This window comes from Azospirillum lipoferum, assembly GCF_024170005.1.
In the GTDB taxonomy this organism is placed as follows: domain Bacteria; phylum Pseudomonadota; class Alphaproteobacteria; order Azospirillales; family Azospirillaceae; genus Azospirillum; species Azospirillum lipoferum.
In genome coordinates this window covers 55,895-110,029 of the sequence record NZ_JALJXJ010000002.1, presented here as the reverse complement: position 1 = coordinate 110,029, position 54,135 = coordinate 55,895, and the positions used below count along the sequence as shown (strand labels likewise).

Annotated in this window: 57 protein-coding genes (2 of these 57 only partly in view); 31 read left to right on the top strand and 26 right to left on the bottom strand. The window is 66.4% G+C overall.

Annotated features, from left to right (window positions below; translation table 11 throughout):
- The 3 genes from J2848_RS04375 to J2848_RS04365 all read left to right on the top strand — a co-directional run.
- Positions 1-1,382, top strand: the 3' portion of a protein-coding gene (locus J2848_RS04375) for a glycosyltransferase (RefSeq protein WP_149230288.1). Its footprint begins 1,264 nt before the window's first position; 1,382 of the gene's 2,646 nt are visible here — the last part of the coding sequence; its start codon lies off the left edge, out of view; its stop codon occupies positions 1,380-1,382.
- Positions 1,383-1,582: 200 nt separating this feature from the next.
- Complete coding sequence (locus tag J2848_RS04370) at positions 1,583-2,680, top strand: phosphotransferase family protein (protein WP_149230289.1); 1,098 nt, start codon at positions 1,583-1,585, stop codon at positions 2,678-2,680.
- The gene (locus tag J2848_RS04365) at positions 2,680-3,066 is read left to right on the top strand and encodes a DUF6285 domain-containing protein (protein WP_149230290.1); all 387 of its coding nucleotides are present in this window, start codon (positions 2,680-2,682) and stop codon (positions 3,064-3,066) included. The genes J2848_RS04370 and J2848_RS04365 overlap by 1 nt, the downstream gene beginning before the upstream one ends.
- A gap of 52 nt (positions 3,067-3,118) precedes the next feature.
- On the opposite strand, the gene J2848_RS04360 is transcribed toward J2848_RS04365, so the two are convergent.
- Complete coding sequence (locus J2848_RS04360) at positions 3,119-4,135, bottom strand: sensor domain-containing diguanylate cyclase (protein ID WP_149230291.1); 1,017 nt, start codon at positions 4,133-4,135, stop codon at positions 3,119-3,121.
- Between the two features lie 379 nt (positions 4,136-4,514).
- Between J2848_RS04360 and uvrB the strand changes: the two genes are divergently transcribed.
- From uvrB to J2848_RS04345, 3 genes are all read left to right on the top strand, one after another.
- Positions 4,515-6,656 carry an excinuclease ABC subunit UvrB gene (gene uvrB / locus J2848_RS04355; protein WP_149230292.1) on the top strand — a complete coding sequence of 714 codons (2,142 nt, stop codon included), beginning with the start codon at positions 4,515-4,517 and terminating at the stop codon, positions 6,654-6,656.
- A gap of 108 nt (positions 6,657-6,764) precedes the next feature.
- Entirely contained in the window at positions 6,765-7,664 is a 900-nt protein-coding gene (locus tag J2848_RS04350; RefSeq protein ID WP_246193718.1) for a lytic transglycosylase domain-containing protein, read from the top strand.
- A 37-nt stretch (positions 7,665-7,701) separates the two neighbouring features.
- Positions 7,702-8,559, top strand: coding sequence for an alpha/beta fold hydrolase (locus J2848_RS04345; protein WP_246193737.1), 858 nt, complete (start codon positions 7,702-7,704; stop codon positions 8,557-8,559).
- A 35-nt stretch (positions 8,560-8,594) separates the two neighbouring features.
- On the opposite strand, the gene J2848_RS04340 is transcribed toward J2848_RS04345, so the two are convergent.
- The gene (locus J2848_RS04340) at positions 8,595-9,743 is read right to left on the bottom strand and encodes an alpha/beta hydrolase (RefSeq protein WP_246193719.1); all 1,149 of its coding nucleotides are present in this window, start codon (positions 9,741-9,743) and stop codon (positions 8,595-8,597) included.
- Positions 9,744-9,952: 209 nt separating this feature from the next.
- Here J2848_RS04340 and J2848_RS04335 point away from each other — a divergent pair, with 209 nt between their 5' ends.
- The gene (locus J2848_RS04335; RefSeq protein WP_149230295.1) at positions 9,953-10,456 is read left to right on the top strand and encodes a hypothetical protein; all 504 of its coding nucleotides are present in this window, start codon (positions 9,953-9,955) and stop codon (positions 10,454-10,456) included.
- Between the two features lie 3 nt (positions 10,457-10,459).
- Here the strand turns inward: J2848_RS04335 and J2848_RS04330 are convergent, their stop codons facing one another.
- Positions 10,460-11,110: a GNAT family N-acetyltransferase gene (locus J2848_RS04330; RefSeq protein ID WP_149230296.1), complete on the bottom strand. Its 651-nt coding sequence runs from the start codon at positions 11,108-11,110 to the stop codon at positions 10,460-10,462.
- Positions 11,111-11,501: 391 nt separating this feature from the next.
- Here J2848_RS04330 and J2848_RS04325 point away from each other — a divergent pair, with 391 nt between their 5' ends.
- The gene (locus tag J2848_RS04325) at positions 11,502-11,672 is read left to right on the top strand and encodes a hypothetical protein (protein ID WP_170306921.1); all 171 of its coding nucleotides are present in this window, start codon (positions 11,502-11,504) and stop codon (positions 11,670-11,672) included.
- An 87-nt stretch (positions 11,673-11,759) separates the two neighbouring features.
- On the opposite strand, the gene J2848_RS04320 is transcribed toward J2848_RS04325, so the two are convergent.
- The 4 genes from J2848_RS04320 to J2848_RS04305 form a co-directional block, all read right to left on the bottom strand.
- Complete coding sequence (locus J2848_RS04320; RefSeq protein ID WP_149230297.1) at positions 11,760-13,106, bottom strand: globin-coupled sensor protein; 1,347 nt, start codon at positions 13,104-13,106, stop codon at positions 11,760-11,762.
- A 352-nt stretch (positions 13,107-13,458) separates the two neighbouring features.
- Positions 13,459-14,349: an RNA polymerase sigma factor RpoH gene (rpoH, locus tag J2848_RS04315; RefSeq protein WP_149230298.1), complete on the bottom strand. Its 891-nt coding sequence runs from the start codon at positions 14,347-14,349 to the stop codon at positions 13,459-13,461.
- 715 nt (positions 14,350-15,064) lie between these two features.
- A complete protein-coding gene (locus tag J2848_RS04310; RefSeq protein ID WP_149230299.1) occupies positions 15,065-15,475 on the bottom strand; it encodes a Ros/MucR family transcriptional regulator in 411 nt (136 codons plus the stop codon).
- A 34-nt stretch (positions 15,476-15,509) separates the two neighbouring features.
- Entirely contained in the window at positions 15,510-15,785 is a 276-nt protein-coding gene (locus J2848_RS04305; protein WP_012974184.1) for an HU family DNA-binding protein, read from the bottom strand.
- A gap of 436 nt (positions 15,786-16,221) precedes the next feature.
- On the opposite strand from J2848_RS04305, the gene J2848_RS04300 reads away from it, so the two are divergent.
- Positions 16,222-17,214, top strand: coding sequence for a TerC family protein (locus tag J2848_RS04300; protein ID WP_149230300.1), 993 nt, complete (start codon positions 16,222-16,224; stop codon positions 17,212-17,214).
- Between the two features lie 51 nt (positions 17,215-17,265).
- On the opposite strand, the gene J2848_RS04295 is transcribed toward J2848_RS04300, so the two are convergent.
- From J2848_RS04295 to J2848_RS04270, 6 genes are all read right to left on the bottom strand, one after another.
- Positions 17,266-17,724: a hypothetical protein gene (locus J2848_RS04295; protein ID WP_149230301.1), complete on the bottom strand. Its 459-nt coding sequence runs from the start codon at positions 17,722-17,724 to the stop codon at positions 17,266-17,268.
- A 1-nt stretch (position 17,725) separates the two neighbouring features.
- Positions 17,726-19,678, bottom strand: coding sequence for an acetoacetate--CoA ligase (locus J2848_RS04290; RefSeq protein ID WP_149230302.1), 1,953 nt, complete (start codon positions 19,676-19,678; stop codon positions 17,726-17,728).
- 245 nt (positions 19,679-19,923) lie between these two features.
- Positions 19,924-20,559 (bottom strand): glycerol-3-phosphate 1-O-acyltransferase PlsY, encoded by a 636-nt coding sequence (gene plsY, locus J2848_RS04285; RefSeq protein ID WP_211103061.1) that lies wholly within the window; start codon positions 20,557-20,559, stop codon positions 19,924-19,926.
- Complete coding sequence (locus J2848_RS04280) at positions 20,528-21,823, bottom strand: dihydroorotase (protein WP_149230304.1); 1,296 nt, start codon at positions 21,821-21,823, stop codon at positions 20,528-20,530. Before J2848_RS04280 ends, plsY begins: the two co-directional genes overlap by 32 nt.
- Positions 21,823-22,797, bottom strand: a complete 975-nt coding sequence (locus J2848_RS04275; RefSeq protein ID WP_085089487.1) for an aspartate carbamoyltransferase catalytic subunit — start codon at positions 22,795-22,797, stop codon at positions 21,823-21,825. Before J2848_RS04275 ends, J2848_RS04280 begins: the two co-directional genes overlap by 1 nt.
- A 57-nt stretch (positions 22,798-22,854) precedes the next feature.
- On the bottom strand, positions 22,855-23,742 hold the full coding sequence (locus tag J2848_RS04270; protein ID WP_149230305.1) for a transcriptional regulator GcvA: 888 nt from the start codon (positions 23,740-23,742) through the stop codon (positions 22,855-22,857).
- A 176-nt stretch (positions 23,743-23,918) separates the two neighbouring features.
- Here J2848_RS04270 and J2848_RS04265 point away from each other — a divergent pair, with 176 nt between their 5' ends.
- The 6 genes from J2848_RS04265 (at position 23,919) to J2848_RS04240 (ending at position 28,388) form a co-directional block, all read left to right on the top strand.
- On the top strand, positions 23,919-24,158 hold the full coding sequence (locus J2848_RS04265; RefSeq protein ID WP_149230306.1) for a DUF1127 domain-containing protein: 240 nt from the start codon (positions 23,919-23,921) through the stop codon (positions 24,156-24,158).
- A gap of 3 nt (positions 24,159-24,161) precedes the next feature.
- The gene (locus tag J2848_RS04260) at positions 24,162-24,611 is read left to right on the top strand and encodes a GFA family protein (RefSeq protein ID WP_149230307.1); all 450 of its coding nucleotides are present in this window, start codon (positions 24,162-24,164) and stop codon (positions 24,609-24,611) included.
- Entirely contained in the window at positions 24,608-25,021 is a 414-nt protein-coding gene (locus J2848_RS04255) for a GFA family protein (protein WP_149230308.1), read from the top strand. The genes J2848_RS04260 and J2848_RS04255 overlap by 4 nt, the downstream gene beginning before the upstream one ends.
- A gap of 188 nt (positions 25,022-25,209) precedes the next feature.
- The gene (locus J2848_RS04250; RefSeq protein ID WP_149230309.1) at positions 25,210-25,557 is read left to right on the top strand and encodes a cupredoxin domain-containing protein; all 348 of its coding nucleotides are present in this window, start codon (positions 25,210-25,212) and stop codon (positions 25,555-25,557) included.
- 60 nt (positions 25,558-25,617) lie between these two features.
- A complete protein-coding gene (locus J2848_RS04245; RefSeq protein WP_149230310.1) occupies positions 25,618-26,460 on the top strand; it encodes an FTR1 family iron permease in 843 nt (280 codons plus the stop codon).
- 116 nt (positions 26,461-26,576) lie between these two features.
- Positions 26,577-28,388, top strand: a complete 1,812-nt coding sequence (locus tag J2848_RS04240) for a monovalent cation:proton antiporter-2 (CPA2) family protein (protein WP_149230311.1) — start codon at positions 26,577-26,579, stop codon at positions 28,386-28,388.
- Here the strand turns inward: J2848_RS04240 and J2848_RS04235 are convergent.
- The 3 genes from J2848_RS04235 to J2848_RS04225 are packed head-to-tail and all read right to left on the bottom strand — an operon-like array spanning position 28,385 to position 31,128.
- Entirely contained in the window at positions 28,385-29,182 is a 798-nt protein-coding gene (locus J2848_RS04235) for an ABC transporter ATP-binding protein (protein WP_149230312.1), read from the bottom strand. The genes J2848_RS04240 and J2848_RS04235 overlap by 4 nt on opposite strands.
- The gene (locus tag J2848_RS04230; RefSeq protein ID WP_149230313.1) at positions 29,179-30,087 is read right to left on the bottom strand and encodes an ABC transporter permease; all 909 of its coding nucleotides are present in this window, start codon (positions 30,085-30,087) and stop codon (positions 29,179-29,181) included. Before J2848_RS04230 ends, J2848_RS04235 begins: the two co-directional genes overlap by 4 nt.
- 60 nt (positions 30,088-30,147) lie before the next feature.
- Positions 30,148-31,128 (bottom strand): ABC transporter substrate-binding protein, encoded by a 981-nt coding sequence (locus tag J2848_RS04225; protein ID WP_149230314.1) that lies wholly within the window; start codon positions 31,126-31,128, stop codon positions 30,148-30,150.
- Positions 31,129-31,484: 356 nt separating this feature from the next.
- Between J2848_RS04225 and J2848_RS04220 the strand changes: the two genes are divergently transcribed.
- Positions 31,485-31,865, top strand: a complete 381-nt coding sequence (locus J2848_RS04220) for a DUF983 domain-containing protein (RefSeq protein WP_149230315.1) — start codon at positions 31,485-31,487, stop codon at positions 31,863-31,865.
- Positions 31,866-31,968: 103 nt separating this feature from the next.
- On the opposite strand, the gene J2848_RS04215 is transcribed toward J2848_RS04220, so the two are convergent.
- The 3 genes from J2848_RS04215 to J2848_RS04205 form a co-directional block, all read right to left on the bottom strand.
- Positions 31,969-32,130, bottom strand: coding sequence for an RSP_7527 family protein (locus J2848_RS04215; protein WP_170306959.1), 162 nt, complete (start codon positions 32,128-32,130; stop codon positions 31,969-31,971).
- 230 nt (positions 32,131-32,360) lie between these two features.
- Positions 32,361-32,768 carry a hypothetical protein gene (locus tag J2848_RS04210; RefSeq protein ID WP_149230316.1) on the bottom strand — a complete coding sequence of 136 codons (408 nt, stop codon included), beginning with the start codon at positions 32,766-32,768 and terminating at the stop codon, positions 32,361-32,363.
- 40 nt (positions 32,769-32,808) lie between these two features.
- Positions 32,809-33,624 carry a hypothetical protein gene (locus J2848_RS04205; RefSeq protein WP_149230317.1) on the bottom strand — a complete coding sequence of 272 codons (816 nt, stop codon included), beginning with the start codon at positions 33,622-33,624 and terminating at the stop codon, positions 32,809-32,811.
- Between the two features lie 93 nt (positions 33,625-33,717).
- Here J2848_RS04205 and J2848_RS04200 point away from each other — a divergent pair, with 93 nt between their 5' ends.
- From J2848_RS04200 to moaE, 8 genes are all read left to right on the top strand, one after another.
- Positions 33,718-34,488, top strand: coding sequence for an SDR family oxidoreductase (locus tag J2848_RS04200; protein WP_149230318.1), 771 nt, complete (start codon positions 33,718-33,720; stop codon positions 34,486-34,488).
- 405 nt (positions 34,489-34,893) lie between these two features.
- Positions 34,894-36,873 carry an excinuclease ABC subunit UvrC gene (gene uvrC / locus J2848_RS04195; RefSeq protein WP_149230319.1) on the top strand — a complete coding sequence of 660 codons (1,980 nt, stop codon included), beginning with the start codon at positions 34,894-34,896 and terminating at the stop codon, positions 36,871-36,873.
- Between the two features lie 78 nt (positions 36,874-36,951).
- On the top strand, positions 36,952-37,554 hold the full coding sequence (pgsA, locus tag J2848_RS04190; RefSeq protein ID WP_149230320.1) for a CDP-diacylglycerol--glycerol-3-phosphate 3-phosphatidyltransferase: 603 nt from the start codon (positions 36,952-36,954) through the stop codon (positions 37,552-37,554).
- Positions 37,555-37,565: 11 nt separating this feature from the next.
- Positions 37,566-38,066 carry a molybdopterin-guanine dinucleotide biosynthesis protein B gene (gene mobB / locus J2848_RS04185; RefSeq protein ID WP_149230321.1) on the top strand — a complete coding sequence of 167 codons (501 nt, stop codon included), beginning with the start codon at positions 37,566-37,568 and terminating at the stop codon, positions 38,064-38,066.
- A gap of 38 nt (positions 38,067-38,104) precedes the next feature.
- The gene (locus J2848_RS04180) at positions 38,105-38,776 is read left to right on the top strand and encodes an HAD hydrolase-like protein (RefSeq protein WP_149230322.1); all 672 of its coding nucleotides are present in this window, start codon (positions 38,105-38,107) and stop codon (positions 38,774-38,776) included.
- Positions 38,777-38,857: 81 nt separating this feature from the next.
- Positions 38,858-40,111 (top strand): molybdopterin molybdotransferase MoeA, encoded by a 1,254-nt coding sequence (locus J2848_RS04175; RefSeq protein ID WP_149230323.1) that lies wholly within the window; start codon positions 38,858-38,860, stop codon positions 40,109-40,111.
- Between the two features lie 10 nt (positions 40,112-40,121).
- Complete coding sequence (gene moaD, locus J2848_RS04170) at positions 40,122-40,373, top strand: molybdopterin converting factor subunit 1 (protein WP_149230324.1); 252 nt, start codon at positions 40,122-40,124, stop codon at positions 40,371-40,373.
- 4 nt (positions 40,374-40,377) lie between these two features.
- Complete coding sequence (gene moaE, locus J2848_RS04165; protein ID WP_149230325.1) at positions 40,378-40,830, top strand: molybdopterin synthase catalytic subunit MoaE; 453 nt, start codon at positions 40,378-40,380, stop codon at positions 40,828-40,830.
- Between the two features lie 39 nt (positions 40,831-40,869).
- Here the strand turns inward: moaE and J2848_RS04160 are convergent, their stop codons facing one another.
- On the bottom strand, positions 40,870-41,460 hold the full coding sequence (locus tag J2848_RS04160; protein ID WP_149230326.1) for a YqgE/AlgH family protein: 591 nt from the start codon (positions 41,458-41,460) through the stop codon (positions 40,870-40,872).
- A 194-nt stretch (positions 41,461-41,654) separates the two neighbouring features.
- On the opposite strand from J2848_RS04160, the gene J2848_RS04155 reads away from it, so the two are divergent.
- From J2848_RS04155 to J2848_RS04145, 3 genes are all read left to right on the top strand, one after another.
- Entirely contained in the window at positions 41,655-43,730 is a 2,076-nt protein-coding gene (locus J2848_RS04155) for a protein-disulfide reductase DsbD family protein (protein ID WP_149230327.1), read from the top strand.
- 103 nt (positions 43,731-43,833) lie between these two features.
- Positions 43,834-44,187 (top strand): zinc ribbon domain-containing protein YjdM, encoded by a 354-nt coding sequence (locus J2848_RS04150; protein WP_149230467.1) that lies wholly within the window; start codon positions 43,834-43,836, stop codon positions 44,185-44,187.
- A gap of 141 nt (positions 44,188-44,328) precedes the next feature.
- Positions 44,329-44,811, top strand: a complete 483-nt coding sequence (locus J2848_RS04145) for a peroxiredoxin (RefSeq protein WP_149230328.1) — start codon at positions 44,329-44,331, stop codon at positions 44,809-44,811.
- 43 nt (positions 44,812-44,854) lie between these two features.
- Here the strand turns inward: J2848_RS04145 and rnhA are convergent, their stop codons facing one another.
- From rnhA to cysQ, 4 genes are read right to left on the bottom strand one after another with little or no spacing between them, the layout of a single operon-like run.
- Positions 44,855-45,331, bottom strand: coding sequence for a ribonuclease HI (rnhA, locus tag J2848_RS04140; RefSeq protein ID WP_149230329.1), 477 nt, complete (start codon positions 45,329-45,331; stop codon positions 44,855-44,857).
- The gene (locus J2848_RS04135; RefSeq protein WP_149230330.1) at positions 45,328-46,326 is read right to left on the bottom strand and encodes a homoserine kinase; all 999 of its coding nucleotides are present in this window, start codon (positions 46,324-46,326) and stop codon (positions 45,328-45,330) included. The genes rnhA and J2848_RS04135 overlap by 4 nt, the downstream gene beginning before the upstream one ends.
- Positions 46,327-46,339: 13 nt before the next feature.
- Positions 46,340-47,173 carry a ferritin-like domain-containing protein gene (locus tag J2848_RS04130; protein WP_149230331.1) on the bottom strand — a complete coding sequence of 278 codons (834 nt, stop codon included), beginning with the start codon at positions 47,171-47,173 and terminating at the stop codon, positions 46,340-46,342.
- Positions 47,170-47,946: a 3'(2'),5'-bisphosphate nucleotidase CysQ gene (gene cysQ, locus J2848_RS04125; RefSeq protein ID WP_149230332.1), complete on the bottom strand. Its 777-nt coding sequence runs from the start codon at positions 47,944-47,946 to the stop codon at positions 47,170-47,172. Before cysQ ends, J2848_RS04130 begins: the two co-directional genes overlap by 4 nt.
- A 90-nt stretch (positions 47,947-48,036) precedes the next feature.
- Between cysQ and J2848_RS04120 the strand changes: the two genes are divergently transcribed.
- The gene (locus tag J2848_RS04120; protein ID WP_149230333.1) at positions 48,037-48,600 is read left to right on the top strand and encodes a GNAT family N-acetyltransferase; all 564 of its coding nucleotides are present in this window, start codon (positions 48,037-48,039) and stop codon (positions 48,598-48,600) included.
- A 2-nt stretch (positions 48,601-48,602) separates the two neighbouring features.
- On the opposite strand, the gene J2848_RS04115 is transcribed toward J2848_RS04120, so the two are convergent.
- A complete protein-coding gene (locus J2848_RS04115; protein ID WP_246193720.1) occupies positions 48,603-49,301 on the bottom strand; it encodes an EAL domain-containing protein in 699 nt (232 codons plus the stop codon).
- A 203-nt stretch (positions 49,302-49,504) separates the two neighbouring features.
- Entirely contained in the window at positions 49,505-51,841 is a 2,337-nt protein-coding gene (locus tag J2848_RS04110; protein WP_149230335.1) for a xanthine dehydrogenase family protein molybdopterin-binding subunit, read from the bottom strand.
- 200 nt (positions 51,842-52,041) lie between these two features.
- Here J2848_RS04110 and J2848_RS04105 point away from each other — a divergent pair, with 200 nt between their 5' ends.
- The 3 genes from J2848_RS04105 to J2848_RS04095 form a co-directional block, all read left to right on the top strand.
- Positions 52,042-52,776: an SOS response-associated peptidase gene (locus J2848_RS04105; protein WP_211103062.1), complete on the top strand. Its 735-nt coding sequence runs from the start codon at positions 52,042-52,044 to the stop codon at positions 52,774-52,776.
- A 28-nt stretch (positions 52,777-52,804) separates the two neighbouring features.
- Entirely contained in the window at positions 52,805-53,317 is a 513-nt protein-coding gene (locus J2848_RS04100; protein WP_246193721.1) for a thermonuclease family protein, read from the top strand.
- 252 nt (positions 53,318-53,569) lie between these two features.
- Positions 53,570-54,135, top strand: the 5' portion of a protein-coding gene (locus J2848_RS04095; RefSeq protein ID WP_149230338.1) for a PhyR family response regulator anti-anti-sigma factor. It continues 235 nt past the right edge of the window; 566 of the gene's 801 nt are visible here — the first part of the coding sequence; its start codon is at positions 53,570-53,572; the stop codon falls past the right edge of the window.

The following is a 54,135-nucleotide window of genomic DNA, read 5'->3' as shown; positions in this document are numbered from 1 at the left end:
CCGACCACCAGCCGATGGTCTCCATCCACGTCGCCGCCTGCCGCGAGCAGCCGGACGTGCTGAACGCCACGCTGGCCTCGCTGTCGCGGCTCGACTACCCGAACTACGAGGTCGTCGTCCTGATCAACAACACCGAGGAGGAGCATCTGGTCCGCCCGGTGGAGGAGATGTGCCGGGCGCTGGGGCCGAAGTTCAAGTTCCACTGGTACAAGAAGATCTCCGGCTTCAAGGCTGGCGCCCTGAACGCCGCGCTGCGCCATACCGACCGGGCCGCCGAGATCGTCGCTGTGCTGGACGCCGACTACACCGTGTCGCCCGATTGGCTGTCGAAGCTGGCCCCGACCTTCGCCGACCCGTCGGTCGGCATCGTCCAGGCGCCGCAGGAACACCGCGACGGCCACGAGACGGCGCTGAAGTCCGCGATGACCGCCGAGTATCGTCCCTTCTTTGACGTCGGCATGCAGGAAGGCGTGTCGTCCCAGGCCTTCATCTGCCATGGCACGATGATCATGCTGCGCCGCTCGGCGATGGATCAGGTCGGCGGCTGGTCGGAGGCCGGCATCTGCGAGGATACCGAGCTGGGCCTGCGCATCCTGTCGGCCGGCTACCGCGCCGCCTACACCGACGAGCGCCTCGGCGCCGGTCTGGCCCCGGACAACTTCATGCAGTTCCGCAAGCAGCGTGACCGCTGGGTGTTCGGCTCCACGCAGATCGTCCGTGCCCACTGGAAGAAGTTCCTGCCGGGTTCGGCCGAGCTGAGCACGCGGCAGAAGCTGGGCTACGTCACCAACTGGATCCGCTGGTGGTCCGACGCCGTCGGCCTGTTCGCCGCCGCCGCCGCAGTGATCTGGACCTTCGCCTCGCTGGTTCTGCCGCTGCACCTGCCGCCGGTGGCCGCCACCGCCGCCGTCCTGGGTGCCCTGGTCCTGCGTGCCGGTTCCAGCCTGCTGGCCTCGCGCTATGCCTCCGGTAACAGCTGGAAGGAAAGCCTGGGTGCCTGCGCCGTCGGCATGGCGCTGTCCACCACCGTCGCCCTGGCCGTCGTCCGCGGTCTGGTCCGCAAGCATGACGCCTTCCGGGTGACCGCCAAGGGTGGCAAGCGCACCGCCGGCCGCTTCTGCGCCAAGCCGGAAGCCTGGCTGTCGGCCGCCCTTGTCGCCGCCTCCACCACCGCCGCTCTGGTCAATCCGCTGGGCACCCTGTCGCTGGAACTGTGGTCGATCCTGCTCGCCGCCATGGCGGTGCCGAACCTGATGGCCGTCGCCTTCGGCATCGGTGATGTGCTGCCGGTCCGCGATACCAAGCCGGCCCCGGTTCCCGCCACCCCGCAGGCCAATCAGTCCGGCCAGGAGCAGGGGGCGAACCAGCCGGTCGCCGCGTAAGCTCTCAACGCCCCATGCAAAATACGGCCCCTTTCCCGTCCATCCGACGGGGGAGGGGCCGACTTTTTTGGGGGTGTAGTCGCTTTTCTCACCAAGGTGAAGCTTGTCGGCAACAGCGCTTCGTGCCTACCATCGGCGGCTGAGACCGTAAAAAGACGCGCGGCCCCAACGCGCCCGGCAACCTTCCGAGGGAGAATGTCATGCACGTCGTGAAAGCGTCCGACCAGTCCCCGCCATCGCTGCTGTCCGGTGACAACCGGGTTCGACTGGAACAGTGGCTGGCTGCACAGGCCGACGCGTCCCGGGTTACGGTGACGGAGGATGGCCGGCTCGGCGGCGGTGCAATCTCCCTGAACTTGGCGGTGACACTGGACGTCGACGGTGGGCCGCTGACCGGGCGCCATGCCTGCGTATTGCGGGCCGAGGGCGGCGGGCGCATCTCCGCCAGCATTGGCAAGCTGCGGGAATTCGTGGTGCTGCGTGCCGCCTTCGCAGCCGGGGTGATGGCGCCGGAGCCGCTGCTCGGCTGCGACGATCCGGCCGTGCTGGGCCATGACTTCTACATCATGCGGCGGGCCGAAGGGCTTGGTGCCGGCCATGCTGTGACGCGGTCGGAGGTGGCGCAGCCGGAGCTGGCGCGCGAACTCGGGCGGCAACTCGGCCTGCTGCACCGGATCACACCGGAGACCGAAGGGCTCGACCGGCTGGGCGAGGCGCCGGACTGCCCGGCGCAGGAAACGCTGGCTCAGTTCCGCCGCTGGTTCGGCGAGTTGGCGCGCCGCGATCCGGTGATCGCCTGGGGGCTGCGCTGGCTGGAGGTCAACGCGCCGTTGCCGGGGGCGGTGGTGCTGTGCCATCGCGATTTCCGCACTGGCAATTATCTGGTCAAGGACGGCGCGCTGACTGCGATTCTGGATTGGGAGTTCTCGGGATTCAGCGACCCGATGGAGGATCTGGGCTGGTTCTGTGCCCGCTCCTGGCGCTTCCGCCGGCCCGACCGCGAGGCGGGCGGCATTGCCGATCGCGCAGATTTCTACGCCGGCTACGAGGAGACCTCCGGCCGCCGTGTCGATCCGGCGCGCGTCGCCTATTGGGAGACGGCGGCCTATCTGCGTTGGGCGGCGATCGCGGTGGAACAGGGGCTGCGCCACAGCTCCGGTGCCGAGCGCTCGCTGGAACTGGCGCTGACCGGGCGGATGCTGCCGGAGATCGAGATGGACATGCTGCGCCATCTGCGCGCCATCGGCGGCATGGCGGTTGACAGTGTGGCATCTGGCGCCGTGGAAAAGGTGGCCTGATGCGCGCCAATCCCGACGCCCGCGGCCTGCTGGAGATCGCCGCCACCACCTTCCGCGCCGACGTGCTTCCCCATGTGGCGCCGGAAGCCCGTTTCGCCGCCCTGATGGTCGCCAACGCACTGGAGATCGCCGAACGGGAATTGAAGGGGCTGGATGCCGCCGGCCATTCGATGCTGGGTGCGCTCTCCCTGCTCTATGGCGAGGATGCCGACGACGCGCTGTCCGGTGAGGATCTGCGCAAGCGGGTGGAAGCCTTGCAGCACCGCCTGTGCATCGAGATCGCCGCCGGCGACTTCGACAATGAGGGCCAGGATGTGCTGATGGACTCACTGGAAGCCATCGTTGAAGCGCGGCTGGGAATCTCCAACCCGAAAGCGCTGGGGTAGGGTCTGCAATAGGGGCGCCGGGATATGGGAATCCGGCGCCCCGTTCCCCCGATCAGACTCCGAGCGCCTTCCGTTCGCGCTTCACCTCGTACATTGCGGCATCCGCCTTTCTCAACGCGGCATCCACGTCGAGGAGGCGCGGATCGGCGGCGGTGGGGCCGAAGCTTGCGCCGGAATAGTGCAACGTGACGCCGCGCAACAGGTAATTCCCGGTCAGCAGCGGTGCCAGGCGGTCGCACAGGGCCTTCGCTGCCGCTTGGCCTGCGGTTTCCCCGGCAGGTCCCAGTCCGGTGACGATGAATTCGTCGCCGCCGAAGCGAGCCAGGACGTCGCCTGCCCGGAGACCGTCGGATAGCCGCTTTCCGACCTCGATCAGAAACACGTCGCCGACTTCATGCCCGTGACTGTCGTTGATCGCCTTGAAGCCATCCAGATCGATGAAGGCGATCAGGACCGTCTGCCCCGTCGCTTCGGCTTCGGCGAACAGACGGCCCATCTCCTTCAGAAGGAAGCGACGGTTGGGCAATCCGGTCAGCACGTCGGTGAAGGAATGGGCTTCCAGCGCGCTGTTGACCGATTGCAGGTTCTTCAGAAGCTGCTCCCGCTCGACATGCAGGCCGATGAGCGAGGAGAAGAGTCGGAGAGTCTGCTCACCCTTCGGCGTCAGCGGCTTGCGTTCCGAGCCGGCCGCGCACAGCGTCCCGAACAGAGTGCCGTCATTCAGCCTGACCGGAGTGCTGACATAGGTCTGGATGCCGAGGGCCTTGGCGGCGTCACAGTCGCCCCACAGCGTCGGCACGTCGTCGGTATAGTACTTCCCCTCGTCGAGTGCCCGCTTGCATAGGGTTCCCTCCCAGGGAACGACGAGTCCCTCGGGAATCGTCATTGTCTTGGTGTTGTAGGAGAACAGAACCTTCTGTACGCCCAAGTCCTGATCAATGCAGGTCAGATAGGTCGCTTCGAGTTCCGTCACCGCTTCCAGCAGGCTCAGCAGAGGGCGGGTTAGGTCTTCCACCGAGCGGGCGGAAGAGAGTGTTTCGGAAATCTCGGAGAAGAACTTGTCTGACATGGTAAGGTCTGCCGAATATGCGTAGGGTCGTTAACCGAGGCATTGAAGCGGCGTCAGGTGGATTTGGCTTCCTATCGAATTGACCGGAGCCGCTCCGTAAAGCGTGTAAGCTTTACTCTCTAAACAGGATAGTGCCATACCCCATTGCGACGCTCAAGATCCAGACGCAGAGCGAAATTTCCTTCGTTCCCTGGGTGATTTTCTTTCTTCATTACTCGTGTAGCAGGTTGTGATCCGGCCGGATTGGGGAAGTGGAACCTCAACAGTGGTCATGCTTGCCATTCCCTATAACGCTCAGCCCGCGCTCGACAGATGGGGGCATTGCGGCCATATAATCGGTTCCCGTTCCGTACCCCTCCTCTGATCGGATCGTCGCCCCATGGCAAGTCCCGTCCTGTCCGCCATTCCCGCGAGGCCGCTCGCGAAGCTGGAAGCCGGAAAGCAGTTCGTCATCTCGTCGGACTTCACGCCCTCGGGCGACCAGCCGAACGCCATTGAGGAGCTGACCGCCGGACTGCGGCAGGGCGAGAAGGATCAGGTGCTGCTGGGTGTCACCGGGTCGGGCAAGACCTTCACCATGGCGCATGTCATCCAGACGGTGCAGCGCCCCACGCTGATCCTGGCGCCCAACAAGACGCTGGCGGCGCAGCTCTATGGCGAGATGAAGTCCTTCTTCCCGAACAATGCGGTGGAGTACTTCGTCTCCTACTACGACTATTACCAGCCGGAAGCCTACGTCCCGCGCACCGACACCTACATCGAGAAGGAATCCTCGATCAACGAGCAGATCGACCGTATGCGCCACTCGGCGACGCGGGCTCTGCTCGAGCGTGACGACGTCATCATCGTGGCGTCGGTGTCCTGCATCTACGGTATCGGCTCGGTCGAGACCTATTCGGAGATGACGGTCGACCTGCGCAAGGGCGAGATGATCGCCCAGCCCGAATTGCTGCGCAAGCTGACCGAGCTTCAGTACAAGCGCAACGACGCCGCCTTCGGCCGCGGCCTGTTCCGCGTGCGCGGCGATACGGTGGAGCTCTTCCCGGCCCATATGGAAGACCGGGCGTGGCGCATCTCGCTGTTCGGCGACGAGATCGAGGGCATCCACGAGATCGACCCGCTGACCGGCGAGAAGCTGGCGGCGCTGGAGGCGGTGCGCGTCTATCCGAACAGCCACTATGTGACGCCGAAGCCGACGCTGAATCAGGCAATATCCCAGATCAAGAAGGATCTGAAGGACCGGTTGGAGGAGTTCGCCGCCGAGGGCAAGCTGCTGGAGGCTCAGCGGCTTGAGCAGCGCACAACCTTCGACATCGAGATGATGGCGGCGACCGGCTCCTGCGCCGGCATCGAGAATTATTCGCGCTACCTGACCGGCCGCGCACCGGGCGAGCCGCCGCCGACCCTGTTCGAATATCTGCCGGGCGACGCGCTGCTGATCGTCGACGAAAGCCACGTCATGGTACCGCAGATCGGCGGCATGTACCGTGGCGACTTGATGCGGAAATCGACGCTGTCCGATTACGGTTTCCGCCTGCCCAGCGCCAAGGACAACCGTCCGCTGAAGTTCGAGGAATGGGAGGGTATGCGGCCGCAGACGGTCTTCGTCTCCGCCACGCCCGGCCCTTGGGAGATGGAGCGCACCGGCGGTGTCTTCACCGAACAGCTGGTCCGCCCGACCGGCCTGATCGACCCGCCGGTGATTATCCGTCCGACCGAGACCCAGGTCGACGACCTGATCGGCGAGTGTAAGGAGGTGGTCGCCAAGGGCTATCGCGTGCTGGTCACCACCCTGACCAAGAAGATGGCGGAGGCGCTGACCGAATACATGCACGAGGCCGGATTGCGCGTGCGCTACATCCACTCCGACGTGGAGACGCTGGAGCGTATCGAGATCATCCGGGACCTGCGGCTGGGCGCCTATGACGTGCTGGTCGGCATCAACCTGCTGCGCGAGGGTCTGGACATCCCGGAATGTGCGCTGGTGGCAATCCTGGACGCCGACAAGGAAGGCTATCTGCGCAGCAAGACCTCGCTGATCCAGACCATCGGCCGCGCCGCGCGCAACATCGACGGGCGGGCGATCCTCTATGCCGACAAGATCACCGACAGCATGAAGTACGCCATCGACGAGACGGCACGCCGCCGCGAGAAGCAGATGGCCTATAATCTGGAACACGGCATCACGCCGGAATCGGTGAAGAAGGCGATCGGCGACATTCTGGAAAGCGTGTTCGAGCGTGGCGACCATGTGACGGTGAAGACCGGCCTGAACTCCAACGAGCTGGTCGGGCACAACCTGAAGAGCGTCATCGCCGATCTGGAAAAGCGCATGCGCGCCGCCGCCGCCGACCTGGAATTCGAAGAGGCCGCCCGCCTGCGCGATGAGCTGCGCCGGCTGGAGGCAATGGACCTGGGGCTGGAAACCCCCGGCAGCATCGGCATCAGCAGCGCCCGCCAGGGCCGCGGCATTCCGGAAGGGGCGCCGAAGAAGCAGGGGCGTCGGCGTCGCGGGCCGTGAGCCACTCCTGCCGAACCGCCCTTGTCGACCCACCCTTGTCCTGAACAGGTTGCAACACCATACTTGCGCTTCCCGTAGGATGGTGCGGGGTCGCAGGAGGGCTGAGGGTTGCTTGTTCGTCGTGTCGTGATGGTGCCGCTGATTGCGCTGGCGCTGTGGGGCGCCGGCTTCGGTTCGGTCTCCATCGCGTCGGCGGCGGACGCGCAATCGATGGCGAAGCCGAAGGCGGTGGCTGAACTGCCGCCCCCGTCATTGAAGACCAAGTCCGGCGATTGCGAACTGGCGGAGCAGGGCGACGCCAATGCCGCATTCCGGCTGGCCCGCCGCTATCTGTTCGGCAAGGGGGTTCGCAAGGACCGGCGGCTCGGCACGGCCTGGCTGCGCGCCGCCGCCTCGCGCGGACATCCGGAGGCGCGGCGGCTGGTCAACTACGTCCCTGGCCGCATGGGGCGCATCCGTCCCTGGTGCCGGCCCGGCGCAGGTCCGGTGCGCGAGGTCGGTCCTCCTCCGGCAGAGGTGGTGGCGCTGGTCAACTCCATCGCGCCGAAATATGGTCTCGATCCGGCGCTGGTGCTGGCGGTGATCCAGGCGGAAAGCGCCTTCCGCACCGATGCGGTGTCGCCGAAGGATGCCGCCGGCCTGATGCAGCTGATCCCCGATACAGCCGATCGCTTCGGTGTCGGCGACGTCTTCGACCCGAAGCAGAACATCACCGGCGGGGTGAAGTACCTGCGCTGGCTGCTGGCCTATTTCCAGGGCGACGTGACGCTGGCGCTGGCCGGCTACAATGCCGGGGAGGGGGCGGTCGACCGCTACAAGGGCGTGCCGCCCTATGACGAGACCCGCAACTACGTCCGCATCATCCGCCGCCTCTACGACAACACCCGCCATCCCTTCGACGGGGCGGTGACGGAGCCGTCTTCGGCGATGCCGGCCATTCGCGCTGCGGCGGAACGCGCTGTCGAGGCGGAGTTGCCTCGCGGCGCCAAATCGCCGAAAAAGGGATAGCCCCGTCATTTCCGAACAGGAGTGCCCGCCCGTGCCGATGTCCGAACGCAACGTCCTCGGCCTCAGCGCCGCCGGGTTCCACAAGATCGCCTACACCCAGTGGGGGCGGGACGACGCGGCGCGGACAGCGGTGTGCGTCCATGGACTGACGCGGAACGGCCGTGATTTCGACCGGCTGGCGCTCGCCCTGGCCGATGGCTGGCGCGTCGCCTGTCCCGACGTGGTCGGGCGCGGGCGCAGCGACTGGTTGCCGGTGCCGGCGCTCTACGGCTATCCGCAATATTGTGCCGACATGGTGGCGCTGATCGCCCGCATGGGGGTGGAGACGGTCGACTGGATCGGCACCTCGATGGGCGGGCTGATCGGCATGACGCTGGCGGCGCAGGCCAACAGCCCGATCCGTCGCATGGTCATCAACGATGTCGGTCCCTTTATCGCCCAGGCCGGGTTGCAGCGGATCGCCGACTATGTCGGCAAGGACCCGGTGTTCGAGGATCTGCCGGCGCTGGAATCCTACCTGCGCTTCGTGCTGATGGGGTTCGGCACGATCAGCGACGACTGCTGGCGCCACATGGCGCAGCACAGCGCCCGGCCGCTGCCCGACGGGCGTTTCCGGCTCGCCTATGATCCCGCCATCGGCGACGCGTTCAAGACGGCGCCGATCGGCGATGTCGATCTGTGGGCGCTGTGGGATCGGGTGCGCTGCCCGGTACTGGTCCTGCGCGGCGCGGACTCCGATCTGCTGAGCGCCGAGACGGCGGAGAGAATGGCGGAGCGTGGACCGGGGGCCGCGGGTCTGGTGCGGGTGGTGGAAATCCCCAATACCGGCCATGCCCCGTCGCTGATGACGGACGGGCAGATCGCCATCGTCCGCAACTTCCTGGCGGAAGGGTGAGGGCGGAGGGCTGAGCAGCCCTCCGGAGCCGGTGATCAGTTCACCCGGCGCAGCACCGTGTCGAGCCGGCCATGGCCGTCCTTGTCCAGCCAGCTGGCGGCGACCCGGCCATCGGGGCGCAGACGGTAGCGCAGGATGTTGCGGCCCTTCTCGTCGAAGACCAGCTCGCCATTCTCGATCCGGCCCTTGCGGCGCACCCGCTCGGCGGGCTGGTCTGCTTCCATGCCGGCGCCGAGCACATAGTCGGCATAGACGGCGTCGCCCTCCGCCTTCTCCACCGACAGCGCGACCTCGCGGCCATTGATGTAGCTGCCGTACCACATGCCCATATAGGGACGCAGGGCGGTGGTGGCGTCGTTGCCCTTGGCGGAGCCAGAGGCGTTGGCGGGCAGGGCGGCCTGCAGCATCTCGGCACTGGGGCTGCGGCCCCAGGTCTCGTCGCAGGGCGGGTCATTCGAGGACGGGGGCTCTTCGGCGAAGCGGACGATGCAGGCGCCGAAGCGGCGGACGAACAGGCCTGTGTTGGCAGCGCCATGACCGGTCAGCAGCGACGGCTGGTCGACGATCAGGCTGCTCAGCCCGCGCTGGGTCAGGATATTGCGGGTCGGCTCGGCGCGCCCACCCGGATCGAAGTCGTCGCCGTGGAAGAGGAACATCATCACCCGTGCCCGGCGCACCTCACGCAGGATCGGCCAGAGCTGGGCGGCATTTTCGCGGTAGCTGTCGAAGGCCTCGGTGAAGTTGCCGAAGGCGGCCGGGGCCGTGGCAATGACCGCGTCGATGGCATTGGTCTGGCCGGCGGCGATCAGCGAGATGAAGGCGCCGAAGGACTGGCCGGTCAGGGCGACCCGGCGATAGCCCTTGGCCTTCAGCGCTTCCGAATAGCCGGCGAGTGCGCGGGAGCTGTTGGGCAGGGTGTCGCTGACCCGCATGCGATCGAGCCGGTAGACGTCCCAGCCGGCGTCGCGCAGAGCCTTCATGTAGAGTGGGGTGGGGGCCTCCGAATCCTCGGAGTCGACCGAGCGGCCGTGGCTCCACACCACGGCGCCCCGCGCCTTGGCCGGGCCGGTCAGCGATGCCTCGCCATAGGCGGACTTCAGAACGATCTGTGCCGTTGCCGGACGGGCGACCGTCAGGCCTCCGGCGACAGCCAGTCCGATCGTTGCGACCAGTCCGAGAACCATCCCCCGAATTGTCCGCCTCATGCCCAGCGATCCCCCTGTACTGCTTAGTCGCTTCAGGATTGCCGCCGTTCGTTAACGCGACCTTTCCATGATTTTCACTGTCACGGACGACCATTTTTTGTCACAGGCGTAGACGCAAATAAGAATGACTCGCAATTAAAAGCGAGAGGCGCTAGGATGCTCCTGCAACCGGATGAAGGAGCATCGGCATGTGCGGGACGGTGGAAGAGGGGCGGCCCTCGCCCTGGACGGTATCGGATCTGACGACCGCCGAACGGGCGCTGCTGACCGGCGTGCGTCAGTGGTTCCGTGCGGGCACTGCCGGGGCAATGGCGTCGATGCGCATTGGGCTGAATGTGGCTGGGGTGCCGAACACCGCGCTCCTGCCGTTGTTCGCCCTGCTCGGCACTTTTGCGGTGGCTGGCGCCCGCCAGCCGGAGATCCGCTGCCCGGCTTGCAGCCGGATCAGCGCCGATGAGGCCGCCCTGCTGGACTCCTTGGCCGCGGTGCAGAGCGGCGATGCCGAGGTGGCGGCGCAGCTGTTCGACCGCTGGCTTCCGCCAGTCGCCCTGTGCATGGCAACCGACGCGATGGGGGAGTTGGGGGGAATCCTGGACGGCGCCCGCATCTTCCTGCCGCGCCGCCGGGCAGCAAGGCTGATCGCACCGGCAAGCAGTGCGACCGTGGTCGATCTGGCGATGGCGGCGGAATAGGGCTCAGTCGCCGGCCAGCTTCAGGTTTCGACTGGTGTCCGTGCCGGCCGCGGAGCTGCCTTCGGGCAGCCGCTTGTGCAGGAGCCATTGGTCGATTGCGACGCGGACCAGGCGGCCTTCCGGCGTGTGGTAAAGGAACTGCCCGCGCTCTCGCCCGCAATGTTCGTAGCCCAGCCGCTCGTAGAAGGGTAGGACGCCGGCATTGTCGCGGTCCACGCCCAGTTCGGCGAAAGGGACGCCGCGATGGATCACCACCCGTTCGGCCGCGCGTACCAGCCGGACGCCGATGCCGAGCCCGCGAAAGGGCTGGAACACCCGCAATGCCCACAGGGTGGCGCGGCCGCTCGGCCGCTTGCGCAGAAAGTCGATGCAGATCTGGCCGACGGGGAAGCTATTGACGTCGGCCAGCAGCATGGCGCCGTCACCGCGTTCCTGAAGCCGGAAGGCTCCGGCAATGATCTCGCGATGGGGAGTGTGGAGGCCGTACCATTCCAGCGTCGGCAAATCCTCCTGCCGTGCGGGACGAATGGTCAGCGGCAGCGCAAGTGCCGCGCAGTTGCGGCTTTCACCAGTGTCTTTCTCTGCCGCTTCCGGCACGAAGCAGTCGTTGGTGGCCGTGCCGCAGGAGCCGGTACGGCGCTGTGCTGTTGCCATGATGCCGATGCCTCGCAGGTTCTTTCCCGCAACCTGCCGCCGATAGGTGAATTGGCGGCTTTCGCTGACAACCCTACACGGCAGGCGGACGTTCCCGCGCTGCGCTGTCGGGATATGGCTTTTGGTCAGGCATCTACTTTCCCCAATGGATATAAAGCAGATAAAAATTGGCGCTAAATAACGATGTCGTGAGGATATCTCTGTTCCGATGGGAGATCTTACCCCTGGATGAAATATGTCCTATGAAATCCGTTCAGAGTTGAATGCTGGAAGTCTTATTGACGTTTATGGATGTCCTTTGATAGCTCTGCGACCAGAGAGCAACGCTCTTACGTGGGAAGAACAAAGAAATTTTGCCTAAAATACTCAATATTGGGCGGAGGATAAAATCATGATGAGAATCGTCAATCTGGGGCGTATCGGGCTTTTTGTGGCGATGCGCGGCGGTGTTCTGACCAGCCTGGGCGGCCGCAGCCATTGGCGAAGCGCAGACGATGTTCGTCGAGCAGCACAGGCGGAGAATATCCCGATCAGCGATCTGGTGGTCCGCACGCTGCCGTAATCGACTGCGTTACGGGGGACTCTCAGTAAGGACAGGGCGCGTTCGACGGAAGACGCCCTTTCCAATTCCAGCACAATGCAGAGCCGATCAGCCGGCGCGGACGCGGGCCAGGAAACGCTCGACCTCGGTCCGCAGGGTACCGGACTGCCGCGACAACTCGTTGGTCGCTTCCAATACCTGTCGGGCCTCTTCGCCGGCGCTGTTGGCCGATGCATTCACCGCGACGATGGTCTCGCTGACCTCGCGGGTGCCGATGGAGGCCTGCTGGACATTGCGGGCGATCTCCGTCGTGGCGGCACCCTGCTCCTCCATGGCGGTGGCGATGGAGGTGGAGATCTCGTTGATGCGGGCAATGGTGCCGGAGATGGAGCGGATGGCCCCGACCGCCTCCTGGGTCGCGCCCTGGACGGCACCGATCTGCGAATTGATCTCTTCCGTCGCCTTGGCGGTCTGGTTGGCGAGGCTCTTCACCTCGCTGGCCACCACGGCGAAGCCCTTGCCCGCTTCGCCGGCGCGGGCGGCCTCGATGGTGGCGTTCAAGGCCAGCAGGTTGGTCTGGCTGGCGATGTCGTGGATCAGCTTCACCACCTGCCCGATGCGGCTGGCGGCATCGGCGAGGCCCTGAACGGTGGCGTTGGTCCGCTCCGCTTCCGTCATCGCGGCGTTGGCGATTGCGGCCGACTGGGTCACCTGATGGCTGATCTCGCCAATGGAGGCGGTCAGTTCCTCCGCCGCCGCAGCGACCGTCTGGATGTTGACCGACGCCTCTTCGGCGGCGGCGGCGACCTGGGTCGACTGCTCGCTGGTGATCTCCGCCGTGCGGCTCATCGCCCTGGCGGTCCCCTGAAGCTGTTCGGCGGCGCTCGCCACCGCCTGCACCACGCCCTTGACCTCGCGCTCGAAGCTGTCGGCGGTGCTGCCCAGTTCACGCGCGATGATCGCCGCGGTGTTGAGATCGATATAGACGGAGGTGGCGAGGTCCATATCCAGGAACACCGCCTTGTTGATGGCCTGGAGGAGCTGTGACAGCTTTTCCGGCTTCTTGCGGTAGACCTGGGTCGCCAAGTCGATCAGCTTGTTCAGGGTGAAGCAATAGGCACCGGTGTACCAGCGCGGCTCAAGCCCGATGCGCTGGTGGGTCTGGCCGATCTTCAGGACCTGATTGACGTAAGCCTCGTCGAAGGTGCCGGTGAAGACGTTGCGCAGCCAATGCTGCTTCTGCAGGTCGCGGGCGCGGCCGGTCACCGCCGGGTTGGCCAGCATCGGCGCCACCTGCGGCACGGTGCGCAGGTAGCTGTAGAATTCCTCCAGAATCTGATCGATCCGCTGCGCCAGATAGGGTTGGAACTCCCGCAACGTCGCCTTCGTCGCCTCGTCGATGCGCAGGAAGGTGATGCGGTCGATAATCGATTGAGTCTGGGCAGCGTGCGACATGGAGCCCCTCTCCCATTTGATCTATGATGAGCGTACTAAGTATTGCCGAAAATGCAATATTTCCCACGGGCCGCACATCATGCGCAGGCATTCGCATCTTTGCATCGGTCACTTTGTCGCAGTGCACAAAAATCGGTAATAAAAAGAATAGTTTACAAGTCACATGAAGGGAATGCTGAGCACTTCGCGAAAGAAAAAGCCGGCGGAGCCATGGGCGCCGCCGGCGTAAGGTGACAGGTCTGGAGGCAACAGACGGGCCAATAGCCCGCGGGAACGATGCGGAGCCGCGGCCAAGCCGCCTCCGCATGGGTCCCGTCCGGTGCCGTGGCAGCCGGACGGGGAACGGGGTGGCTCAGGCCACCATCGGCGTGGCCGGCCGACGTAGGGCCTGCGCAGCGCTCAGCACTGCTTTCTGGAGCTTTTCGAAGGCCCGAACCTCGATCTGGCGCACCCGCTCGCGCGACACCGAGAATTGCTGGCTCAATGCTTCCAGCGTCGAAGGGTCGTCCTTCAGGCGGCGTTCGAACAGGATGCGGCGTTCACGGGCGTCCAGCCGGTCCAGCGCCTGCCCGACCAGCCGGCGGCGCAGCGCCAGTTCGTCGGCCTCGGCCAGCATGGCGTCCTGGGTGGGACGGTCGTCGGCCAGCAGTTCCAGCCAATTGGTTTCACCGTCCGTCGACAGGGTGGCGTCGAGCGAGCTGTCGTTGGCGGCGAGGCGACGGTTCATCTCCACCACCTCGGTCTCGGGAACGTCCAGTTCGGCGGCGATGGTGGCGACCGTCTCCGGCGACAGGTCACCCTGTTCCAACTCGGCCATCTGGCTCTTCAGGCGGCGCAGGTTGAAGAACAGCTTCTTCTGCGCGGCGGTGGTGCCCATCTTCACCAGCGACCAGCTGTGCAGGATGTATTCCTGGATCGCGGCGCGGATCCACCAGGTGGCGTAGGTGGCGAAGCGGAAGCCGCGCTGCGGATCGAATTTTTGGGCCGCCTGCATCAAGCCGACATTGCCTTCGGCAACCAGATCGACCAGCGGCAGGCCGTAGCCGCCGAAACCGCGGGCGATCTTGATGACGAGGCGGAGATGGCTGCCCACGAGCTGCTCCAGGGCCTGCGGATTCCCGCGCTCCCGCCAAGCGATGGCGAGGTCGCGCTCGACATCCGGGGCGAGGATGGGGAAGCGCTTGGACTCCTCAATGTAGCGGGTCAGGCTGGCGTTTTCACCGGTCAGCAGTTTCTTCAGCACGCGATTGCCTCCTCTCCAACGCTTCCCGGGGCAGCCTCCATTGTTCGAAGGCCGGCCCGGTCGGGGCCCATGGCGGGGATCGCCGTAGAGGCGATGATCCATTGGCGGACGCAGGAATATCGTCCGTCTCTTCGGCTCTGGCTGGCTTTGGTTTGTATTGGGGTTTGCATTTTGCTTGGCGTCTTAAGGAACTGCGTCCTTATGACACTGTTAATGTGGCCGCAGAAATGCAGCGGATCAACCCTTTAAAGGGCGTGTTCCGGGTGTTTTTCGGCGTATACCCAGGCTCTTCTTCCACCTGCACCGGCAGTCCGGGGGAGGAGGCGATCCTATGACCCCTGACCTTCGGCCGGGTGACTTCCGGGCGGGTGGCTTTTCCCCAAACGGTCGAGGCGGATCGGAACCGGCCACTCCGTCTATACCGCACCCGCGAAATGGACTGGAAGCGGGGAGGCTCCCGGTCGACTGAGATAGCGGGAGGCAACTATGCCTCTGCGGTGGGGAAGGTGATAAGACCGCCCGTGGTCCCTCAACCATACCGGAACCCTAGATGGGAAGGCAGAGCTGCTTCGCTACCCGAACAATGGTCATAGGACTTCGACTGGATGCGAGGTAGCCCAGGCGGAACCGCCACGTTGGCATGGGCAGCCGTGACGTAAAGAAAAAGGCGCGCCCTGATGGACGCGCCTGATCTCACAGCGGCGTGCAGTGGCCGTTATTCGGCCGCTGCCCGCTTGCGGCCAAGCCCGAGCTTGGTCGCCATTTCCGAACGCGCCTTGGCATAGTTCGGGGCGACCATCGGGTATTCCGGCGGCAGGCCCCACTTGGCGCGGTACTCGTCCGGCGTCATGTCGTAGACGGTCTTCAGATGCCGCTTCAGCATCTTCAGCTTCTTCCCGTCTTCCAGGCAGACAATGTATTCCGGCGTGACCGACTTCTTGATCGCGACGGCCGGGACCAGTTCGGCCTTGGCCGGGACCGGCTTGTCATCGCCCAGGTTGCGGAAGGCGACCTGGACGCTGTTGATCAGCGTGGGCAGATCCTGAACCGGTACCGAGTTGTTGCCGACATAGGCGGCAACGACCTTGGCGGTCAGCGATTGCAGTTCAGTTTGGTCGATGGTCATGGCTGCGCTCCCCCTGGTGCGTGGATGCGGCGGATCAGCCGTTCACCAGATCGCGCAGCTGCTTGGCCGGCTTGAACTTCGGAGCCTTGGAGGCGGCGATCGCCACGACTTCGCCGGTGCGCGGGTTGCGGCCTTCACGGGCGGCGCGCTCGGCCACCTCGAAGATGCCGAAACCGGCCAGACGCACATCTTCGCCGCGGCCCAGCGCGCCGGAAATGCCCTCGAACACGGCCTGAACGACCTTGGCCGCGTCGGCCTTCTTGATGCCGGCGTTGGTGGCGACGGTTTCGATCAGCTCGGCCTGGTTCATGCAAAACTCCATTTGTTCGGTTTGGTTTCGGTTTTTCGGAGTTATTGGCAGAACGGCACCATCCGCACAAGAGCGAACACAGATTGGGCAACCGTCGGTGTTTTTCTTGCGCGTCATTCGTTCGCCATCTGTGGCGTCGCTGCATCAAACGCCGAGTCCCGATGGCATTTCGTTCGCAACCGCCGCAGTTTTCCAGGGCTTCGGCATATCGGGACCGCTGTCGGGGCTGCGACTCGCAAAGGTCAGGGAAAGATGCAAACCGGCGCCTTTGCTTTCGCAGATGCATGAACTGTTTGGTCCGATCTTGACCCGGGTCACAGCGACACCATCTGCCAGGAAGTTCGGGTCCGGGCCCCTCTGACGATCGAGGCGTCGGTCGTGATGTCGGAACCGCTTGATCTCACCGCTCACGCAGCGTCATCAAGTGGGTTTTGCAATGGACAGTATTTTTGCAATGGTTTTCCTCGAATTTTTGGGAAAACCTGTTTGGATTTGGTTGGTTTTCGTCGGCATCGTCCTGACCCTTCTGGTGCTGGACTTGGGGGTTCTGAACCGCAAGGACCATGTCATCGGCGTCGGGGAAAGTCTGAAGCTCTCCGCCTTCTACATCGCGGTCGCCATGCTGTTCGGCGGCTGGGTCTGGTGGTCGATGGGCGGCGAGGCCGGCTTGCAGTACTACACCGGCTTCTTCGTCGAAAAGAGCCTGTCACTCGACAATGTCTTCGTCATATCGCTGATCTTCAGCTATTTCGCGGTGCCGCGCGAATTGCAGCACCGGGTGCTGTTCTGGGGCATCCTGGGCGTCATCGTCCTGCGCGGCCTGATGATCGGTGCCGGTGCGGCGCTGGTATCTGAATTCCACTGGATCCTTTACGTCTTCGGCGCTTTCCTGCTGCTGACCGGCATCAAGATGCTGTTCGCAAAGGATGAGGAGACCGACATCGGCGAGAATGCCGCGTTGCGGTTCCTGAAGAGCAAAATCCGCGTCACTGACCGCTTTCACGGCCATCACTTCATCGTCAAGCAGCCGGTCGGCGACAGCGGCGTAATGCGCTGGACGGCCACGCCGCTGCTGCTGGCGCTGATCATGGTGGAACTGGCCGATCTGGTCTTCGCGGTCGACAGCGTGCCGGCGATCTTCGCCATCACCACCGATCCGTATCTGGTCTACACCAGCAACATCTTCGCCATTCTCGGCCTGCGTGCGCTGTATTTCGCCCTGGCGGCGATGGTCCATCGCTTCCGCTATCTGAAATACGCCCTGGCCCTGGTTCTGGTGTTCATCGGCGGTAAGATTTTCTACACGCAGGTCTTCGGCAAGCCCGACCCGCTGATCGCGCTGGGCGTCACTTTTGCCCTGATCGGTGGCGGCGTGCTGGTCTCGCTGTGGAAGACCAGCCGCGAAACCAAGACCGCGGCAGCCGAGTAAACAGGGGCGTTGGAAAGGGGGCGGTGCGTGGGTGCCACCCCCTCGTCATGTTCAGAACCCCAGCCTGGCCAGTTCGGCGATGCTCTCCGCGGCGGTGCGGTGGAGGATAAAGCGGCCGGCCGCGGCCTCCCACGGGTCGCGGGCCTTTTCGCGGTCGTCGACCAGGATGGCGCCTGGGCTGGCATAGCGCGCCTTGTCGCGGGCCATGCAGGTGATGACCGGCACGTCGGCCCCCAGCATGCGGGCAACCCATCGTTTCTTCTGCTCCGGCGCCCAACTGCCCAGTGGCAGGCCGGTCAGGATGGTCGGCCGGTGCGGCGCGCAGAAGGCCCAAAGCTCCTGCGCGTCATGCATGAACTCCAGCGTGCCGAAGAAGTCGCTGTGGCGGGACAGAGCCCGCCACATCTCCTTCATCGGCAGCTGTTCCGGCCGCTTGCCGGTGACCGCGACGACGCCCCGGTCGAAATCGGCAAGCACGCCGTCGAGGTCGAGGAACAGCGGCGCTGCCACCTCAGGCCCCGCTCAGTTCCGTCCGCTCGCGGAACTCGTCGAGCGCCTGCGGGTTGGATAGCGCCTCCGTATTCTTGATCGGACGGCCATGCACGGCGTCGCGCACCGCCAGTTCGGTGATCTTGCCGGAGCGGGTGCGCGGAATGTCGGTGACCTGCACGATCTTCGCCGGCACATGGCGGGGGGAGCAGTTGTCCTTGATCCGCTTGCGGATGGTGGCGGCGAGAGCCTCGTCCAGCGTCATGCCCTCGCGCAGAACGACGAACAGCACGACGCGGACGTCGCCGTCCCATTCCTGGCCGATGCAGACCGCCTCCATGATCTCCGGCAACTGTTCGACCTGACGGTAGATCTCCGCCGTGCCGATGCGCACGCCACCGGGGTTCAGCACGGCGTCCGACCGGCCGTAGATCACCCAGCCGCCATGCTCGGTCTGCTCGATGAAGTCGCCATGGACCCAGACGTTGGGAAAGCGGTCGAAATAGGCTGAGCGGTATTTCGAACCATCCGGATCGGCCCAGAAGCCGATCGGCATGCTGGGGAAGGGGCGGGTGCAGACCAGTTCGCCCTTCTCGCCGCGGACGGCATGGCCGTTGTCGTCGAAGGCCTCCACCGCCATGCCGAGGCCGCGCGTCTGGATTTCGCCCTTCCACACCGGAGAGATCGGGTTGCCCAGCACGAAGCAGGACATGATGTCGGTGCCGCCGCTGATCGAAGCGAGATGGACGTCCTGCTTGATGGCGCGATAGACGAACTCGAAATTCTCCGGCATCAGCGGCGAGCCGGTGGAGGTCAGGGTGCGGACGCTGGCGAGAGAGTGGGTCCTGATCGGCTCCAGCCCGGACTTCTCCAGCGACTGGATGAACTTGGCCGAGGTGCCGAACAGGGTCACCTGCTCCGAATCGGCATAGTCGAACAAAATGTTGCCGGTCGGTGCGAAAGGCGAGCCGTCATAGAGCACCAGCGTCGTACCGCTGGCTAGACCGGTCACCAGCCAGTTCCACATCATCCAGCCGCAGGTGGTAAAGTAGAACAGCCGGTCGCCGCGCTTCAGGTCGCAGTGCAGCCGATGTTCCTTGATATGCTGGAGCAGCGTGCCGCCGGTGCCATGGACGATGCATTTCGGCTTTCCGGTGGTGCCGGAGGAATAGAGGATGAACAGCGGGTGGTCGAAGGTGACCCGCTCGAAGGTCGGTTCGGTTGCTGGGTGGGGCGCCATGAAATCCTGGAAGCCGACGGCGCCGGGGATCGCCGAGAGGTCGGGGGCCTTGTCGACATAGGGCACGATAACGGTGACGACGACGGTCGGCAGGTCCTTCAGGACCTCGGCCACCTTGGCACGGACATCGTGGCTCTTGCCGTTGTACCAGTAGGCGTCGGGGGCGAAGACCACCTTCGGCTCGATCTGGCCGAAGCGGTCGGTGATCCCCTGAGTGCCGAAATCGGGCGAGCAGGAGGACCAGACTGCGCCCAGGCTGGTGGTGGCGATCATCGCCGCTAGCGTTTCCGGCATGTTCGGCATGATGGCAGCGACACGGTCGCCCTTGCCGACGCCCTTGGCCTTCAGCGCCTGCTGCAGGCGGGAGACGGTGGCCTTCAACTCCGCCCCGCTCCAGCGGTACTTCACCTTGTCCTCGCCCCAGAACACAACGGCATTGTCGTCGAGGGCGCCGGCCAGCAGGTTTTCGGCATAGCTGAGGCGGGCCTCTGGGAACCAGCGGGCGCCAGGCATCTTCTCGCCGTCCAGCAGGTCGACGCCACCCAGATCGCCGGTCAGCCCCGCCCATTCCCACAGGAAGCGCCAGAACCGCTCCTTCTCCGCGATCGACCAGTTGTAGAGTGCGTCGTAATCGTCCAGCCGCAGTCCGAAGCGCGCATTCGCCGCCTCGCGGAAGGCGGTCAGGTTGGCCTGCGCGATGCGCTCCTCACTCGGGCTCCACAGCGGAGTGTCCATTCTCGGTTCCCTCAGCGTCTCGTTTTCCGCCGGCGCCAGCCGCCGGCTCGCCTGCCGGGTTGCTTGTTCGTGCCCCGGATTGCCATGGAGCATAGCGCATGGCCGCACCGGTTGTCTGCGTCCGGGTGGGCGAAATTGGATAGGGCGGGCAGGGGCAAGGGCAACGGAATCAAGGCGATGCACAAGAAAAAGGCGGGGAGTTTCCTCCCCGCCCCATCTCCGATCTGCCCTGTCGGTCCGCTCGCTCAGGCCGCCTTCTTCTTGCCGGCGCCGATCTTCGGTTCCTCGCCCTTCAGCAGGCGGCGGATGTTCGTCTCGTGCCGGATGAAGACCAGCACGGCGATAAACAGGCAGAGGCCGCCGACCAGCGGCCCGCCGAAATACCAGCCGGTCAGCGGGCTGAGGCCCAGCGCCGTCAGCGCCGACAGCGAGGAAATGCGGAAGAGCGCCGCCATGACGATCCAGGTCAGGCAGGCCAGCAGCCCGACCGGCCAGGACACCGCCAGCAGAACACCCAGCGCCGTCGCGACACCCTTGCCACCCTTGAAGCCCAGCCAGACTGGGAAGCTGTGACCGAGCATGGCGCCGCCAGCCGCCAGCACCGCCGCCTCCGGCCCGGCCCACCACAGGGCCAGCAATGCCGCGATGGCGCCCTTGCCGCTGTCGAGCAGCAGGGTGGCGAGCGCCAGCGGCTTGTTGCCGGTGCGCAGGACGTTGGTGGCGCCGATGTTGCCGGAGCCGATCTGGCGGATGTCGCCCAGACCGGCCATCCGAGTCAAAACCAGACCGAAGGGAATCGAGCCCAGCAGGTAGCCCAGCAGGGCGGCAAGCACGAGAGTCAGCACCGGATCAGTCCTCCGCCTGCCAGACGGTACGGCCATCGACGATGGTGCGCAGCGGCCGGCCCTGGACCGGGCGGTTCTCGAAGGGCGAGTTCTTCGACTTCGACTTGAAGCGGCTGACGTCGATCTGCCACGGCACGTCGGCATCGAAGACGACCAGATCGGCCGGCCCGCCCTTGACGATCCGGCCGACCGGCAGGTCGAGAATGGCCGCCGGGTTGGCGGTGACGCAGGCCAGCGCCTTCAGAAGCGGCATTATGCCCTTGTGCACCAGTTCCAGCATCAGCGGGAACAAAGTCTCCAGCCCGATCACGCCGGGGGCGGCCTGGGCGAAGGGCAGGCGCTTCTGGTCCTGATCCTGCGGCACATGGTCGGAGGCGATGGCATCGATGGTGCCGTCGGCCAACCCCTCGACGACGGCGCGGCGGTCCATCTCGCCGCGCAGCGGCGGCGACACCTTCGCATAGGTGCGATAGTCGCCGACGTCGGTTTCGGTCAGGGCGAAGTAATGCGGGGCGGTGTCGCAGGTCACCGTCAGCCCGCGCGCCTTGGCGCGGCGGATCAGGTCGACCGACTCGCCGGTAGTGACGTGGGCGAAGTGCAGGCGCCCGCCGGTCAGTTCGGCCAGCCGCAGGTCGCGCTCGATCATGATGATCTCGGCCTCGCGCGGGATGCCGACAAGGCCGAGGCGGGTGGCGATCTCGCCAGAATTCATCATGCCGCCCGAGGCCAGCGACGGCTCTTCCGGATGCTGGACGATCAGCTTGCCGAAGGTCTTGGCATAGCTGAGTGCCCGGCGCATGGTCTTGGCGCTGGCGATGGCTTTGGTGCCGTCGGTGAAGGCGACAGCACCGGCCTGACCCAGCAGACCCATCTCGGTGATCTCGTTGCCTTCGGTACCGCGGGTGGCCGAGCCGTAGGCAAAGACCTTGACCAGCTTCACCTCGCGGGCGCGCCGCGCGATGAATTCCAACCCGGCAACCTCGTCCAGCACCGGGTCGGTGTTGGGCAGCAGCGCCATGGCGGTGATGCCGCCGGCCGCTGCGGCGCGCGAGGCGCTCTTGATCGTGTCCTTCTCTTCCTCGCCGGGCTCGCCGATCAGCACACGCATGTCGACGAGGCCGGGGGCGAGGCACTGGCCGGCGAGGTCAATCACCTCCGCCCCTTCGGGCGTGGAGTCGCTGAACAGGCCGGGACCGAAATCAGCGATTTTTTCACCGTCGATCAGCAGATCGCCGCGCTGGTCGAGGCCCGTCGCCGGATCCAGCAGGCGAGCGTTGCGGTAGACGATATGCGAACTCATCAGACGGCTCCCGCAAGGTCGGACTGGCGGCGTTCACGGGTCAGCAGGTCGAGCACGGCCATGCGGACCGCCACGCCCAGTTCCACCTGATCGAGGATCATCGAGCGCTTGAGGTCGTCGGCGACCTCCGAGTCGATCTCGACGCCGCGGTTCATCGGACCGGGATGCATGATGACCGCGTCGGGCTTCGCCACCTCCAGCTTCTCGTAATCGAGGCCGTAGAAGTAGAAATACTCGCGGGTCGAGGGGACATACTGGCCGCTCATCCGCTCGGTCTGCAGGCGCAGCATCATCACCACGTCGGCGTCGCGCAGTCCGGTCTTCATCGAATGATGGACTTCGACGCCCAGCCGTTCGATCTGCGACGGCAGCAGGGTCGGCGGCGCCACGCAACGCACCCGGGCGCCCATGGCGTTCAGCAGGTGGATGTTGGAGCGGGCGACGCGGCTGTGCAGGATGTCGCCGCAGATCGCCACGATCAGCCCGTCCAGCCGGCCCAGGCGGCGGCGGATCGCCAGCGCGTCGAGCAGGGCCTGGGTCGGGTGCTCGTGGTGGCCGTCGCCGGCATTGATGACCGAGCAGTTGACCTTGTCGGCCAGCAGCTTGACGGCACCCGAATCGGCGTGGCGTACCACCAGCGCGTCGAGGTGCATGGCGTTCAGCGTCATCGCCGTGTCGATCAGGGTCTCGCCCTTCTTCACCGAGCTGCTGTCGGTTGACATGTTGATGACGTCGGCCCCCAGCCGCTTGCCGGCCAGTTCGAAGCTGGTGCGGGTGCGGGTGGAGTTCTCGAAGAACAGGTTAACCTGCGTGCGGCCGTCCAACAGGTTGGACTTCTTCACGGGGCGGCGGTTCTGCTCGACATAGCCATCGGCGAGGTCGAGAATCTGGGTGATCTCGCCGGCCCGCAGCCCCTCGATTCCGAGGAGATGGCGGTGCGGGAAGACCGTGTCGGGGGACGGGTTCGCGCTCATGGCCGCGGACTATAGGAGCGGTCCGTTACGCCCGCAAGCCGCTCTATACGGCGCATTTCAGACCGCTCCCGCCTCTTCGAACAACCAGTCGTGGAAGGCCTTCACCTTGGGCCGGGAAAAGTAATGCTGCGGCGCCACGACATAGTAGGCGAGGCTTCCCGGCAGCCGCACCTCGAACAGCCGGACCAGCCTTCCGGCGGCGATGTCGTCGGCCACCAGCACGCCGCGGGCCAGCGCAATGCCGTGGCCGTTGATCGCCGCCTGGAGGGTGAAGGACGAATCGTCGAACCGCAGACCGCGTTCGGTGTCCACCCCCTCGATCCCCGCCGCCCGGCACCATACCGCCCAGGAGATGTTGTAGTCGTCGTGCAGCAGCGTGTGGTGCCGCAGATCCTCCGGGTTCACCAGCGGCCGGTTGCCGGACAGCAGTGACGGATGGCCGACCGGGAAGATGTCCTCGGTCAGCAGCCGCTCAACCCTTAGATCCGGCCACAGCCCGTTGCCGAAGCGGATGGCCAGATCGACGTCGTGGCGGGCGAAATCGACCACCTGCGCCGTGCTGTGCACCCGCACATCCATCTCCGGATGGCGTTTCTGGAATCGGACCAGCCGCGGCACCAGCCATTTCGAGGCGAAGCTGGGCATGGTGGAGATGGTCAGTGTGCCGCTGCTGTCGGCGCGGATCAGCCGGTCGGTCGCCTGGGACAGCGTGTCCATCGCCTCGCGCACCGGCGGCAGGTAGCTCTGCCCGGCCTCGGTCAGCGCCAGCGCCCGGTTCATTCGGCGAAACAGCGGTAATCCGAGCCATTCCTCCAGTGCCTTGATCTGATGGCTGACGGCGGCCTGCGTCACATGCAGCTCGTCGGCGGCCTTCGTGAAGGAAAGATGGCGGGCGGCGGCTTCGAAGGCGCGTAGCGCGTTCAGCGGGGGCAGGCGGCGGGACATGGCGGGGGACGGATCCGTGGCTGGATTCGGATTAGCAAAGCTAATCGATTCTATGAGAAAGCGTCGTTTGTCGGCAAGCGCGCTCTGCCCCATTCTCAGTTTCACAAGCGATCAAACACTGAACGGAGCGGCGAGGCCGAAGGCCCCGCTCCCCATCCAGCGAAGGAAACCGGATCATGGCAAAGGGAACACAGTCACAGTTTTCCACCGCAGAGCTGTTCGTCCGCAAGCCGGTGCAGGCCGGCCCCGGTCTGGGCGAGCGCGTGGTGTCGCTGTTCGACCGCCTCGCCACCTGGAATGAGCGCCGCCGGCAGCGCCGCGCGCTGGAAGCTCTGCCCGATCATCTGTTGTCGGACATCGGCATTTCCCGTGCCGACGCCGACTATGAAGCCGAGAAGCCGTTCTGGCGGGGTTGAGCGATGAGCGAGGCAAAGGCAGGGGGAGAGCGGGTCTGGACCGGCGGTTGCCTGTGCGGCGGCGTGCGCTATGCCATCGACACGCATCCGGAGCCGATCTCCTTCTGCCACTGTTCCCAGTGCAGGCGCCAGCACAGCCATGTTGGCGCCTACACCGGCCTGCCGCGTGCGGCGTTGCGTCTGCTGAACGACGCCACGCTGACATGGTATGCCTCTTCCGACCGGGCGCGGCGCGGCTTCTGCGCATGTTGCGGTGCCGGGTTGTTCTGGGAGGCGCTGGACCAGCCTGACACCGGGGGTGAACCGCGCATCACCGTGACCGCCGGCAGTCTGGACGATGCGTCGGAGTTGTGGGTCGAGCGTCACATCTTTGTCGATCACAAGGGTGCCTATTACGACATCGGCGACGACGGCGTCGAACGCCGGACCAGCACGGGAGAGGTGGTGGAATGACCGAACAGGGCAGGGCGCTTTCCGGGGGCTGCCTGTGCGGCGGCGTGCGCTTCCTGCTGGCCGAACGGCCGGACGGGGTGGTGACCTGCCATTGCGGCCAGTGCCGCCGTTTCCATGGTCATATCGGCGCGTACATCACGGTGCCGCGCGACACCGTCACCTTCGATGCCGACACGACGCTGTCCTGGTATCGCTCCTCCGACTTCGCGGAACGCGGATTCTGTGGGCGGTGCGGGTCGTCGCTGTTCTGGAAGGGCGATGGCAAGAGCGAGATCGAGATCGCTGCGGGCAGTCTCGATCAGCCGACCGGACTGACGACGCTGCGCCATGGCTATGTCGCCGACAAGGCCGATTACTATGAGATCGCCGATGGGCTGGAGCAGTTTCCCGGCTCGTCGGAGGGGGAGTAGGCTGGCGCGGCCGGGCCGGGATCAGGTCACGAGACAAGGTTCAAAGACGGCCGCATCCCGGCAGGGTGCGCGATTCCGTCGCAGGTGCGTTGCGGTGGTCGGGGGGGCCTTTTCATTTGACCCCAGGTGTCTGGGGTGAGAATGATTTTCAGAAGCAAAGGCCCACCAGCCCCTGAGGTTTTCCACGAATGCGCCGTGTCTCCCTGCTTTCCGCCGCCTGCGCCATCGCCCTGTCCGGCGCCGCGTTTCTCCAGGCAGCGCCGGCCCGCGCCGAGGATACGATCACCATCGTCATCAAGGACCACAAGTTCGAACCGGCCGAGGTCAAGGTGCCTGCGAACAAGCGGGTGACCCTTCTGGTCGACAACCAGGACGCCACGTCGGAAGAGTTCGAAAGCGGCGAGATGAAGGTTGAGAAGATCGTCGGCGGCCGCAAGCAGATCAAGGTCATGGTCGGTCCGCTGAAGCCGGGGCGCTATCCCTTCTTCGGCGAATTCCACGAGGCGACGGCGCAGGGCGCCGTAATCGCCGAGTGACACAGTCTTAAGGCCGTTTGACGCAGTCTTGAGCCAGACCGCCCCGCACCGGAGACGACCATGCTCGCCAGTCTGATCATCGTCTTTCGCGAGGTCCTCGAAGCGGGCCTCATCGTCGGCATCGTGCTGGCCGCCACCCAGGGGGTGGTCGGGCGTGGCCGCTGGATCGCGCTCGGCATCGTTGGCGGCATCATCGGCTCCTGCATCGTCGCGGCCTTCGCCGATGGCATCAGCGCGCTGTTTGCAGACACCGGACAGGAGCTGTTCAACGCCACCGTCCTGCTGATCGCCGTCGTCATGCTGGCTTGGCACAATGCCTGGATGGCGCAGCATGGCCGCGAACTGGCGCGCGACATGAAGGCGGTCGGCCGTGCGGTGCAGAGCGGCGAGAAGTCGCTGGCGGCGCTAGCCGTCGTGATTGGCGTCGCCGTTCTGCGTGAAGGGTCGGAGGTTGTGCTGTTCCTGACCGGCATTCTGGCGTCGGAGGAGGGGGGCATCGCCACCGTGGCTGCCGGCGGGCTGGGCGGAATGGCGCTCGGGGCGCTGGTCTCCATCCTGCTCTATGTCGGCCTGCTGCAAATCCCGACGCGGCACCTGTTCGCCACCACCACGTGGCTGCTGACCCTGCTGGCTGCCGGCATGGCCGCCACGGCGGTCAATTTCCTGGCGCAGGGCGGCGTGCTGAACGTGGGCGGCACCGTGCTGTGGGACAGCTCGGGCGTGCTGCGCGACAACAGCCTGGTCGGGCAGGCGCTGCATGTCCTGGTCGGCTATACCGACCGGCCGACGGAGGCGCAACTGATCGCCTATGTCGGCGTGGTCGTCGGCATCCTGCTGCTGACCCGCTGGGCGGCCGGTAATCCACCGTCGGACCGCCCGCGTGTTGCGTCCCCGGCCGAGTAATCAATAGGGAATAATCAATAACATGAAGGTGTATGGCCGGGCTGACGGTTAAGCGTCTGGCCTTACTCCTTGAAATCGCGCCATAGTGCCGCTGCGACAGTCGAGCGGCGGGGAATATGGCGGAACTTGTGACGTTGGTTGTGCTGCTGGCGGCGATGGTGGTCGCCGTGCCGGTGGCAAAAAGGTTCGGGTTCGGTGCGCCGCTCGGCTATCTGGCCGCCGGTCTGGCGGTGGGGCCGGCCGGCCTTGGGCTGGTGACCAATGTGGGGGCGATCGCCCACGCCTCGGAACTCGGCGTCGTCATGCTGCTGTTCCTGATCGGGCTGGAGTTGAGGCCGGCCCGCCTGTGGGTCATGCGGAAATCGGTGCTGGGGCTGGGCGGTGCGCAGGTCGCCCTCACCGGTGCGGTGATCGCCGGGCTGTGCGGCCTGGGGCTGGGGCTGCCCTGGCCGACCGCCGTGGTGCTGGGCTTTGGTTTCGCGCTGTCCTCTACCGCCATGGCGCTGCCGATGATGGCGGAGCGCGGGCTGCTCGCCAACCAGTCGGGGCGCAACGCCTTCTCCATCCTGCTGTTCCAGGACCTTGCGATCATTCCGGCGGTGGCTCTGCTGCCGCTGCTGGGGGATGGCAATGTTCCGCAGGCCGACGGTGCCTGGCTGGCGGTCGCCAAGGCGGTGGTCGCGGTGGCCCTGGTGCTGATCGGCGGGCGTTATCTGCTACGGCCGATCTTCAACGCGGTCGACCGCGCCGGCGCGCCCGAGATCTTCACCGCCACCACCCTGCTGGTCGTCATCGGCACCGCCGTGCTGATCCAGGAGGCCGGGCTGTCGATGTCGCTGGGCGCCTTCATGGCCGGCGTCCTGCTGTCGGATTCGGAGTACCGGCACGAGGTCCAGGCCGACATCGAGCCGTTCGAGGGTTTGCTGCTCGGCCTGTTCTTCGTTTCGGTCGGGATGGGGGCGGATGTGCCGACCCTGCTGGCGCATCCGATCCGCTTCCTCGGCCTCGCCGCGGCACTGCTGGCGGCGAAGGGGCTGGTGATGCTGGTCCTGGCCCGCGTTGCCGGAGTGCCGTGGGTGGGGTCCATGCGGATGGCGACGGTGTTGAGCCAGGGCGGCGAGTTCGGCTTCGTGCTGTTCGGGCTGGCGGTCGGTGGCGGCGCGATGGCTGGCGAGCAGGCTTCGGCGGCGATGCTGGTCGTCACCCTGTCGATGCTGGCGACTCCCTTCCTGTTCGCGGCGGAGGAGCGCTGGTTCGCGCCGCGCCTGCTGGACGGCAAGCCCAAGCGCCCCTTCGACACTCCGCCCGACGAGAACCCGCCGGTCATCATCTGCGGCTTCGGCCGGGTAGGGCAGGTGGTCGGCCGTGTCCTGCGGATGCGCGGCATCGCCTTCACCGCGCTGGAGAGCAGTGCGGCCCAGGTCGATTTCGTCCGCAAGTTCGGCAGCAAGGCCTATTATGGCGACCCGACCCGTGTCGAGCTTCTGCGCGCCGCCGGAGCGGAGAAGGCGAAGGTCTTGGTGGTGGCGCTCGACGACATGGAGCAATCGTTGCGGGTGGTGGAGATGGCGACCCGCCATTTCCCCAACCTGACCATCTTCGCCCGTGCCCGCAACCGCCGCCATGTCCACCATCTGATGGACCGCGGCGTCACCCATATCGTGCGCGAAACCTTCGACAGCAGCATCCGCCTGACCGGCGACGTGCTGCGCCAGATGGGCATGGCTGAGGGTGAGGTCACGCGGACGCTCGACACCTTCCGCGCCCATGACGAACGCACCCTGATCCGCCAGCACGCCGTCCACAATGACGAGACCAAGCTGATCCAGACCTCCCGCGATGCCGCCGCGGAGCTTCAGTCGCTGTTCGAAGCGGACCGGGAGGATGGGGGCGAAGTGCAGGGCGAGGCGAGGACAGCCAGCGCCTAGCCGATCAGCAAACTATCGTCGCTGATCTCCGCTCCACCGCGCTGCCTGGCGAACAGTGCCAGCAGGTGCGGTACGTCCAGCCCGGCGCGCTCCTCTCCCGCCACGTCGAGGACGACGCGGCCCTCGTGCAGCATCAGCGTGCGGTCGCCGTAATCCAGCGCCTGCCGCATCGAATGGGTCACCATCAGCGTGGTCAGCCGGTTGTCGCGGACGATGCGGCGGGTCAGGTCGAGGACGAAATCGGCAGTGGCGGGGTCGAGGGCGGCGGTGTGCTCGTCCAGCAGCAGGATCTTGGAGCCGGCGAGCGTCGCCATCAGCAGGCTGACCGCTTGACGCTGGCCACCGGACAGCAGGCCCATGCGGTCGTGCAGCCGGTTCTCCAGCCCAAGCCCCAGCGCCGCGATGCGGTCGCGGAAGCCCTTGCGGCGGTCGCTGCCCAGCGCCAGCGACAGGCCGCGGCGGCGTCCCCGCGCGGCGGCGAGCGCCATGTTCTCCTCGATGGTCAGGGCGGCGCAGCTGCCGGCCATCGGGTCCTGGAAGACGCGGGCGACCAGACCGGCGCGGCGCGGCGTGTCCCAGCGGGTGACGTCGGTACCGTCGATGGCAATGCGCCCCTGTTCCGCCAGAACGTCGCCGGCCAGCGAACCGAGGAAGGTTGATTTGCCGGCGCCGTTGGAGCCGATGACGGTGACGAACTCCCCTTCCGGGATGGTCAGGTCGACGCCGCGCAGCGCATGCTTTTCCAGCGGCGTGCCGCGCCCGAAGGTGACGTGGATGTCCTCGACGACGATCATTTGGCGGCTCTCGTGCTGCGGGGGGCGCTGCGGGAAGCCTTGGCCTTCAGGCGCGGCAGGATCAGGGCGACGGCGACCAGAACCGCGGTCACCAGATTGAGGTCGGACGCCTGAAGGCCGATGGCGTCGGCCGACAGCGCCAGTTGCACGGCGAGCCGATAGAGGATCGATCCGGCGACGCAGCCGACCAATGCCAGAGCCAGCGCGCGGGCGGGCAGCACCGTCTCGCCGACGATCACGGCGGCAAGTCCGACGACGATGGTGCCGATGCCGGTGGTGACGTCTGCGAAGCCGTTGGTCTGGGCGAACAGGGCGCCGGCCAGTCCGGTCAGGCCATTCGACAGGGCGATGCCGGCATAGACATGGGCGTCAGTATCAACGCCCTGTGCCCGCGCCATCCGGGCGTTCACGCCTGTCGCCCGCATCGCCAGCCCGAACTCGCTGGCGAGGAAGCGGGCGAGCAGCAGCACGACCACCGCGACGATCACGCCGACCACCAGCGGACGGACGATGTGGTCGGGAATCCCGAGCCCATAAAAGGGTGTCAGCACCGTGTCCTGCATCAGCAGCGCGACGTTCGGCCGGCCCATGACCCGCAGATTGACGGAGAACAGGGCGATCATCGTCAGGATGCTGGCGAGCAGATGCAGGATCTTGAAGCGTACGTTCAGCGTCGCCGTCACCAGCCCGGCCGCCGCACCTGCGAGGGCCGCGGCGAGGCTGGCGAGCCACGGGTTCACGCCGGCGATCAGCAGCACCGCGCAGACGGCCGCCCCCAGTGGGAAGCTTCCGTCCACCGTCAGGTCGGGGAAGTCCAGGATGCGGAAGGACAGATAGACGCCGATGGCGACCAGCGCATAGACGAGGCCGATCTCGATGGCGCCGAAGAGGGCGATTTCGGTCATTGCGGTGCTTTTGAAAGGGCTTGGCAGGGGAAACGCTTTGCCCCCTCCCGTAACGATCACTTACTGCCCGACCACCTTCGTCGCGCGCTTCACCACCGCGTCGGGCAGGGTGACGCCCATGGCGGCGGCGGACTTCGGGTTGACGAACAGGTCGGTACCCTTGGCGAGCGTCACCGGGATGTCGCCCGGCTTCTCGCCCTTCAGGACGCGGGCGACGATGGCGCCGGTCTGCTTGCCGACCTGGAAATAGTCGAAGCCGATGGAGGCGACCGTGCCGCGGGCGACACTGTCGGTGTCGGCGGAGAAGATCGGCAGCTTGGCCTGCTGGCCGACGGCGACCACGCTTTCCAGCGCCGAGACGACGGTGTTGTCGAGCGGGATGTAGACGGCGTCGGCCTTGCCGACCAGGCTGCGCACCGCCGGCTGGGCGTCCGACGATTTCGGAACGGAGGCCTCGACGACGCTCAGGCCGGCCTTGGCGGCCTCGTCCTTCAGCGCCTTGACCAGCACGATGGAGTTCGGCTCGCCCGGGTTGTAGAGCACGCCGATGCGCTTGGCCTGCGGCAGGATCTCGCGGATCAGCGCGACATGCTCGGCCACAGGGGCCATGTCGGACAGGCCGGTGATGTTGGCGCCGGGCTTTTCCATCGACTTGACCATCTGGGCCGAAACCGGATCGGTCACCGCGGTGAAGACCACCGGGATATCGCGGGTCGCCGCCGCCACCGCCTGGGCCGAGGGGGTGGAGATCGGCACGATCACGTCGGGACGGGAGCCCACGAACTGGCGGGCGATCTGGGCGGCGGTGGCCGGATTGCCCTGTGCGCTCTGATACTCGACCTTCAGGGATTGGCCCTGGACGAAGCCGGCGTCCTTCAGTGCCTCCACGATGCCGTCGCGGGTGGCGTCGAGCGCTGGATGCTGGACGATGGCGGTGATGGCGACGGTCTTGCTCTGCGCCATGGCCGAGACCGGCGCGGCGATCGGACCGACGAAGGCAGCGAGAGCCGCCGCGGCGCACAACAGGCGGGTGAAGGACATGGCTTGAGAATCTCCCCAATGCAGAGGTCTTCCCCTAGACCGGGCGGGCGCCGCCGTCAACTCGGCAGCAGGGCCGGGGAGGCTGGAGTTGAACATTTGAAACGCCATGAAACAGATTCCGGGAGATGTTCCATTGTTTCATCGGGCGTCCGATCCGTCATGTCCCCTCCCATGTCCCTTCCGCGGCGACAAACAGGCCGCCCTCTTCATAGCACGGGGCGGCAGACGGGATAAGGACAGCCCGAAAATCCGGCCGGTCGCCGCGATCTCGACTCCGCATGTCCGACCTGCCCGCAATCGGGGGTGTGGTTTGGCGGGTGGGAGGCTATATTGTCCGCAACACGGAAGGAGCGACCATGATCGCAGGAACCGAAGCGGCTCCGTCGAAGTTTCTCGCCTCCTTCCGCGGCCTGATCGGCAACTGCCCCAATTGCGGGCGCGGCCGGCTGCTGCGGAACTTCCTGAAACCGGTCGATCACTGTTCGGCCTGCGGCGAGGCCTACGGCCACCTGCGTGCCGACGACGCGCCGCCCTGGATGACGATCCTGATCGTCGGCCACATCGTCATTCCAGCCCTGCTGGCGGTCGAACAGACCTATGAGCCGCCGACCTGGGTGCATCTGACGGTCTGGCCCTCGCTGACCCTGCTGCTGACGCTGCTTCTGCTGCCGCGCTGCAAAGGGCTGGTGCTTGGCCTGCTGTGGAGCACCGGGGCGCCGGGGTCGGAACGCGGGTAAGGTGGTCCGCGGTACCTTATTACGAAAACGGCACCGTGCGTCGAGCACGATGCCGTTTTTTATGTGGCTGCGGTTCCGCCGTCCAGCGGAAGCCCAACTGCCGTCAGCGGGTGCTGGGCAGAGCGTTGCCGTGCCCGGCGCGGGACAGGCTGGCGCGCAGCCTGCCGAACAGCTCGCGCAGGTAGTCGGCGCGCATCTGGCGGGCGGCCAGCATGATCTCGTCGTGGCTGCGGGGATCACGGACTTCGTTGAAAAGGCTGTTCATGGCTCTGGGAATCTCCACGTGAGGTGAGAGACGTCCACTCCCTTGATTTCAGTCGCTGAGCTTTGTCAGCTTTGTGAAGCTCAAGATAGGGCAGAGCCACTGTCCCATGAAGCGCAGTCCGCGCAACGCCGCCCGACGATTTCCGTATCAGCTTTGTCAATCAACGGAGGTGCGAACTATTGCCGCAGGACACGGTTTATGCCTTGCCGGGCAATAGTTCGTCGGCCCGGTCACTTGCGGTCGCGGGCGCCGTCCACCGCGACGTCGCGGTCGGAGATGATGCGATCGCTGCCGTGCTCTCCGGCCTGTCCCTGCGGATGGTCGGGCTGACGCGGCGGCAGCGGGCCTGTGCCGAGGCCGCCGGCTTCCTCGCTGCCGGGAATACCGAAATCCTCGTCGGGCTGGTCGATCGGTCCGCCGGCGCCGGGACCGATGACGCGTTGGAAGCCCTCGATCTGCTCGTCCACATCCAGGTGATCGCGCGTCTCGCGGATATCGAGGGGGATTTCGCGCTCGTCGATGCCGCCGCTGTCGCCGGGGCCGGTGGCATTCCCGATATTGCGGTCGTCCCGCGGCCGGTCGTCGGCCTTGCGGCTGTCAATGGTCCGGCTGTCGATGTTGCGGTCCTTGGCGGCCATGGGCGCTCTCCCGTCTGTCCTGTCGAGGTTTCAACCTTCCTCAACAGGGCGGAAGGGCACTCGTCACCGACCGCACATCGAACCAGCCGCCGACGCTGTGGCGCAGGTCCTGCCGGCGGTCCTGCTCCGGCGCCGGGGCGATGTCCCACAGCCAGGACATGTCGGGGGCGGGCAGGGCAAGGCCCCAGGTCGAATCCTCTATTTCGGTCACCGTGCCGCCGTGGATCCAGGAAGCGTCGATGTCGGTGAACAGGGCCGCATGTTCGGCAATGGCGGACAGCCAGCACAGATGGCCGTGGATCATGCGCAGAGCGAATGCCATCCGATCCGCGGCCGGGGTCGCCGGGGCGCGACGCTCCACCGCTTCCAGCGGCAGCAGGGGCAGTTGGGACAGCAGGTTGCAGGAGAGGGCGAAGCGGAAGGGGCCATCGTCCGGGATCGGCGCATTGAAGCCGGTGGGGAGCGGACCGCCGGTATCGAGTGCCGCGGCAAGCGGGGCCAGCGCGCCGCTGACGTCCAACTCCACGAGGCGGACATTCGCCATGCCCGCCACCCGGCGGCGGACGGCGCGGCTGTGCAGGATGTCGACCAGAACCACCTCGTCGAAGCGGGTGGCCAGCCTTTGCAGCGGGATTTCGATCAGCAACCCCGATCCGGCGATCAGGGCCCGTCCGCCCGGGGCCGCCCATTCCATCGCCTGATCGACGAAGCGGTGGCATGCGGCGACATGCGGCGCCCAGGCACGCCTCTGCCGCCGGTGGCGGGCGCCCAGCGCCACCATTTCCGACAGGTAGCCGAACCGGCGGGCCAGCGGCGGGCAGGGGGTGGTCAGATATTCGAAGGCTTCGCGCAACATCGCCGGCTCATTCCCCTGTCGTTTTCCCCTGGCGCCTCGCCTTTGGCCTTCTCAGCCCTTGACCCGCGATGGTGGCAAGGTACCTATGGCGCCATGGTCGAGATCAAGAGGAAAACGGCCCTTGTCACCGGGGCCGGCAAGCGCATCGGGCGGGCCATCGCGCTCGATCTGGCGGGGCAGGGGTGGGACGTGGCCGTCCATTACCGAAGTTCCCGCGCGGAAGCCGATGCCGTCGTTGCGGAGATCGAGAAGGCGGGCGGCCGTGCTATGGCCTTTGCCGCCGACCTGGACCGCGAGGCGGAGGTGAAGACTCTGGTGCCGGCGGTGACGGAGCAACTCGGTCCGCTGACCCTGCTGGTCAACAACGCCTCCCGCTTCGAACGCGACGAGGTCGCCGACGTGACCCGCGAATCGTGGGATGCGCATATGGAGGCGAACCTGCGGGCGCCCTTCGTGCTGTCACAGGATTTCGCGTCTCGGTTGCCGACCGGCGAGAGCGGGTTGATCGTCAACATCATCGACCAGCGGGTCTGGAACCCGACTCCGCACTTCGTCTCCTATACCCTGTCGAAGATGGGGCTTTGGGCGCTGACACGGACGATGGCGCTGGCGCTGGCCCCCTGTATCCGCGTCAACGGTATCGGTCCCGGCCCCACTCTGCGCAACGACCGCCAGACGGTGGCGGAATTCGCCGACCAGTGGGACTCGACCCCGCTGCACCGCGGTACAACGCCGGAGGAGATCTGCGCCGCCATCCGCTTTCTGATCGCCGCTCCGGCGATGACCGGCCAGATGATCGCGCTGGACGGCGGGGAACATCTGGGATGGGCGCAGCCGACGCATGGCTTCGTGCCCACCGAATGACGGCAGGTTACAGCGCGCGAACAAAGGAAAGATGCGCCCGGCCGGCACCGGATGGCGGGGGGAAGCAGGCCGGGGCGCTGAAAATGACCGCGCGTTTTACACAGGTGCCCCACCCCGCGCAAGAGGCGCCTGCACTGCCGCGACAATTTTGTGTCAGCGCGTCAATTCCCTCCCTTGACTCGGGCGTGACCTAACAAAATCAATGAGTTAGGAAAAATGCTCAAAAAATAGGCATAAGCATGCGACCCCTTGCGGCGCCTAGCTCCGGACGGGCTACCCCCTCCGTTATCGACAAACTTATCCACAGGTTTCGTGGATATTCTTCCGGAGAGGTGAGTCGCTCCGCATGCGTCCTTCCTGTGCCCAACGGTTGACCCGCGGCGGCCGCTCGACGACATTCTGGTCATGTCCGAAACGCATTCCTCAGACTCCCTGGATTCCCCTTCGGCCGACCCTGCCGAAGACAATGTGACCGTTCCGACCGCCGCTGCGCCGGTCAGCGAAGGCGTCGCCGTGCGCCCGAAGCGGCGCCCGGCCGACATCAACCGGGGCGTCGAGATCATTCGTGAGCATCTGAAGACGCTGCCGCAGACGCCGGGGGTCTACCGCATGCTGGCGGGCGACGGGGCGGTTCTGTATGTCGGCAAGGCGCGCAACCTGAAGCGCCGGGTCACCAACTACACCCAGGTCGGAAAGCTGCCGGTCAGGCTCCAGCGCATGGTCGCGGAGACCGAGACGATGGAGTTCGTCAACACCCACACCGAGGTGGAGGCGCTGCTTCTCGAATCGAACCTGATCAAGAAGCTGATGCCGCGGTACAACGTGCTGTTGCGGGATGACAAGACGTTTCCGCACATCATGATCACCAAGGACCACGATTATCCGCAGCTGACCAAGCACCGTGGTGCCCGCGGGCGCGATGCCGATTACTTCGGCCCCTTCGCCTCGGCCGGGGCGGTGAACCGTACCATCACGGCGTTGCAGCGCGCCTTCCTGCTGCGCAACTGCGCCGACACGGTGTTCGCCGCCCGCACCCGGCCCTGTCTGCAATACCAGATCAAGCGCTGCACCGCGCCCTGCGTCGGCCGCGTCAGCCCGGCGGAGTATCAGGCGCAGGTCAACCAGGCGCGCGCCTTCCTGTCCGGCAAGAGCCGCGACATCCAGACGGAGTTCGCGGACCGGATGATGGCCGCCTCCGACGCCATGGATTTTGAGACGGCGGCGCGCTATCGCGACCGTATCCGCGCGCTGACGGCGATCCAGGCCCATCAGGACATCAACGTTGAAGGCGTGGTGGAGGATGCCGACGTCATCGCCGCCTATGCCGAAGGCGGCGTGACCTGCATCCAGGTCTTCTTCTTCCGCGGCGGACGCAATTATGGCAACCGCGCCTATTTCCCCAGCCATGACAAGGCGGCGGAGACCGAGGAGGTGCTGGCCGCCTTCATCGCCCAGTTCTATGAGAACAAGGCGGCGCCACCGCTGGTGCTGGTCAGCCACGCCCTGCCGGAACTGGATCTGCTGAGCGAGGCGCTGGCCGTGCGCGCCGGCCACAAGGTGGAACTGGCGGAGCCCAAGCGCGGCGAGAAGCGCCGGATCGTCGAGCATGCGCTGACCAACGCGCGCGAGGCGCATGGGCGCCGGCTCGCCGAAAGCTCCAGCCAGGCGCGGCTGCTGGAGGGCGTGGCCGCCGCCTTCGGCATGGATTCCGCGCCGGAGCGGGTGGAGGTCTACGACAACTCCCACATCCAGGGGACGCATGCCATCGGTGGCATGATCGTCGCCGGGCCGGAGGGCTTCATCAAGAACGCCTACCGCAAGTTCAACATCCGGGAGCCGGGGGCGGCAGGCGACGACTTCGCCATGATGCGCGAGGTGCTGACCCGCCGATTCGGCCGGGCGGTGAAGGAGGATCCGGAACGCAGCCTGGGAAGCTGGCCCGATCTGGTGCTGATCGACGGCGGCCTGGGGCAGTTGAACGTCGCGCTGGAGGTGTTCGCGGAACTGGGCATCGACGACGTGACGCTGGTCGGCATCGCCAAGGGGCCGGACCGCGACGCCGGGCGGGAGCATTTCTTCATGGAGAACCGCCCACCCTTCCAGATGGAGCCGCGCGACCCGGTGCTGTATTTCCTGCAACGACTGCGCGACGAGGCCCACCGTTTCGCCATCGGCACCCATCGGGCAAAGCGGACCAAGGCCATCGGCAAGTCGCCCATCGACGAGATCGCCGGCATCGGACCCGCCCGCAAGAAGGCTTTGCTGCATCATTTCGGCAGCGGAGCGGCGGTGGCGCGCGCCGGGCTTGCCGATCTGGAGGCGGTGGAAGGGATCAATCGGACCGTTGCGAAAAAGATATACGATCACTTCCATCCCGATGGTTAGAATGCGGGCATCTGCAAACAGCCGGCCCTCCCACGGGTGCCGTGCGGCGACATCCTCCAGCGGTTCGAGTTTTCCGTCATGCTGACCAGCCTGCCCAACCTGCTGACCCTGTCGCGCATCGCGGTGATCCCGGTGGTGGTCGGGCTGTTCTATGTGCCGGAGGCGTGGGCCGCCTATACCGCCTGCTCGCTCTATGCCGCCGCCTGCATCACCGACTGGTTCGATGGGTATCTGGCGCGGGCCTGGGCTCAGGAAAGCGTGATCGGCAAGTTCCTCGACCCCATCGCCGACAAGCTGCTGGTCGCGGCGACGCTGATCATGCTGGCCGGATTCCACCGGCTGACCGGCCTGTCGATCCTGCCGGCGGTGGTGATCCTGCTGCGCGAGGTGTTGGTGTCGGGTCTGCGCGAGTATCTGGCCGGCCTGCATGTCGGCGTGCCGGTGACCTGGCTGGCGAAATGGAAGACGACGATCCAGATGATCGCGCTGGGTTTCCTGATCGTCGGCGACTATGGTCCGGCGGAGCTGCCGGTGACCTTCATCGGGACGGTCGGGCTGTGGATCGCCGCGGCGCTGACCTTCTACACCGGCTGGGATTACATGCGTGCCGGACTGACCCATATGATGGCCGAGCAGCCGGCAAAGTCCGCCGCCGCCCGTTCCGCCCGCAGCGCCGGTTGAGAGTTTCCGACATGAAAATCTTCGGGCTGACCGGCTGGAGCGGCAGCGGCAAGACCTCGCTGATGGTGCGCCTGATTCCGGCACTGACCGTGCGTGGCTTGCGGGTTTCGACGGTCAAGCATGCCCACAAGGGCTTCGACATCGACCATCCCGGCAAGGACAGCCACAACCACCGCATGGCCGGCGCCACCGAGGTTCTTGTCAGCTCCCCCCGCCGCTGGGCCCTGATGCACGAGCTGCGCGACGGAGAGCCGGAGCTGACGCTGGACCAGCTGATCGGCAAGGTGTCTCCGGTCGACCTGCTGCTGATCGAGGGCTTCAAGCGCGACCGGCACGAGAAGATCGAGGTCTGGCGCGCCGACGTCGACAAGCCGCTGATCGCACCGGAGGATCCGACCATCGTCGCGGTCGCCAGCGACGGTTCGGTGCCCGGATGCCCGGTTCCGGTGCTGGATCTGAACGACGCGGAGGCGGTTGCGGCCTTCGTGGTGGAGCGCTGTGGGTTGGGGTGAGGCGGAGCCTTCATCCTTCCGATAGATCACGAGACGACATGGACACCGCACCTTCCCTCACGCCGCAGGCGCTCGATCGCCGTGGTTACCGTCTCGCCGTCTTCGACTTCGACGGCACGCTCGCCGACTCCTTTCCCTGGTTCATCGGCGTTCTGAATGGCGTCGCCGATCGCTATGGCTTCAACCGCGTACGGGCCGACGAGGTGGAGCGGTTGCGCGGCTATGACGCGCGCCAGATCATGCGGCACCTGCGCGTGCCGAGCTGGAAGCTTCCCTTCATTGCCAACCACATGCGCCAGTTGATGGCGCGCGATATCGACGGCATCCGGCTGTTCGACGGTGTGCCGGACATGCTGCGATCGTTGAACGACCGGGGGGTGACCGTCGCCATCGTCAGTTCCAATTCGGTCGAGAACATCCGCCGCATTCTGGGGGCGGAGGTCGCCGGGCTGGTGGCCCATTACGGCTGCGGAGCATCGCTGTTCGGCAAGGCGGTGAAGTTCCGCAAGATGCTGGGCAAGACAGGCGTTCCGGCCGATCTTGCCATCGGTATTGGTGACGAGGTGCGCGACATCGACGCGGCACGCAAGGTGGGCATGGGCTGTGCCGCGGTCGCCTGGGGCTATGCGCGCGGCGATGCGCTGGCGGCGCGCAAGCCGGACCGGCTGCTGACGCGGGTGGAGGAGATTCCCGGCCTGTTCGGCGGCTGAATGCCACATCCCGGAATTGGCCCGGAATTGGCGCCTTTTCCCTCTTCGCACCCGACGCTGCGACGGACTAGAGTGGCGGCCATGGTGCAACTCGACAATGACTGCTTCGCTTTCGGCGGGCCGATGATGGCGGTGGAGCCGGCGCTGGCGTTGCTGGCCGGACGGGTGGGGCCGGTCACGGCCACCGAGACCGTACCGCTGACGGCCGCGCTCGGCCGGGTGCTCGCTGCTGATCTGGTGGCGCCCTTCAACGTGCCGCCGCATGACAATGCCGCGGTGGACGGTTATGCCGTATTCTTCGACGACTTGGCCGCTGACACCCCGACCCTGCTGCCGGTGACGGCGCGGGTCGCCGCCGGGCAATGGCTCGGCCGGCCGGCGGTGCGGGGAGAGGTGGTGCGCATCTTCACCGGCGCGCCGATGCCCACGGGCATGGACACCGTCTTCATGCAGGAGGATTGCCGCAGCGACGGCGCCACCGTTACCCTGCCGGCGGGCATCCGCCGCGGTGTGAACCGACGGCTGGCGGGCGAGGATGTGCGCGAAGGCTCGGTGGTGCTGGCCGCCGGGCGCCGGCTGCGGCCGGAGGACATCGCGCTTGCCGCCTCGCTCGGCCATGCGGTGCTTGAGGTGCGCTGCCGCCTGCGGGTCGCGGTGTTTTCCACCGGCGACGAGTTGCGGCAGCCGGGGCAGGCGCTGGAGCCCGGCGCCGTTTATGACGCCAACCGCTTTGCCCTGATCGCGCTGCTGACCCGGTTGGGCTGCGCCGTGACCGACCTCGGCATTTTGCCCGACCGGTTCGAGACCATCCGCGATGCGCTGGCGGAGGCGGCAGGGAGCCATGACGCGCTGATCACCTCCGGCGGCATGTCGACGGGGGAGGAGGATCACGTCAAGCCGGCAGTGGAGGCCAACGGGCGGCTGGATTTCTGGCGGCTGGCGATCAAGCCGGGGCGGCCGGTGGCGCTGGGTCGCGTGCGGGATGCCGTGTTCATCGGACTGCCGGGCAATCCGGTGGCGGTGGTGGTGACCTTCCTGCGCATCGCCCGACCGATCCTGCTGCGACTGATGGGAGCAGCGGGCGAGACACCACGACCGATTCCGGTGCGCGCGGTCTTCGCCCATAAGAAGAAGCCCGGCCGGCGCGAGTTCCTGCGCGGGTCGCTGACGCGCGGTACGGATGGTGCGCTGGAGGCGACCAAGTACCCGCGCGATGGGGCCGGCGTGCTGTCGTCGCTGGTCGAGTCCGAAGGGTTGATCGAGTTGCCGGAGGAACTGGCGCGGGTCGAGCCGGGCATGACCGTCGATTTCCTGCCTTTCAAAGAATTCCTGTAGAGGGCGTGTGATGAAGATTCTCTATTTCGCCTGGCTGCGCAGCAAGATCGGCGTACCGACCGAGACCGTGGAACTGCCGGCAGAGGTCGCCACGGCCGGTGCGCTGGTCGAATGGCTGAAGACCCGCAGTCCCCGCCATGCCGAGGCGCTGGCCAACAGCAAGGTGGTCAAGGTGGCGGTGAACCAGGAGCATGTGCCCTACGACCACCCGATCTCATCGACCGACGAGGTGGCGCTGTTCCCGCCGGTGACGGGGGGCTGACGGCATGGCGATCCGCGTCCAGGCCGGGGATTTCGACGTCGGCGCCGAATATGCCGCCTTCACCGCCGGCCGGACCAGCGTCGGCGGGGTGGCGATGTTCGTCGGGCTGGTGCGTGACATCGCCGGCGGTGCGTCGGTCAGCGCCATGACGCTGGAACATTACCCCGGCATGACCGAGAAGCAGCTGGAAACCATCGCGGAGGAGGCGCGCCGCCGCTGGCCGCTGGACGACGTTCTGGTGATCCACCGCCATGGCCGGCTGGAGCCGGGTGACCGCATCGTGATGGTCGCCACCGCCTCGGCCCACCGCGACGCGGCCTTCGAGTCCTGCCGTTTCCTGATGGACTGGCTGAAGACCAAGGCGCCCTTCTGGAAGCTGGAAGCGACTTCCGAAGGCGAACGTTGGGTCGAGGCAAAGGAAAGCGACGACGCGGCGGCGGCGCGCTGGGCGGAGTGAAGCTTCAGGCGAACAAGCTTCAGGCGATCTCGGGCGCGCTCACGCGTGCCCGGCTTCGCCCGACAGCATGGAGACGCTGACGCCAAGCTTGCCGATGGCGCGTTCCCATTTGGCGTCCAGGTCGGTGTCGAACAGCAGCTTTTCGTCGCAGGGCACGTTCAGCCAGCCGTTGGCCTGGAATTCGGCATCGAGCTGGCCCGGACCCCAGCCGGCATAGCCCAGCAGCAGCAGGTTGCGGCGCGGGCCGCGGTCTTCGGAGATGGCGCGCAGGATGTCGATGGTGGCGGTCAGCGCCACGTCGTCATTCACCACCAGCGTGCCGTCACGGACGTAGTCGGTCGAATGCAGGACGAAACCGCGGCCCGACTCGACCGGGCCGCCGTAATGCACCGGCAGATTGTGAACCGGCTGGGCGATGTCCATGTCGAGCTGTTCCAGCAGATCCTCGAACGTGATCGACCCGAACAGCCGGTTCACCACCAGACCCATTGCGCCGTCTTCATTGTGGGCGCAGACATAGATGACCGTACGCTGGAAACGCGGGTCTTCCATTCCGGGCATGGCGATCAGCAACTGGCCGGTCAGCGATTCCGTGGTCTTGGAGTCCGGAGACTTGGTCAGGCGCGGCATGGGCGATTATCCTTGTCGTCGGTCCGGTGCGGAAGACCGCCCCCGTCCGTACGGTCGGTTGTGGTTGGCGCTCTGGCGACGCTTTCACCGGAGTGTGACAGCACCGGCCGAGCTTTGTCACCATTATATGGGCTATCATATAGGGTGTCGGGGACGCGGATGCGCCCCTTCCCGGGAAGAGAACAGTGCGCGCGATGAAAAGACATGCCGTCACCCTCCTGCTGCTTCTGGCTGTGCTGGCCAGCGGCACTGCCCCCGCTTTTGCGCAGGATGCGGTCGGGTCCTGGTCGAAGGCCGGACCGGTGGAGGCACGGCTGGTGTCCGCCGTGCGGGGTACCGGTGATCTGACCGCGCTGCCGCTGGGGCTGGAACTGCGGCTGGAGCCGGGGTGGAAGACCTACTGGCGCTCCCCCGGCGATGCCGGATTCGCACCGCGGCTGGACTGGAGCCGCTCGGTCAATCTGGGCGAGGCGAAACTGTTCTATCCGGCGCCGCACCGCTTCTCCGTGCTGGGGTTCGAGACGGCGGGATACGACACGGCGGTCCTGTTCCCGATCCAGGGTATGCCGGCAACGCCCGGCAAGCCGGTCGATCTGGCGCTGACCGCCGAACTGCTGGTCTGTTCGGAGATCTGCGTGCCGCAGACGCTGGAGCTTGCGCTGGCTCTTCCGGCAGGGCCGGCCGAACCCAGCGAGGTCGCCAACGACGTGGCGCGCGCGCAGGCGTTGGTGCCGAAGGGGCCGAACGGTCTGCTGCGCATCGACTCCGTTCAGGGCAACGGGACGGCGCTGGAGGTCGAGGCGACCGCTGCCGACGGCTTCGTCTCGCCCGACCTGTTCGTGGAAACCGATCCGCCGCTGACCTTCTCCGCCCCCAAGACTGTCTTTTCCGACAATGACCGTCATGTCCGCCTGACCCTGACGGTGACCGATCCGCAGCCGGGCCTGGACCTGACCGGGCGGGCGCTGACGCTGACGCTGGTCGACGGCGACAAGGCGGTGGAGGCACCTGCCATGGCGGTGGCCGGCGGTGCGGCGTCGGTGCCCGGTGGCGCCGGACTGGTGGCGATGCTGGGGGTGGCCCTGCTGGGTGGGTTGATCCTGAACCTGATGCCCTGCGTGCTGCCGGTGCTGTCGCTGAAACTGATGTCCGTGGTCAAGCATGGCGGGCGGGCGCCGGCGGCGGTGCGCGCCGGATTCCTGGCGAGCGCGGCCGGCATCCTGACCTCCTTCCTGCTGATGGCGTCGGTGCTGGTCGGCATCAAGGCGGCGGGCGGAGCCGTGGGCTGGGGTATCCAGTTCCAGCAACCGCTGTTCCTGGTCTTCATGGTCGTGCTGGTGACGCTGTTCTCCGCCAATCTGTGGGGGCTGTTCGAGGTGCCGCTGCCGCGCGTCCTGGCCGACCGGCTGGGCGGCGACGGGTTGGCCGGGCCGTTCGCCACCGGCATGTTCGCCACCCTGCTGGCGACCCCCTGTTCCGCGCCGTTCCTGGGCACGGCGGTTGGATTCGCGCTGTCCGAGGGACCGGTGGAGATCTACGCGATTTTCGCGACCCTGGGCGTCGGGCTGGCTCTGCCCTATCTGGCGGTGGCGGCGTGGCCGCGGGTGGCGGGATGGCTGCCGCGGCCTGGGCGCTGGATGGCGACGCTGAAGACGGTGCTGGGCTTCGCATTGATGCTGACGGCGGTCTGGCTGTTGTCGGTGCTGACCGCGCAGATCGGCGAAGTGGCCGCGGCCACCGTCGGGCTGCTGATGGCGGCGCTGGTGCTGGCACTGTGGGTTGGGCGCAGTGCGCGGGGGGCAGCGCGGATTGCCGGGCCTGCGCTGGCGGGCGTGCTGGCGGTCGCCGCCTTCGCCATGCCGGCGGCGGTCGGTCCGTCGGCCGGTGCGGCACCGGTAGTCAGCGACAGCAAGGCGCGCTGGGTGCCTTTCGCCGAAGCGACGATCCGCGAGCATGTCGCCGCCGGCAGGACCGTCTTCGTCGACGTCACCGCCGACTGGTGCATCACCTGTCAGGCCAACAAGAAGCTGGTGCTGAACCGTGGCGAGGTCGCCCAGCGGATGGACGATGCGACTGTGGTGGCGATGCGGGCCGACTGGACCCGTCCGGATGCCACGATCGCCAAGTTCCTGTCCGACCACGGCCGTTACGGCATTCCCTTCAACATCGTCTACGGCCCCGGCGCGCCGGACGGCATCACCCTGCCGGAACTGCTGAGCGAAGGCGCTGTACTGGAAGCGCTGAGCAAGGCGGCAGGCAAGGCGTCCTGACTCGGGGGCCTGATTGGGTTTCTGGAAAAGGCCTATGGCTGTTGCGGCTATTCTGCGGTAACAGGGCGCTTCCGGGAGCTTCTCCCGCGCCATGAGGACGATGATGGACGATCAGATCAACTGCCCGCAGTGCAACTCCGAAAACGCCTATAATGACGGCAGCCTGTGGAACTGCCCAGACTGCGGTCATGAATGGAACCCCGACACGCCCGCGGCCGCTACGGATGTCGAAGCCGGGCAGGGCGTGCGCGATGCCAACGGCAACCCGCTTGCCGACGGCGACAGCGTCACCGTCATCAAGGACCTGAAGGTCAAGGGATCGTCGCTGGTGGTCAAGGGCGGGACCAAGGTGAAGAACATCCGTCTGGTGGACGGGGCCGATGGGCACAACATCGCCTGCAAGATCGACGGCATCGGCGCCATGAATCTGAAATCGGAGTTCGTGAAGAAGGCTTGATCCCGGTTGTGTTGTCCGGTCAACCGCGCCTTGCGGCTCCTCGCCGCGAGGGATAGAAGGGATGCAGGGCCGGGCTCCGCAACGAGGGCCCGGCCGGACCCGAACACGGGCCAAACCCAAAAACCGGAAGGGTTAGAGACGATGAGCATCCAGGTTGGCGACACCATTCCGTCCGTCACGCTGAAGTGGCTGACCGACAACGGCATGCAGGAAGTCACGACGGACGAGCTGTTCAAGGGCAAGAAGGTCGTCCTGTTCTCGGTCCCCGGCGCCTTCACCCCGACCTGCTCGGCCAAGCACCTGCCGGGCTTCGTCCAGCAGGCCGACGCGCTGAAGGCCAAAGGCGTCGACAGCATCATCTGCCTGGCGGTCAACGATCCGTTCGTGATGCGCGCCTGGGGTGACAAGGGCGGTGTCGGCGACAAGGTTGCGATGCTGCCGGATGGCAACGCTACCTTCACCACGGCTCTCGGCCTGACCATGGACGGTTCCGGCTATGGGCTGGGCACCCGCGGCCAGCGCTTCGCCCTGGTGGCGGAGGACGGGAAGGTCACGCACGTCGCTGTCGAGGCCCCCGGCAAGTTCGAGGTGTCGTCGGCGGAAGCGGTGCTGGAGAAGCTTTGAGGTAGGAGGCAAAACCCTCTCCCGTCCCGGGAGAGGGTTTTGCTCAGTCCCGCGCCCGCACGTCGGCCACACCACGCCGTGCCAGTTCGTCGGCACGTTCGTTCTCGGGGTGGCCGGCGTGGCCGCGCACCCAGTGGAATTCGATCTGGTGCTGGCGCTTGGCCTCTTCCAGGCGCTGCCACAGGTCGACGTTCTTTACCGGCTTCCTGTCGGCGGTCATCCAGCCCTTGGCTTTCCAGCCATGGATCCACTTGGTGATGCCGTTCTTTACATACTCACTGTCGGTGAAGAGGCGGACGGTCACCGGTTTTTTCAGGGCCTCCAGCGCCATGATGGCCGCCATCAACTCCATGCGGTTGTTGGTGGTCGCAGGTTCGCCGCCGTAAAGCTCCTTTTCCACCTCGCCATAGCGCAGGATGGCGCCCCAGCCGCCGGGGCCGGGATTGCCGCTGCAGGCTCCGTCGGTGAAGATGTCGACGGTCTTGCGTCCAGCTTCGGTCAGGGTGGAGTCGTCCGTCATTGCCCGCCCGTCCCGGATTCGGCGAGGTCGGAATCGTCGAGGAAATAGTCGCCCAGCCCGCGGACCGACTGGTGGAAACGCAGCTTGCGCAGATATTCCAGCGGATCCTTTGGCCGCACGAAGGCGCCCGGCGGGTGGTTCAGCCAGTCATAGAGTCGGGTCAGCAGGAAGCGCACGGCGCTGCCGCGGCACAGCCAGGGCAGGGAGTCCAGCTCCCCGCGGGACAACGGGCGGACCTTGCGATAGTTGGACAGCAGAAGCCGCGCCTTGGTGGCGTTGAAGGATCCGTCGATCTCGAAGCACCAGGCGTTGATGCAGATCGCCACGTCGTAGACGAAGAAGTCGTTGCAGGCGAAATAGAAGTCGATCAGGCCGGACAGGCTGTCGCCGCGGAAGAAGACATTGTCCGGGAACAGGTCGGCATGGATGACGCCAGCCGGCAGGCCGACCGGCCAGTTGGCTTCCAGCGCCGTTAGTTCCGCTTCCAGGGTCGCGCGCAGGCCGGGGGCGACCTCGTCGGCGCGGTCCGCCGACTTGGCGAACAACTCCTTCCAGCCGGGCAGGGCCAGGGCGTTCGGGCGCTCCATGCGGAAGTCGCCGACCGCCAGATGCAGGCGCGCCAGCGCTTCGCCCAACCGGGCGCAATGCTGCGGCATGATCCGGCGCGGCCACATGCCGGCCAGGAAGGTGACGATCACTGCCGGACGGCCGCACAGCTCGCGCAGCGCCACGCCGTCACGCCCCGGCACCGGCAGCGGACAGGCGATGCCTTTGTCCGCCAGATGCTCCATCAGGCCGAGGAAGAAGGGCAGATCCTCCTTCCGCGTGCGCTTTTCATAGAGGGTCAGGATGTAGGGTCCGCGTTCGGTCACCAGCAGGAAGTTGGAATTCTCCACCCCCTCCGCGATGCCCTTGCACGACAGCACCGCGCCCAGATCGTACTGGGCGGCGAAGGTGCTGAGATCCTCGTCGGTGACTTCGGTGTATACGGCCATGGTATGGAGCGCCTTACCGGGTTTCCGGCCTGCGGTCAATTTCTGGCGTGATCGGCTCGTAATATTCCGGGCCGAAGCCGGCCAGCTGGCGGCTGGCGGTGTTGAAGGGGCGCTTCAACCCACCGCGGAAATGACGCCCGACCAATTCCTGCCACAGGGCAACGGGCTCGGCCCCGCGCTCGGCGCAGAGATGGACGAACCATCGCCGACCGGCGGCGACGTGGCTGATCTCCTCGTCATGGATGGTCTGGAGCAGGTCGGCGCTCTCGCCGTCACCGAAATCGCGCAGGCGTCGCACGGTCTCGGGCGTTACGTCCAGGCCACGCGCCTCCATCACCATCGGCACCACCGCCAGCCGGGCGGCGAGGTCGTGGGCCGTCTCCGTCGCCGCCTGCCACAGACCGTCATGCGCCGGCAGGTCGCCGTAGGAGGAACCCAGCGCGTTCAGCCGGGTTTCCAGCATCTGGAAATGCCGGGCTTCGTCGTCGGCGACCTGAATCCAGTCGTCGGTGAAGCCCTTCGGCAGACCGACAGGCGCGAATCGGGCGACGATATCCCAGGCGAGGTCGATGGCGTTCAGTTCGATGTGCGCCAGCGCATGCAGCAGGGCGATGCGGTTCTGCGCGCTGCCGCCGCGCCCGCGCTTGGGCATGTCGCGCGGCAGCTTCAGTTCCGGCCGATCGGGCCGGGCAGGGCGGTCGGGCGGCGGGGCCGGCACGTCGGGCGACAACAGGCCGTCGCGCCATGCGGCGGCATGCAGGCGGGTCAGGCGCACTTTCTCCTGCGGCGGCGCGGTGGTCAGCACCGCGGTCGCCGCCTCACCCAGGCACGAAATGGTAGAGGTCATTTCCAGCCGTAGGCGACGAAGTGCGGGTTCAGGATGTCGTCCTTGCCGTAAACGAGCGGCGAACCGTCGGGCTGCTCCACCCGGCCGCCGGCGCCGATCAGCACGGCATGCCCGGCGGCGGTGTCCCACTCGCTGGTCGGTCCGAAGCGGGGGTAGAGGTCGGCCTTGCCGCTCGCCACCGTGCAGAATTTCAGCGAGCTGCCGCAGGATACCCGGTCCTTGACCGCATAGTTGCCGAGGAAATCCTCCAGCACCGACCCGCTGCCGTGCGACCGGCTGGCCACGACGGTCAGCCCGTCGGACGGCGGGTTGCGGACGGAGATGGCATGGTCGTGCCGGCCCTCGGCGCAATGAATGGCGGTGCCGGGACCAGCCGCGGCATAGAGGTCGCCGGTGGCGGGAGCATAGACGACGCCCAGCACCGGCGCGCCATTCTCGATGAGCGCGATGTTCACCGTGAACTCGCCGTTGCGGGAGATGAATTCCTTGGTGCCGTCGAGCGGGTCAACCAGCCAGAAGCGCCCGCCGGAGATGTCCGGCTTGTGGCCGGCGGCCATCGCCTCTTCCGCGACCACCGGCACGCCGGGCAGCAGATGGTGCAGCGCCGGGACGATCACCGCCTCCGCCGCATGATCGGCCTGCGTCACCGGGCTGCCGTCGACCTTGGTGGCGACGTCGATGCCGTCGTTGTAGAAGCGCAGGATGACCTGACCGGCTTCGTGGGCGATCGTGCGGACCGTCGGCAGCAGGCTCGCCACAGCGGCATCGGGCATGGGGTAATCTCCCTATGGTATGAGGAGTCAGCATACCGTGCCCGATGGCGGCCCGGAAGCTCTTGAACGGGTGCGGAACGGAGAAGGCGGATGACGGCCGGGTTACAGTCGGAGGGAGAGCGGGTGGAACGCGGCGGCGCATCGGCCCTATGGCGTGCTATGACCGCGGTCGATCTCGATCGGATCCTTGCCATCGCGGACATCGTGCATCCGGCCTATCCGGAGGAGCGCAGCGTGTTCGAGGAGCGGTTGGTGCTCTATCCAGCCGGCTGCCGTGTGGCGGAATGCCACGGCGAGGTCATCGGCTACGGCGTCATGCATCCGGGCAGGCTGGGCGTCCCGCCGCCGCTCGACACGCCGCTGGGCAGCCTGCCGGCGGACGCGGATTGCCTGTATCTGCACGATATAGCCCTGCTGCCGGAGTCCCGCGGCACCGGGCTTGGGGCGGCGGTGCTCAGCTATGCGCATGGGCTGGCGGCGCGGGAGGGGTGGAAGTGGCTGGCCTTGACCTCGACGCCGGGGGCGCGGAGCTACTGGGACCGGGTCGGTTTCACGCCCTACCGGGAGGGTGGACCGGCGCTGGAGGCCAAGCTGGCGAGCTATGGCGGGGGGATGAGCTACATGACGGCACTGGTGCGGCTCCCTGAAATTTAAGATCAAGCCGTCAGTATCTCCAGTTTCGGATCGGTCACCACCGCTTCGAAGGCCGGCTTGGCGAACAGGTAGCCTTGCATCAGGGTGACGCCCAGGTCGCGCAGGGTCTTGGCCTCGTCCGCCGTCTCGATGCCCTCGGCAACGGGGGTGATGGCGAGATCCTCGCACACCGACAGGATGGCCTTGACGATGCTGCGCCGGGCCCGCTCGGTGTCGATGTTGCGGGTCAGCTCCATATCCAGCTTGATGATGTCGGGCTGGAATTCGGCCAGCAGGTTCAGCCCGGAATAGCCGGAGCCGAAATCATCGATGGCGGTCAGGAAGCCCTGGCGCTTGTATTCGTTGAAGATGCTCTTCAGGTGGTCGTGGTCCACCACCCGCTCGTTCTCCGTCACCTCGAAGATGATGCGGTCGGTGGGGAAGCCGGTGCGCTGGGCGGCGGCCAGCGTAGCCCGGATGCAGGCCTCCGCCTTGTAGACGGCGTTGGGCAGGAAGTTGATGGAAAGGCGGGCGCCGTTCATCGGCAGGGAAGAGGCGAGTTCTATGGCCTTGATGCGGCAGGACTGGTCGAAGGCATAGCGGGTGGCGTCGGTCACCTGGCCCAGAACCCAGCCGGCGCCCTGGCCTTGCGCGCCACGCACCAGCGCCTCATGAGCCCAGACGGCGCGGTTGGCGACATCGACGATGGGCTGGAACGCCATCGTGAAGTCCAGATCGAGACGGTCCGCACATTGACCGCCGCACCCGCCGTCGCCAAACGCCATCGCCTTACCCCTGTCAGCTCAAGATTGCCACCTTTAGGTAAGAGACGATGCCATGGATTTCATCCGACGGAGGTGTGGCAAGTGCCACACCTTCCGACTAGGACTTTCCCTTACGCCTCCTGTAGGGCTCTTTCAGCAGCCTACTCCGCAGCCATTTGGGTTTCGGCTTGGCGGATCGCCTCCCACACCGATTGCGGCGTCGCCGGCATGTCGATGTGGGCGATGCCGAGGTCGGACAGCGCATCGACCACCGCGTTGATGATGGCCGGCGGCGCGCCGATGGCCCCGGCTTCGCCGGCACCCTTCATGCCCAGCATGTTCGTGGTGCTGGGCACGCTGTTCAGCTTCACCTCGATCGGCGGCATGTCGACCGCGCGCGGCATCTGGTAGTCCATGAAGGAGCCGGACAGAAGCTGGCCGCTGTCGGGATCGAACACCACCCGCTCCTGCAAGGCCTGTCCCAGCCCCTGGGCGACGCCACCATGGATCTGGCCGATCACCAGCATCGGGTTGATGACGGTGCCGAAATCGTCGACCACGCTGTAGCGCAGCACCTCGACGATGCCGGTGGCGGGATCGATCTCCACCTCCGCGATGTGGCAGCCGTTGGGGAAGGTGCTGGCCGGCGGGGTCCAGCGCGCCATCTCGGAGAAGGCGATGCCGCCGGTGCCACCCGTCGCCGCCTTGGCCGCCACCTCCTTCAGCGACACCGACCGGTCGGTGCCGACGATGGTGAAGCGACCCTCGGCGAACTCCACGTCAACCTCGGCGGTTTCCAGCAGGTCGGCGGCGACGGCGGTCGCGGCCTTCACCACCTTGGCAGCCCCCTCCGCCAGCGCCGAGCCGCCGACCGGGACGGAACGGGAGCCGCCGGTACCGGAGCCCCAGCTGACGCGGTCGGTATCGCCCTGCACCACCTCGACATCCTCCGGCGGGACGCCCAGCCGGTCGGCGAGGATCTGCTTGTAGGCGGTCTCGTGGCCCTGACCGTTGGTCTGGGTGCCGATCATCAGAACGACCTTGCCGTCGCCGTTGACCTGGACGGTCGCCTGCTCCGGTCCGCCACCCGAACAGGCCTCGATATAGGTGGCCAAGCCCGCGCCGCGCAGCTTGCCGCGGGCCTTCGCCTCCGCCTTGCGGGTGGGCAGGCCGGCCATATCGGCGAGGATCAGGCCGTCCTCCAGATTCTGGACGAACTCGCCGGTGTCATAGATCTGCCCCATCGGCGTGGCGTAGGGCATGGCGCTGGCCGGGATGAAGTTGCGCCGGCGGATCTCCGCCGGGCCGAGGCCGGTGACACGGCCGGCATGGTCGATCAGCCGTTCCAGCAGATAGGCCGCTTCCGGCCGGCCGGCGCCGCGATAGGCGTCCACCGGCTGGGTGTTGGTGAAGACGCCCTTCACCCGGACATAGACGGCCGGTGTCTTGTAGGAGCCGACCAGCATCGCCGATCCGGCATCGGTCGGGATGAAGGGGCCGTAGTTGGACAAATAGGCGCCGAGATTGGCGACGGTGTCGACCCGTAGCCCCAGGAAATGGCCGTCGGCATCCAGCGCCAAACGCGCCTTGCTGACATGGTCGCGGCCATGGTCGTCGCTGATGAAGCCCTCGATGCGGTCGGCAGCCCACTTCACCGCGCGGTTCAGCCGGCGGGCGGCGAACAGGCAGGCGACATATTCCGGGTAGTTGAACAGCTTCATCCCGAATCCGCCACCGACGTCGGTGGTCAGCACGCGGATGCGCGAGTCCGGCTCGTTCAGGATCTTGGCGAATTGCTTTTGCAGGCCGTGCACGCCCTGGCTGGTGACGTAGATCAGCAGCCGGCCGGGGGCGCCATCGGCCCCCGATTCGACACCGGCTACGCAGGCACGGCCCTCCATCGGGTTGGCGACGACGCGGTTGTTGACCAGTTCCAGCTCCACAATGCGGTGGGCGCCGGCCAGGGCCGCCTCCACCGCCACCTCGTCGCCTGTGTCCCAGTCGAAGCAGAGGTTGTTCGGCGCCTCGTCCCAAACCAGCGGGCGGCCGGGCTCCAGCGCCTCCAGCGTGCCGGTGACGGGCTGGCGATCCTCGTAATCGACCATCACCAGCTCGGCCGCTTCGCGCGCGGCCTCCAGCGTTTCGGCCACCACCATGGCGACGGGGTCGCCGACATGGCGGGCGAAGCCGCGGGCCAGCGCCGGGCGTGGTGTCTGGACATAGTTGGAGCCGTCGCGCTGCTTCAGCGCCGCCTGACAGGGAATCATGCCGATCTTTTCGGCGTCGAGGTCGGCGACGGTGTAGACCGCCAGTACCCCGGGCTGGGCCAGCGCGTCCGACGCATCGATCGTGCCGATGGCGGCGAAGGCGTGAGGCGAGCGGACGAAGGCCGCATAGGCCTGTCCGGGAAGAGACACGTCGTCGGTGTAGCGGCCGCCGCCGGTCAGCAACCGTGCGTCTTCGGTGCGCGGAACCGCCTGTCCGATGCCGAACTTCATGGGTGAACTCCCGCCTTCCGGTTCGATGCGATTGTTGTGCCCCGCGAAGATAGGCCGGCTTAAGCGTCAGGGAAACCCCGACGGGCGGCATGGGTGACGGTTATCCGTTGCAGGGATTGTCGGTGGAACTTACCAAAATCGGGGAATGCGGCTGGCGCATGGGGCCGGCAAGGACCATATTCCAGGACATGTGTGGACGCATGCTTCTCACCACCCCGATCAATGAGATCGAGCGCGTATTCGGCGTGCCCGAACGGTGGAACCTGATGCCGCGGTGGAATATCGCCCCGACGCAGGAGATCCCCGTCATCCGGCGCGAGGAAGACGGCCGTCATCTGGCCATGGTGCGCTGGGGGCTGGTGCCGCCCTGGGCCGACGATTCCGCCATCGGCGGGCGGATGATCAACGCGCGCGGTGAATCGGTGGCCGACAAGCCGGCCTTCCGCGACGCCTTCCGCAAGCGTCGCTGCCTGATCCCGCTCGACGGGTTCTATGAATGGACCAGCATGGGGGAGGGGGCGAAGGCACGCAAGCAGGGTCACGTCATCCGCCGCCGCAACCGCGGGCTGTTCGCGCTGGCGGGCTTGTGGGAGCGTTGGCGTGGGCCGAAGGGGGCACCGCCGCTCGACCCGCCGCTGGAGACGGCGACGGTGGTGACGACGGCGACCAACGCCACGCTGTCCTTCCTGCACGACCGCATGCCGGTGGTGCTCGACCCCGCCGATTGGGACGCGTGGCTGGATCCGGCGACGCCGCTGCCGGTGGTGGAGGGACTGATCCGCTCCGCGCCGGAGGAGTGGCTGGACGTGCTGCCGGTGGGGCCGAAGGTGAACAGCGTGCGCAACGACGACTGCTCCTGCCTCGATCCGCCGCAGGAAATCGTGCCAGCCAAAGCGAAGGACAGGCGGAGCGATGACCAGCCGAGCCTGTTCTGAAACGATGCTAAGAGTCGTTCCGGTCCTTGTGGTGCTTACCCTCGCTGCTCCCGCCGTAGCGCAGACCAATCAGTCGGCCAAGAGCCGCGGCCCGGTCGCCAACACGCCGGATCAGACCATCAAGGGCTCCGCCATGGCGGTGGAGGGCGATCTGCTGACCATCAACGGTATGGCGGTGCGGCTGATGGGCATCGACGCGCCGGATCCGGGGCAGAAGTGCAAGAACCGCTATGGGCACGAGCTTGACTGCTTCAAGGTCGCCACCGCGGTGCTGGCAAACATGGTGAAGGGCGAAGAAGTGACCTGCACCATTACCGAACAGGACCGTACCGGTGAGAAGAAGGGCGAATGCCGTGTCCACGGGGTCGATCTGGGGGCGGCGATGGTAGCGCGTGGCTGGGCCTTTCAATATGCCAGCCTGTCGCCAGCCTACCAGAAGGGCGAATCCTATGCGCAGAGCAAGCGGCTGGGGCTGTGGGCCGGGCAGGTGGAGAAGCCCTGGCAATGGCGCAGCCGGCAGATTCGCCAGACCGCAAAATAAAGGGCCTGCAAAGTAAGGGACCTTTCGGTCACTCGGTCCTGATCATCGGTGACTGGCCGGGCGTTGATCGCCCGCACCCCCATTTCCCATTCGATCGCTTCGGCGAGCGTGGTAGGATTCGAGCACGACGGTCGGCGATCATCAAGCAGGGTTTGCGGCCCGATTCGGTGGGGCCGGCGCGTTTCACCGGCACATGGTTCGAGAGGCGCGGTACCAGAGCGGCAACTCCCGACGGGGAGCGGAGTCACGGGTATGCTCGTTTACGAATGTGAGTTGTTCGAAGTGGTTCCGGTGCTGCGCCGCTACGCGCGCGCGCTGACCGGGACCACCGACCGTGGCGACGCCCTGGTGACCCGCTGTGTCGAGGCGGCGGCAATGGCGCCTTCACGATTCGGTTTGGACCGTGATGGCGATGGGGCGCGGCTGTCGCTCTATGCGCTGCTGAATCTGCTGTTCGACCGTTCGGAGGAGTTCGGTACGCCCGGCCGTCCGCTGCCCTCGCCCCATCCCATCGAACGCGCCCTTGCCGAACTGCCGGAAGCCGACCGCCGCTTGTATCTGCTGACCGCGCTGGAGGGACTGACGCTGCCGCAGGCGGCGAAGGTGCTGCAATTGCGGACGGGTGAGGCGATAGAACGGCTGAAGACCGCCCGGACCCGCGTGCGCGACGCCATGGTCCAGCGGGTGATGGTGGTGGAGGATAACGCCCTGCTGGCGATGGAGTTGGGGGCGCTGGTTGCCGAGATGGGGCACATCGTCTGCGGCACCGCCGGCAACGAGCCGGAGGCGCTGGCCCTGCTGAAGGCCGAGAAGCCGAC

Bases quoted from the DNA above. Each gene is read 5' to 3' on its own strand.
- J2848_RS04370 (WP_149230289.1), top strand. From the start codon at position 1,583: ATGCACGTCGTGAAAGCGTCCGACCAGTCCCCGCCATCGCTGCTGTCC.
- J2848_RS04365 (WP_149230290.1), top strand. From the start codon at position 2,680: ATGCGCGCCAATCCCGACGCCCGCGGCCTGCTGGAGATCGCCGCCACC.
- J2848_RS04360 (WP_149230291.1), bottom strand. From the start codon at position 4,135: ATGTCAGACAAGTTCTTCTCCGAGATTTCCGAAACACTCTCTTCCGCC.
- uvrB (WP_149230292.1), top strand. From the start codon at position 4,515: ATGGCAAGTCCCGTCCTGTCCGCCATTCCCGCGAGGCCGCTCGCGAAG.
- J2848_RS04345 (WP_246193737.1), top strand. From the start codon at position 7,702: ATGTCCGAACGCAACGTCCTCGGCCTCAGCGCCGCCGGGTTCCACAAG.
- J2848_RS04340 (WP_246193719.1), bottom strand. From the start codon at position 9,743: ATGGTTCTCGGACTGGTCGCAACGATCGGACTGGCTGTCGCCGGAGGC.
- J2848_RS04335 (WP_149230295.1), top strand. From the start codon at position 9,953: ATGTGCGGGACGGTGGAAGAGGGGCGGCCCTCGCCCTGGACGGTATCG.
- J2848_RS04330 (WP_149230296.1), bottom strand. From the start codon at position 11,110: ATGGCAACAGCACAGCGCCGTACCGGCTCCTGCGGCACGGCCACCAAC.
- J2848_RS04325 (WP_170306921.1), top strand. From the start codon at position 11,502: ATGATGAGAATCGTCAATCTGGGGCGTATCGGGCTTTTTGTGGCGATG.
- J2848_RS04320 (WP_149230297.1), bottom strand. From the start codon at position 13,106: ATGTCGCACGCTGCCCAGACTCAATCGATTATCGACCGCATCACCTTC.
- J2848_RS04310 (WP_149230299.1), bottom strand. From the start codon at position 15,475: ATGACCATCGACCAAACTGAACTGCAATCGCTGACCGCCAAGGTCGTT.
- J2848_RS04305 (WP_012974184.1), bottom strand. From the start codon at position 15,785: ATGAACCAGGCCGAGCTGATCGAAACCGTCGCCACCAACGCCGGCATC.
- J2848_RS04300 (WP_149230300.1), top strand. From the start codon at position 16,222: ATGGACAGTATTTTTGCAATGGTTTTCCTCGAATTTTTGGGAAAACCT.
- J2848_RS04290 (WP_149230302.1), bottom strand. From the start codon at position 19,678: ATGGACACTCCGCTGTGGAGCCCGAGTGAGGAGCGCATCGCGCAGGCC.
- plsY (WP_211103061.1), bottom strand. From the start codon at position 20,559: ATGGCCGTACCGTCTGGCAGGCGGAGGACTGATCCGGTGCTGACTCTC.
- J2848_RS04280 (WP_149230304.1), bottom strand. From the start codon at position 21,823: ATGAGTTCGCATATCGTCTACCGCAACGCTCGCCTGCTGGATCCGGCG.
- J2848_RS04275 (WP_085089487.1), bottom strand. From the start codon at position 22,797: ATGAGCGCGAACCCGTCCCCCGACACGGTCTTCCCGCACCGCCATCTC.
- J2848_RS04270 (WP_149230305.1), bottom strand. From the start codon at position 23,742: ATGTCCCGCCGCCTGCCCCCGCTGAACGCGCTACGCGCCTTCGAAGCC.
- J2848_RS04265 (WP_149230306.1), top strand. From the start codon at position 23,919: ATGGCAAAGGGAACACAGTCACAGTTTTCCACCGCAGAGCTGTTCGTC.
- J2848_RS04260 (WP_149230307.1), top strand. From the start codon at position 24,162: ATGAGCGAGGCAAAGGCAGGGGGAGAGCGGGTCTGGACCGGCGGTTGC.
- J2848_RS04255 (WP_149230308.1), top strand. From the start codon at position 24,608: ATGACCGAACAGGGCAGGGCGCTTTCCGGGGGCTGCCTGTGCGGCGGC.
- J2848_RS04250 (WP_149230309.1), top strand. From the start codon at position 25,210: ATGCGCCGTGTCTCCCTGCTTTCCGCCGCCTGCGCCATCGCCCTGTCC.
- J2848_RS04245 (WP_149230310.1), top strand. From the start codon at position 25,618: ATGCTCGCCAGTCTGATCATCGTCTTTCGCGAGGTCCTCGAAGCGGGC.
- J2848_RS04240 (WP_149230311.1), top strand. From the start codon at position 26,577: ATGGCGGAACTTGTGACGTTGGTTGTGCTGCTGGCGGCGATGGTGGTC.
- J2848_RS04235 (WP_149230312.1), bottom strand. From the start codon at position 29,182: ATGATCGTCGTCGAGGACATCCACGTCACCTTCGGGCGCGGCACGCCG.
- J2848_RS04230 (WP_149230313.1), bottom strand. From the start codon at position 30,087: ATGACCGAAATCGCCCTCTTCGGCGCCATCGAGATCGGCCTCGTCTAT.
- J2848_RS04225 (WP_149230314.1), bottom strand. From the start codon at position 31,128: ATGTCCTTCACCCGCCTGTTGTGCGCCGCGGCGGCTCTCGCTGCCTTC.
- J2848_RS04220 (WP_149230315.1), top strand. From the start codon at position 31,485: ATGATCGCAGGAACCGAAGCGGCTCCGTCGAAGTTTCTCGCCTCCTTC.
- J2848_RS04215 (WP_170306959.1), bottom strand. From the start codon at position 32,130: ATGAACAGCCTTTTCAACGAAGTCCGTGATCCCCGCAGCCACGACGAG.
- J2848_RS04210 (WP_149230316.1), bottom strand. From the start codon at position 32,768: ATGGCCGCCAAGGACCGCAACATCGACAGCCGGACCATTGACAGCCGC.
- J2848_RS04205 (WP_149230317.1), bottom strand. From the start codon at position 33,624: ATGTTGCGCGAAGCCTTCGAATATCTGACCACCCCCTGCCCGCCGCTG.
- J2848_RS04200 (WP_149230318.1), top strand. From the start codon at position 33,718: ATGGTCGAGATCAAGAGGAAAACGGCCCTTGTCACCGGGGCCGGCAAG.
- uvrC (WP_149230319.1), top strand. From the start codon at position 34,894: ATGTCCGAAACGCATTCCTCAGACTCCCTGGATTCCCCTTCGGCCGAC.
- pgsA (WP_149230320.1), top strand. From the start codon at position 36,952: ATGCTGACCAGCCTGCCCAACCTGCTGACCCTGTCGCGCATCGCGGTG.
- mobB (WP_149230321.1), top strand. From the start codon at position 37,566: ATGAAAATCTTCGGGCTGACCGGCTGGAGCGGCAGCGGCAAGACCTCG.
- J2848_RS04180 (WP_149230322.1), top strand. From the start codon at position 38,105: ATGGACACCGCACCTTCCCTCACGCCGCAGGCGCTCGATCGCCGTGGT.
- J2848_RS04175 (WP_149230323.1), top strand. From the start codon at position 38,858: ATGGTGCAACTCGACAATGACTGCTTCGCTTTCGGCGGGCCGATGATG.
- moaD (WP_149230324.1), top strand. From the start codon at position 40,122: ATGAAGATTCTCTATTTCGCCTGGCTGCGCAGCAAGATCGGCGTACCG.
- moaE (WP_149230325.1), top strand. From the start codon at position 40,378: ATGGCGATCCGCGTCCAGGCCGGGGATTTCGACGTCGGCGCCGAATAT.
- J2848_RS04160 (WP_149230326.1), bottom strand. From the start codon at position 41,460: ATGCCGCGCCTGACCAAGTCTCCGGACTCCAAGACCACGGAATCGCTG.
- J2848_RS04155 (WP_149230327.1), top strand. From the start codon at position 41,655: ATGAAAAGACATGCCGTCACCCTCCTGCTGCTTCTGGCTGTGCTGGCC.
- J2848_RS04150 (WP_149230467.1), top strand. From the start codon at position 43,834: ATGGACGATCAGATCAACTGCCCGCAGTGCAACTCCGAAAACGCCTAT.
- J2848_RS04145 (WP_149230328.1), top strand. From the start codon at position 44,329: ATGAGCATCCAGGTTGGCGACACCATTCCGTCCGTCACGCTGAAGTGG.
- rnhA (WP_149230329.1), bottom strand. From the start codon at position 45,331: ATGACGGACGACTCCACCCTGACCGAAGCTGGACGCAAGACCGTCGAC.
- J2848_RS04135 (WP_149230330.1), bottom strand. From the start codon at position 46,326: ATGGCCGTATACACCGAAGTCACCGACGAGGATCTCAGCACCTTCGCC.
- J2848_RS04130 (WP_149230331.1), bottom strand. From the start codon at position 47,173: ATGACCTCTACCATTTCGTGCCTGGGTGAGGCGGCGACCGCGGTGCTG.
- cysQ (WP_149230332.1), bottom strand. From the start codon at position 47,946: ATGCCCGATGCCGCTGTGGCGAGCCTGCTGCCGACGGTCCGCACGATC.
- J2848_RS04120 (WP_149230333.1), top strand. From the start codon at position 48,037: ATGACGGCCGGGTTACAGTCGGAGGGAGAGCGGGTGGAACGCGGCGGC.
- J2848_RS04115 (WP_246193720.1), bottom strand. From the start codon at position 49,301: ATGGCGTTCCAGCCCATCGTCGATGTCGCCAACCGCGCCGTCTGGGCT.
- J2848_RS04110 (WP_149230335.1), bottom strand. From the start codon at position 51,841: ATGAAGTTCGGCATCGGACAGGCGGTTCCGCGCACCGAAGACGCACGG.
- J2848_RS04105 (WP_211103062.1), top strand. From the start codon at position 52,042: ATGCTTCTCACCACCCCGATCAATGAGATCGAGCGCGTATTCGGCGTG.